The sequence below is a fragment of the Rhizobium sp. IBUN genome (assembly GCF_000510625.1).
In the GTDB taxonomy this organism is placed as follows: domain Bacteria; phylum Pseudomonadota; class Alphaproteobacteria; order Rhizobiales; family Rhizobiaceae; genus Rhizobium; species Rhizobium altiplani.
In genome coordinates this window covers 110,984-154,624 of sequence record NZ_AZNV01000011.1, presented here as the reverse complement: position 1 = coordinate 154,624, position 43,641 = coordinate 110,984, and the positions used below count along the sequence as shown (strand labels likewise).

Sequence of the window (43,641 nt, the reverse complement as noted above, 5' to 3'; positions counted from 1 at the left end):
GCCCTTCATTCTCTGCATCTGGGGTGGCGCGGTGATCATGGCGATCGGCGGCTTCGTGTCGCTGAGCGACCGGCGCCTGCGTGTCGGGGCGCCGAACCGCAGGGCAAAGCCGCTGCGTCCTGCCATGGAGCCNGCCGAATGATGAGNCGTCTGCTCCTGGTGATAGCGATAGTTCTGTCGGCNGCGCCGGCCTTTGCCGTCAATCCGGACGAGGTTCTTGCCGATCCGGCGCTCGAGGCGCGCGCCCGGGCGATCTCCGCCGAACTGCGCTGCATGGTCTGCCAGAACCAGTCGATCGACGATTCCAATGCGGAACTTGCCAAGGACCTGCGCCTGTTGGTGCGCGAGCGGTTGACCGATGGCGATACGAACGAGCAGGTGATGAACTACATCGTCTCGCGCTACGGCGAGTTCGTGCTGTTGAAGCCGCGCTTCGAAACGAAGACGATCCTTCTGTGGGGCGCGCCGCTCCTGCTCGCCGTCGCAGGCGGCCTCTCGCTGATCGTCTTCGCACGGAAATGGGTAGGCCGGCCGACGGGCTCCAAGCTGACAGCCGAAGAACAGGCTCGCCTGAGAGAATTGCTCGACGAGTGATCCTACGACCGCCTGTGGAGGCGGCGGCGCACCACAGACGCGACAAGCACCCCCGTGAATGCCAGCACCACACTACCGGCGGCAATAGGTCCTGCCGATGGCGAATAGACGTCCATCATCGCGCCGACCGAGGACGAGCCCGCCGCGCTGCCGACAGCGTAGGCGAGGGCGAAGGCCGCACTTCCCGCGACAAGCGTGTCCCCGGCATAGCGCTCGCCGAGGATCGTCAAGGCGCAGGTGTAGAGCGAAAAACTAGCAGCGCCCATGATGCCGAACATCACCAGGATCGCCGCCTGCGACTGAAGAAACGGGATCGCGATGAAGCTCAGCCCGGCGAGCAGGCCGGAGCAGATGGCGACGCCAAAGCGCGAGGTCTTGTCGAGCAGCCAGCCGACGACAGGTTGGGCAAGCGCGGTCGGCAGCGCGAGCACCGTAACGCTGATGGCGGCGAAAGCCTCGGAATAACCGAGCCGGACGAAATAGACGGGCATCGCCGCAATGGCGGCAATGTCGGCGAATGCAAATGCGACCACCATGCAGATCAGCATCGGTGCGCTTCTGACAAACTTGAAGAGCGCTCCCGAGGCGGCCTGCTCGGGAAGCGTCCGTGCTCTCCGGGTGAGGATGATCGTCAGGAAGGCGACGCAGGCGACGTAGACGGCAAGCAGGGCGAAGGCGAAGCCTTGCTCCGTGCCGAAGATCGGGATCACGAGCGGACCCGCGGCAAAGCCACCGCACATGCCGGCGCCGTAGAGACCGGAAACGCGCCCGCGCAGGCGGTCGGGACAGGCGGTGTTGAGCCAGGCCTCGCTCAACATGAAAATCAGGCTGACGAAGAATCCGAGAAAAAGTCGGGCGACGCACCACACCCAGAACGAGTCGAATGTTGCGAAAGTGGAGAGGCTGACGGCACAGCCGATGAGGCCTGCGACGATCAAGCGATCGCCGCGGACTTTTCGCGACAGCCACGTGACCGCAAACGTTGCGACAGCAAGGCCCGCCGCAAAGCAACCGGCGTTGAAGCCGATGAGGCTGGGCGCAACGTTACGATGCTCGAGGACCAGAGAAATCAGCGGGTAGGTCAGTCCCTGTGCAACCGCGAAGGCGGTGACACCGAAGATGACGGCTGCCAGCGCGGCAGTGTCGGGCGCAAAATCCTCCCCCGTGACCACATGGGCCATTGTCTCGTCCTCCTCCGGTTGTGGAAAGGAGGCTTATCGACTCCCAGAGCCTTAGTCGAGGGCGAGATTGCTGCACGGATCGCAACGCGTCGTATTGCACATTACGAATTTTTCATCGGTCGGACAGTTCGCAGTAAGGTGTGCCGTCCTATATCTTGCTTCATCACCCGATCTGGTCATCCCGATCCTGTAGATGTTGAAGTCAAAGAAGGTGCACTCATGTTTAAGAATATCAAAGCTCCGTCGCTCAATACCGCGCTGAAGGCTTCGACCGTCGCCGGCCTTGCCGCTGCGGTGTTTGCGACCGGTATTCCCCTCGAAATCACCCGTTCTTATGCCGAAGCCGTAAAGGTTCAGGCCCCGTCTGTTCCTAGCTTCGCGAACGTCGTCGATGCGGTTTCGCCGGCAGTTGTTTCCGTGCGTGTCGAAAACCGTGTCAACCCCGTCGCCGATGACGAGGGCAACGGCTTCGCCTTCGACTTTAATGGCCGTGGTTTCGACGATCTTCCGGATGCCCTGAAGCCTTTCTTCCGCCAGTTCGGTGAGCAAGGTCCGCAGGGCCAGCAGGGCCAGCAGGGCCGTCGTGGTCCGCAGGGTCACCATGGCCCGCAGGATGGCAAGGGCCGTCTGCGTCCGGTTGCCCAGGGCTCGGGCTTCTTCATTTCTGAAGACGGTTACATCGTCACCAACAACCACGTCGTTTCCGACGGCGCGGCATTCGTTGCGGTCATGAACGATGGCACCGAGCTTGATGCCAAGCTGATCGGCAAGGACCCCCGTACGGACCTCGCCGTCCTCAAGGTTGATGGCAAGGGCCGCAAGTTCACCTACGTCAACTGGGCCGATGACAACGGCGTTCGCGTCGGCGACTGGGTTGTCGCTGTCGGTAACCCCTTCGGTCTCGGTGGTACGGTAACGGCCGGTATCGTTTCGGCTCGTGGCCGCGACATCGGCTCCGGCCCGTATGACGACTATCTGCAGGTTGACGCTGCTGTGAACCGCGGCAACTCCGGTGGCCCCACCTTCAATCTCAGTGGCGAAGTCGTCGGCATCAACACCGCGATCTTCTCTCCGTCGGGCGGCAATGTGGGTATTGCGTTTGCCATCCCGGCGTCTACGGCCAAGGATGTCGTTGGTGACCTGATGAAGGACGGCCAGGTATCTCGCGGCTATCTCGGCGTGCAGATCCAGCCCGTCACCAAGGACATCGCCGACTCGCTCGGCCTTTCCGAGGCGAGCGGTGCGCTTGTCGTCTCCGCTCAGGCTGGTACGCCTGGTGAAAAGGCTGGCATGAAGGCAGGTGATGTGGTCACCGCCGTCAACGGCGAAACCATCAAGGATGCCCGCGACCTCAGCCGCCGTATCGGCGCCATGACGCCCGGCAAGAAGGTCGAGCTCTCCGTCTGGCGTGCCGGCAAGGCTCAGTCTCTGACGGTCGAACTCGGAACGCTGCCCGCCGAACAGAAGGATGCTTCCGCTGACGACGGCGATCAGGCACCGGAAAGCCAGGCTCCTGCTTCCGAAAAGGCTCTGGCTGATCTGGGCTTGACGGTTGGTCCTTCCGAAGACGGCAAGGGTCTGCAGATCACCGGCATCGACCCGGATTCCGACGCGGCCGACAAGGGCATCAAGGAAGGCGAAAAGATTACCTCGGTCAACAACCAGGAAGTCTCCAACGCTGATGATGTCGTCAAGGTCCTGAACCAGGCGAAGAAGGATGGCCGCACGCGGGCACTCTTCCAGATCCAGTCGAAGGAAGGCAGCCGCTTCGTCGCCCTTCCGATCAATGGCCAGGGTTAATCCGCCAACCCTGACATAGGGGGGAGCCGCGCCTTCTGGGCGCGGCTCCCTTTCGTCCATATCCGTAGGTGATCGCAATGACCTCTTCGCAACAGGAAGAAGCTTTGAGCCTTGCCGAAACGCAGCCGGCAGGTAATGTCGACCGCATGAAGATTCTCATTATCGAAGACGATCTCGAAGCAGCGGTCTACCTCACCAAGGCATTTCGTGAGGTTGGCATTGTGGCCGATCACGCGAGCGATGGCGAAAGCGGGCTCTTCATGGGCTCGGAAAACAGCTATGACGTGATCGTCATCGATCGCATGTTGCCGCGCCGCGACGGTTTGTCCGTCATCAGCGAATTGCGCCGCAAGGGAATTCATACGCCGGTTCTCATTCTCTCCGCTCTCGGCCAGGTGGACGACCGCGTTACAGGCCTCAGGGCGGGTGGTGACGACTATCTGCCGAAGCCTTATGCCTTCAGTGAACTTCTTGCTCGTGTCGAGGTGCTTGGCCGCCGCAAGGGCACGCCGGATCAGGACGTTGTCTATCGCGTCGGCGATCTTGAACTGGACCGGCTCGCGCATGAGGTTCGACGCGGTGGCAAGGAAATACCGCTGCAGCCGCGCGAATTCCGCCTCCTCGAATATTTGATGAAGAATGCCGGTCAGGTCGTGACCCGGACGATGCTTCTCGAAAACGTCTGGGACTACCACTTCGATCCTCAGACCAACGTCATCGACGTTCATGTTTCGCGACTGCGGTCGAAGATCGAGAAGGACTTCGCCCAGCCGCTTCTCAAGACCATTCGCGGTGCGGGGTATATGATCAAGGACGAGGGATGAACCGCTTCTGGTTTCTCTTCAAGTCTACGGCAGTCCGCCTCTCGGCACTTTACATCCTGCTCTTCGCCATCTGCGCCGCGACGCTGGTCTTCTATGTGACCGCGATGTCCGAGCGGCTTCTGACCAACCAGATCCGCGAAGCCGTGCAGCAGGAAGTCGATCAGGTCCAGCGGGCCTATGATGCCGGCGGCATGAACCTTCTTCTTCGGACGATGGAGCGTCGCGCGCGCCAGCCCGGTGCCAATCTCTATATCATTGCCGGTCCCTCGGGCGATATCCTCGCCGGTAACGTCGCATCTGTGCAGCCCGGGGTGCTCGATGAGGAGGGGTGGACCTCCATGCCCTTCACCTATCAGCGTTATGCGGAAAGCGGCATCAGTCGCCGGCACATGGCCGTTGCCAACATCTTCGTGCTGGACAACGGGTTGCGTCTGCTGATCGGCCGCGACCTCGGGGAGCCCGAGGCATTCCGCGGGCTGGTCCGGCAGGCGCTGATGATCGCGCTCGCGATCATGGGTCTCGGGGCGATCATCATCTGGTTCGGCATCGGTCGAAATGCCTTGAAACGCATCGACCGCATGTCCGATGCCAGCAAGAAGATCATGGCTGGCGACCTCTCGCAGCGTCTTCCAGTCGGCGGTTCCGGCGACGAGTTCGATCGCCTGTCTGTTTCACTCAATACGATGCTCGGCCGGATAGAGAAGCTGAACGAGGGATTGCGACAGGTCTCAGACAACATTGCGCACGACCTCAAGACGCCGCTGACGCGGTTGCGCAACAAGGCCGCCGACGCACTGGACACCAAGGACGGCGAGGTTCGACGCGTCGCGCTTGAGGGAATTATATCCGAGTCCGATCAGCTGATCCGTACGTTCAATGCACTGCTGATGATCTCGCGCGTCGAAGCGGGATCGGTCGCCGCAGAAATGTCGGCGGTCGACCTCTCGGCGATCGTGGCAGACAGCGCTGAACTCTATGAACCCGTCGCCGACGAAGCCGGGTTGGTGCTCACATCATCGATCCAGCCGGATATCGAGGTGCAGGGCAACCGCGAGCTAATCGGCCAGGCGATTTTCAATCTCATCGACAATGCCATCAAATATTCCTCGGATGCCGAGGGCCACGGCGATATCGCGCTGAAGCTGCTCCGCCGGGCCGATGGCATTTGTCTCTCAGTCGCTGATCATGGGTCGGGTATCCCGGCCGAGAAGCGGGAGGATGTGCTGAAGCGCTTCGTGCGGCTGGATGAAAGCCGCTCCAAGCCCGGCACCGGCCTTGGCCTCTCCTTGGTCGAGGCGGTGATGGAACTGCACGGCGGGAAGCTGGAACTGTCCGATACCGATCCGCAAAATCAGGAAAAGCGCGGCCTCACGGTCAGTATGATCTTTCCGGTGAATAGCTCTCCGCGAACACGTTGACTACTGATTGAATTCTGTGTTGGCCATCGCTGCCACAGACCCTAGGTTAGATTCCAGTTGCCGGAAGTTGTGTGATTCTCCCCGGCGGTTCTCGGTTCTGTTCGCCAGGGAGGGTGCATGCTGACGGGTTCGAGGCATAGCCTTGTGGAAGTAGCCGACGGGCTGCTGAAACCGCTGAACAAGAGCGAGTTGAAGCTTGCCCAGACGGATCTTCAGAAGATCGGCAAAAGCGAACCTGCCGTGGCGGAGATGCTCAAGGCGGACGGCACGCTTCGCGACTTCATCACAACCGCACTGACCTTGTCTCCCTATCTACGCGAGATTGCCAACATCGATACGGCAATCGTCGCAACTGCGATTTCGGAGCCGTTGGAACCGCGCATCGAGGCGCTGATCGCGGAGGCGCGTTCCTGCTGGAAGCCGGCAGCAAATGGCGAGGCGCCGAGCGAAGCGGAAGTCATGAGCCGCCTGCGCATCATCAAGCGCAAGGTCGCTTTCCTCGTCGCCCTGGCGGATCTGGCCCGGATTTTCGACGGTCGCGTGACGACCGCCTGGTTGAGCCGGCTCGCAGAAGCATCCGTCAGCGCGGCGATCGATCACCTTCTGCTTGCTGCTCACGATGGGGGCAAGGTAACGCTTAAGGACGTGACCGCGCCCGGTGAGGGCTCGGGGCTGATCGTTCTTGGCATGGGCAAGCTCGGCGCATCGGAGCTCAATTACTCATCGGATATCGATCTGGTCGTGTTCTTTGACGAACAGGCGGGGATCGTCGCAGATCGTGATGACGCGATCGAGATCTTTCCGCGTCTGATGCGGCGGCTCGTACGGATCATGCAGGAACGGACCGCCGATGGATACGTCTTCCGCACCGACTTGCGGCTGCGGCCGGATCCGGGATCGACGCCGCTTGCCATCTCGTTCGATGCGGCAATGATCTATTATGAGGGCAGAGGGCAGAACTGGGAACGTGCCGCTTTCATCAAGGCACGGGCGGTCGCTGGCGATATCCAAGCCGGCGAGCAGTTCCTGCGCGGGCTGGTTCCGTTCGTGTTTCGCAAGTATCTCGACTACGCTGCTATCGCCGACATCCATTCCATCAAGCGGCAGATCCATGCGCACAAGGGATATGGCGCAATCGCGGTCAAGGGCCATAACGTAAAGCTCGGTCGTGGCGGCATCCGCGAGATCGAATTCTTCGCGCAAACGCAGCAGCTGATCGCCGGCGGCCGGATGCCGGCACTTCGTTGCCGCGGTACCGAAGAGACGTTGGCGGAGCTGACAAAAGCGAGATGGATCGACGAGGAGACGCGCGACGAGCTGACAGAGGCCTATTGGTTCCTTCGCGACGTCGAGCATCGAATTCAGATGGTGCACGACGAGCAAACCCATCTTTTACCCGAGACCGAAACCGATCTGAAGCGCATCGCCTTCATGATGGGGTTCGACGACACGCCGAGTTTTGCCACGCGCCTGGTCGAGGTCTTCAAGACGGTCGAGCGGCGCTATGCCCGCTTGTTCGAACAAGAGACCAAGCTTTCAACAGAAACGGGCAATCTGGTGTTCACCGGTCAGGCCGACGATCCCGATACGCTGAACACGCTGCGCAAGCTCGGCTTCGAGCGCCCGTCCGACATTTCTCGCGTTATCCGCACATGGCACTACGGTCGCTACAAGGCGACGCAATCCGTGGAGGCACGCGAACGGCTGACTGAACTGACACCGGAGCTGCTGCGCGTGTTCGGGGAAAGCAACCGCGCCGACGAAGCGATCCTGCGCTTCGACAGCTTTCTCTCCGGCCTGCCCTCCGGCATTCAGCTGTTTTCGCTCCTTGGCAGCAACCCGGCGCTTTTGTCGCTCATCGTCAACATCATGTCCTCGGCGCCGAAGCTGGCAGAGGTCATTGCCGCCAAGCCGCATGTGTTCGACGGCATGCTTGATCCCGGCCTGATGGCGGAATTGCCGACGCGATCCTATCTCGCCGAACGCATACGCGGCTTTCTCGCGCCCGCGCGGGACTATGAGGAGGTGCTCGATCGACTGCGCATCTTCGCGGACGAACAGCGCTTCCTCATCGGCATCCGGCTGTTGACCGGCGCGATCCAAGGCGCCATGGCCGGCCGCGCCTTCACTCACCTGGCCGATCTCGTCCTTGAGGCAGTGCTCGATGCCGTCATGAAGGAGATCAGGACGGCACATGGCGATTTTCCGGGTGGTCGTGTGGCTGTGGTCGGTATGGGTAAGCTCGGGACCTTCGAACTCACTGCAGGTTCCGACATCGATATCATCCTGCTCTATGATTACGACGATGAAGCCGCCGAATCATCGGGCCCCAAGCCTCTGGACTCGACGCGCTATTTCACCCGCATCACCCAGCGGCTGATTTCGGCGCTCTCGGCGCCGATGGCGGAGGGCGTGCTCTATGAGGTCGACATGCGCCTCAGGCCCTCGGGAAACAAGGGGCCGGTCGCCACCCGCATCAAGTCCTTCGAAAAGTATCAGCGCGAGGAAGCCTGGACCTGGGAGCATATGGCTCTGACGCGTGCCCGCCTCGTGTGCGGCGACAAGGAATTGATCAAGGAGGCTGAGCGGATCATCGCAGACGTGCTTCGTTCGAAGACCGACGCAGAGAAGATCGCCAAGGACGTGTCGGAGATGCGGGCCCTGATTGAGCAAGAAAAACCGCCGGCCAGCATCTGGGACCTGAAGCTCATTCCGGGCGGCTTGATCGACATCGAATTCATCGCTCAGTATCTGCGGCTCGTGGCCTCCACCAAAGGCATCGCCATCGAGGAGGACGACTTCAATACGGCAGGGCAAGTGAAGTTAGTCGGCGCGGAGCTGATGGACCGTGATGATATGGAACTCTGCCTAGCGACACTGTCGCTCTATACCGATATCTCACAGCTCATCCGCCTATGTATCGATGGCTTGTTCGAGCCGAAGGAGGCGCCGGCGGGCCTCATTGATCTTGTCTGCCGGGCAGCCGATTGCCCTGACATCAAGACGCTTGAGGGAGAGATCAAACGGCTCTCGAAAGCCATCAGGAAAGTATTCCAGATAGTTGTGAAAACTTAGCGGTCGCCGTTCGGGATGTGCAGGGAAATGACGGTGCCGATCGCCTCGCGCGAACGGATCTTCATTTTCCCGCCTTGAAGGATCGTCAGCGACCGCGAGATCGCGAGACCGAGGCCAGAGCCTCCCTTGCTTTTCGCGTACTGGTTTTGCACCTGTTCGAAAGGCTGGCCGATCTTGCCGAGCGCCGCGCGAGGGATGCCGATGCCGGTGTCGGCAATCGTCAGCATGACGCCGCTGCTGGTACGACGCGTGCGCACGGCGATGTGACCGCCTTCGTTGGTGAACTTCACGGCGTTGGAGAGCAGGTTCAGCAGGATCTGCTTCATGGCACGGCGATCGGCGGTCAACCGCATTCCATCGCAAAGGCGCTGTTCGACGAAGATGTTCTTTTGGGCGGCCGGGATTGCTGTGAAGCGAAGGCTTTCCTCGATGAGCGGCGCGAGATCGATCGTCTCGCACTCGAGCTTCATGTGGCCGGCCTCGATCTTCGACATGTCGAGAATGTCGCTGATGACGTTCAGGAGATGCTTGCCGCTGTCGTGAATGTCGCGGGCATATTCGTTGTACTTCGACGAGCCGAGCGGACCGAACATCTGATCCTGCAGGATCTCCGAAAAACCGAGGATTGCGTTGAGCGGCGTGCGAAGTTCGTGGGACATGTTTGCCAGGAACTCGCTCTTCGCACGGTTGGCGCCTTCCGCGCGCTCCTTCTCGAGCAGGTAGTTGGAGTTGGCGACAGAAAGGGCCGCCTTCTGGCTTTCCAGCGTCTGGCGGGAAGCGGAGAGGTCTCCGATCGTCGCCATGAGACGGCGTTCGGAGTCGCGCAGGCGCTCCTGGTTGCGCTTGAGCAGCGTAATGTCGGTGCCGACCGAAACCATGCCGCCGTCGCGCGTACGGCGCTCGTTGATCTGCAGCCAGCGCTCGTCGGCAAGCTGTACTTCGGTTGTGCGGGAATAACCGGAGCCATCTGCGTCTGCGATACGGCGTTCGATCACGGGGCGCGCGGCGGCAGCATTGACGACTGTGCGCTCGGTGCCGGGGACCAAAACGCTATCGGGAAGTCCGTACGCCTGCTGGAAGTGCGCGTTGCACATGACGAGGCGGTCGTTCTTGTCCCAGAGCACGAAGGCTTCCGATGTGCATTCGATGGCGTCGGCCAGTCGCTGATCGGCCTCGGCATAGCGCTGGGCGAGGCGATGCTGCTCGGTCACGTCCATCGCGATACCGATCATGTGGACGCCGCCGGAATTGGTGCGGATCACCTGCGCGCGAGCCCGCATCCAGACATAATGGCCGCCGGCATGCCGCATGCGGAAGATCTGGTCGACCTGGCCCGCATCACCGCGAGCGATTGACCGGGCGATTTCGTAGACGCCGCCGTCATCCGGATGCATCAGGCGGGCGGCATCGCTGAAGCACATCGTCCGGTCGGAGCCGGGAAGCCCAAGCATTTCGTACATCGAGCGCGACCAGTAAAATTCGCGGCGGTCGAAATCGAAGTCCCAGAGCCCACAGCGCCCGCGCGACAGCGCGGTTTCGACGCGAAGGTTCGACTCCAGAAAGGTATCGTCGGCATCGCGGGCGCGCTTCACCTGCATATAGTAGGCGTAGAGGATGACGAGCAGGATCGAGGAGATGCCTGCGAAGAGGGTCACGTTCAGCGTGACCTCGTCTCGCCAGAGCTTGCTTATCCGCTCCAACGACGTTGCCGCGATGACGTAGCCGCCGGAGTTGCCGATGAGCGTGATTTCCGCGTAGTGCGGAAGCCCGCTGATTGTTGTCTCGATGACGCCAGCGCGATCGCCGAACCGGCGAACCGCCGAGATCTCTGAGAAGAAATCGCCGACGCTGGCGCCGAGGTAAGCCGAGCCGGCCGCAGTTGCGGCAAACACCTTGCCGCTTGGCTGCACGAGCAGCACGAACGCATCGTCATCCAGGCGGTCCTGCGGAAGGAAGCGCGCCAGCCGAGCCTGCGCCTGCGCGGCATCCGCGGTTTCGAAGATCCGGTTGGCATCGGCGAAGGCCGCGGCGGCGGTCGCGGCGGCAAGCGCGGTGGAATGACGGGCAGCGGCTTCTGTCCGCCCGTATTCGGAGACCATTCCAAAGAAGTGTGACGCGGCTACAACCGTAAGGAAGGCTACGATCAGGATCGGAATAATTCGCTTCAGGACGATTTCGACCTGCGACAGGCTGCGCGAAGACGATGAAGTCATGGCGGAGCGGCGGACTGAAAAGCTGTCCCGCCAGGCCAGGAGGCCGTCGAAATCGACACGCAGCCGTCCCTCGGCTGCGGTTGCCCGCCGCACGTTCATCATCTCTTCAGCCTTGATCCCTCGTGTGATTCGCAGCGCCGCTCGCCCGAACCTAACTCAATGAATCACTGGTGATTCGCCTTGTCCAGAGGAAAAGGTAAAAATCTGTTAACCGATTCTAGATGCTGAATTTTCTTTGGCGGTTAGAAGGTCGCTGCGACCAGCGCAGCGGCCTTCGACAGCAAATCACCCTTTCAGGGTGCGTTCCACGATGTCGCGGACGTCGGTCGAAAGCTCCGCGGCGCGTTCGATTTCCAGCAGGGCAGCGCGGGCATGGTCCTGTCGAACCGGCTCCAGGGAGCGCCAGGAACGCATCGACGTCAGAATGCGCGCGGCCAACTGAGGGTTGCGCCGGTCGATGTCGAGAATCTCGCGTGCGAGGAAGCGGTAGCCCTCTCCATCGGCCCGACCGAAGCCTGTCGGATTGGCAAAAACGTAGGTGCCGACCAATGAACGGACGCGATTGGGGTTAGTCCTCTTGAACAGAGGGTTCTCCATGAGCTTCAGCACCCGATCGAGCGTGCCGCCGCCTGGTATCGTTGCCTGCACCGAAAACCATTTGTCGATGACCAGGGCGTTCTCGGAGAACCGATCCCGGAAGGTCGACAACGCTTCGGCAGCTTCCGCGCTGTCTGGGAAACGGTGCGCAAGGAGCGTCAGCGCATGTAACAGGTCGGTCATGTTGTTGGCGGCATCGAAGGCAGCCTTGGCGCGTACCGGCGAATTCTCGGCATAGGAGAGGTACGTCAGCGCGGCGTTGCGCAGGGCGCGGCGACCCGCGCTCGTTGCGTCCGGGCTGAAGGTGCCGGGCGTCGTCATCGAGTGATAGAGTGCAGCGAACGTGTCGCGTCCGGCGTCGGCAACCTGTTTCATGACTGCCTGGCGGCCGGCGTGGATTGCGTCCGGATCGTTATTGCCCCCGAGTTCGCGGGCAATATCGGCTTCGCTGGGCAGCGCCAGGGCCTGGGCGCGGAAGGCGGGTTCCAGGCTCTCGTCAGCCGCCGCGGCGACGAGGCTGTCGACGAAGGTTGTCTCACAACCGACGGGGTTTCCTTCCCGTGCATCGCGAGCGGCCTTCAAAAGGTTCGGAAGTGCAAGGTCCGTCAGGGCCTGCCAGCACGCGAAATGGTCCGTCTCATGGCGGGCGAGCAGCGCCAGGTCGGCAGGCGACTGGTCGAAATGGAGATTGATGGGAGCCGAGAAGCTGCGATTGATCGAGATCACCGGTCGCGTCTGGATCCCGTGGAATACTGCCGTTTGGGTGCGCTCTGTGAGATGCAGAATGGTGCCGGTATATTCCGCACTTTCAACGGAAGTCGGCGCTATGGCTGCTCCATCCTCCGCAAAAAGTTGCAGGTTCAGCGGAATGTGCATCGGCTGCTTGTCGGACTGACCCGGGGTTGCAGGGATCATTTGCTCGAGCGAGAGGCTGAAGGCTTTTGCGGCAGCATCGTAAGAGCCGGAAGCCGTAACCAGCGGCGTGCCGGCCTGATGGTACCACAGTGAGAATTGTGTGAGATCGCGCCCGCTGGCATCCTTGAAGCATTTCACAAAGTCCTCGATCGTGACAGCCTGGCCATCATGACGGTCGAAGTAGAGGTCCATGCCCTTCTTGAACGTCTCCTTGCCAAGCAGCGTCGCGATCATTCGCGTGACTTCGCTGCCCTTCTCGTAGACGGTTGTCGTATAGAAGTTATTGATTTCACGGTATTTTGTCGGTCGAACAGGATGTGCGAGCGGGCCTGCATCCTCTGGGAACTGCTCGGATTTCAGGTGGCGGACCTCGGCGATGCGCTTGACCGGGCGCGAGCGCTGGTCGGCCGAGAACTCGTGATCACGAAAGACGGTCAGGCCTTCCTTCAGGCACAGCTGGAACCAGTCGCGGCAAGTGATGCGGTTGCCGGTCCAGTTGTGGAAGTACTCGTGGGCGATGATCGCTTCGATGTTGGCGTAGTCGCTATCCGTGGCCGTTTCCGGATCGGCAAGTACGTACTTGTCGTTGAAGACGTTGAGGCCCTTGTTCTCCATCGCGCCCATGTTGAAGTCGGAGACGGCGACGATCATGAAGATGTCGAGATCATATTCGCGCCCGAAGACCTCTTCGTCCCACTTCATCGAACGCTTCAGTGCGTCCATCGCGTAAGCGGCGCGCGGCTCTTTGCCGTGCTCGACATAGATCTTCAGGGCGACCTCGCGACCGGACATCGTCGTGAACGAATCCTCGATGACGCCGAGATCGCCGGCGACCAGCGCAAAGAGATAGCTCGGCTTAGGATGCGGATCGAACCAGGCGGCGAAGTGCTTGCCTTCGCCATAGCCCGCGCCGCCGAGGAAATTGCCGTTCGACAGCAGCAGCGGGTTGGCGGCCTTTTCGGCAATGATGTTGACGGTGTAGGGCGCCAGAACATCGGGACGGTCAAGGAAATAGGTGATCCGCCGGAAACCTTCAGCCTCGCACTGCGTGCAGTAGATGCCGCCGGTGCGGTAAAGGCCCATCAGTTTCGTATTGGCTTCGGGGTTGATGATCGTAGTGATCGTCAGCTCGAACGGATCGGATGCGGGTAGATCGCGGACCGTCAGGCTTTCCGGCGTCGCCGTGTATTGGTCGGCCGGCATTTCCATCTGATCGAACAACAGGCCGGACAGCGTCAGTTCATCGCCGTCGAGCACCAGCGGAGCCTTGGGATCGACACCCTCGCGGCGATGGAAAATCAGTCGTGCTTCAACCTTGGTTTCAGTGGGATCGAGTTCGAAGGTCAGATCCACGCGTTCCAGAACGAATTCGGTGGGCTGGTAGTCTGCCAGATTGATGACCTGGCCGGTATCTGTACGCATGGTGTTCCCTGAAGACCTTGAGCGGATGAGTGCTTCGTACGCAGAGTAGGCACTCCGCCACAAATTTTGACAGGCATCTTTACACCAAAGTCTGAACCAAAGTTAAAGCGAAATCGCGGCAACGGCAGATTTGGAGGATCTCGGAACGGCCAAATCTAGGCGGATCCGTGACTAGGATTTTAGGTTGAGGGTTGCCCTTATCGCCTCATCGTCTTCAGTCCGCTGAACGACGACGCCATGCCAGCCCAAGCCATCGTAATCCTCGTAGCCGAGTGTCCTGGCGAAAGCGACAATCGAGCCGTTGTTATCATAGTAGCTACCGCGGGCCGTACCTGCCTGGTTCTGAAGCGCAAAATGGCTGAAGAGAAGGTTGGGATTGCTGGAGGCGATGATCCTGTTTGATCATCGAGCAACATCACGGTCGTTTTCTCTGCTATCTGCGGAGGCAGGTTGGCTTCGGTTTCGACGATCGCCTGTCCCTGCTTCTGCCAGTCAAAATACACACCCAGTGTTCCGAGAGTTTTGCCGTGGAGCGTGCCGCCCTCGCGCACTGCCGTTGCATAGACAAGGGCGGTGCGGTTGCCATGCAGATGGCTGTCGCGGACATCGTCGACGATGTAGTCGTCTCCCGACGCGCAGCGTAAGGATGCTTGGAACCAGCCGTCGCCTGCAAGCGATCTTCCGGCGGTCTTGCGCCGAAATTCAGGGTTTGCCGAGGCGATCACCTGACCTGAGGCATCTGTCAAAACGAGATCGAGATAGACGCTGTAGAAGCGATTGATGACCCCAAGTCGTTGGGCAGCGAAGGTCGCCCTTTCCTTTGTCGGCTCCTGCAGCGCCTGCCAAAGCGCGGCATCGGTCGCCCACCACCGCACGTCGGCGGTTCGCTCGAAGAGATTGCGGACGATCAGTTGCACGAGAGTTTGGGCGAGATCGGTAAGCCTTACGCCCTCCATCTCGTTCACGAGCGCTTCCGCCATGACGCGGGAATGCCCGATACGCCCAACGACGTTGCCTTCGAATTTCCCTGAAATGTCGCTTGCGACCTGTGCCAGCCGCTGCACCTCGTTGGCAACGACAGCAAAGCCTTTCCCGGCTTCGCCGGCGCGGGCGGCTTCGATCAACGCATTGATTGCAAGAAGCTTGATCTGCTTGACCACATGCGAGTTCGCGGCGCTGAAACTTTCAAGATCGGTGCCGATTCCCTCCGTTACCGCACGCATCAGCCGTGGTGTGGCGGTCAACCGTTGCTGATCGTTGTCCCTGGATTTGAGCTGCGTCATGGAAATTGCCCCGATAGCTATGCAAGCTGAGAGAAAGAGGACTGAAATATCGGCCAATCAATGCGATTCTATGGTTTCCGAAGCGTTAAGGCGGATACTCATCGGATGAACATTTTTGGGCGCATCTCAGATTTGATGAAAATTTGTGCGATCCGATTGATTGAGCATCGAAATTTTCCGATTTTCTATCTGTTCATTCGGCCCGGCGACTGTCACAGTCGAGATGTGCCGAGTCTGGCGCGTCCTCCTGCCTCCAAACAGCAATCCAAGAGTTCAAGACATGCGGTCGGCTACGGGAAACCCGATGAGGGGTATTGCGTTCAAGGTCGGCTCGGTGGTTGTTTTCCTGGCAATGCAGACCTTCATCAAGCTCGCCGGCAGTGACATCCAGCCGGGGCAGGTGACGTTCTGCCGCTCCTTCTTCGCACTGTTTCCCATCATGGCTTACCTGGCCTATCGCGGCCAGTTGCGATCGGCATTCTATACGGGCAATCCGATCGGTCATCTGAAGCGGGGAACGCTCGGCATCATATCAATGGGGCTCGGCTTCTATGGGCTGCTGCACCTGCCGCTGCCGGAAGCCATTGCACTTGGCTACGCGATGCCGCTTGTCGCCGTGATCTTCGCAGCTGTGTTTCTCGGGGAAACTGTCCGAATCTACCGCTGGAGCGCCGTACTTTTCGGGATTGTCGGCGTGGCCATCATATCGTGGCCGAAACTGACCCTTTTCCGTGAGGGCGGGATCCATGCCGAGCAGGCGATTGGCGCGCTAACGGTGTTGCTGGCTTCGGTGCTCGGCGGCATGGCGATGATTCAGGTGCGACGATTGGTCGAGGAAGAGAAGACCGCCACGATCGTCCTCTATTTTTCGATCACCGCCACGGTGTTCTCACTCGTGACAGTGCCGTTCGGCTGGCAGGTCCTTGATCTGGCGCCGCAATTGTTTCTCATCGCGGCCGGCTTCTGTGGGGGCGTGGCGCAGATCCTGTTGACGGAGAGCTACCGGCACGCTGATGTCTCGACGGTTGCGCCGTTCGAGTACACATCGATCGTCATCGGCGGTGTCGTCGCGTATTTCGTGTTCGGCGATATCCCAAGCGGGGCCACACTCCTGGGGACAGCAATTGTCGTGGCGGCCGGAATATTTATCATCTACCGCGAGCACCAGTTGGATCTGGAGCGCCGTGAGGCACGGCAGGCCGGATCCTGAAGGCCGCCTGCAATCGCAGCTTTGCGACGACGCAACGGAAGTTCTCGCGTCTTGCGGGAGAAATTCAAACAAAATAGTGAACGACATCCGAACAGTTCTTGCGTCTTATGAACTTGACGAAGCATCATTTATTCGCAAATGCGCATGTTATGGGCTGGTCGGACGTCCTGGTAGTGCCAACGCCGGATACGCGCGTCGGGAGAAAAATGCCTCTTAGTGCCGAAGACTTGGTTGCGAACCCGAAGTTCATCCTGGCCCTCCGCTTCCATGCGGGGCGTATGCGCGGCATGTTCAACACCGGCCCGCGATTGGCGCGTTTGCTTGCTTCACAACAACGCTGGTTGCTGACGCAGACTGCCTATGCGCTTGCCATGGAGCGCGATCCCGCAGAACCCACGTCGGGCTTCACGGCGGTTCGGCTGACGCGCGAGATCACATCGCACAAGGTGGCCAGCCGCAACACGGTGTTGAGCTTTATCGACGAACTCGTCACCTACCGCTTCATCGCCTATGCGCCCGGAGCCGAGCGCCGACGTCCCCGCCAGTTCGAGCCGACGGAAATCAGTCATCAGGCGATGTTTGGCTGGTTGGTCTCCAATCTGGGCGCTCTCGATCTGTTGGACGGCGGAAGCCGGGTTGCCCATGTTGAGGCTCACCCGGAACTGATCCGCGTCATGCAGCCGCGAATTGCACTCAATTGCCTCCAGGATCCCCAGTGGAGAGAGCCCCCAGAGCATGTGGCGCTCTTCCAGTGGAACGACGCTGGCGGACTGATCGTCGATCATCTTGTCTCGCGGATCGATCTGGACGGCGACGATCCCGAGCGCGTCGTGGTCGGTCATGTTGACAGTCGCGCACTGGCGGCGGATTTCATGATATCGCGTACGCACTTGCAGCGGCTTTTCGCCAGGGCGGCGCAGCAAGGATGCATTGGTTGGGACACGATCGACAAGAAACCCGTGCTCTGGATGTCGCGTTCGTTTGTCGAGCAATACAGTCGGTGGCAAGCGATCAAGTTCGCCTATGTGGACGACGCGTTCCGCTGCGAGGCGCGCGGCCCGTCGCCAGGTCGGTGAGAATTGATCAGGCAGGCAACGCGACAAGAGGCCAGCAAATGCCAGCCTCGGCCTCAGTATTGCTGAAAGTCCGCAAAGATCATGGCGGGACGCGCGATGCGTCCGCTGGCGCCAGTCCCGCGAGCAACCATTTGCTCGTTCGTGGCGAAGCCAATGCGGCTGTAGCTTTGCGTTGTGCGGCCTTGCTCGCTAGCAAGGCGAAGGGTTTCAAACCCACAGTGTATAGGACGAAAACGTGCAGTCATTGCCTTGGTTCCTGTTGATTCCTCCCAAGACACAGCAATATATTGCACTGCAACATGAACTTTTCAATGCATTAGAATAAACGGCAGATATGCGAAAATCGCATAGGTGTTTTCACAAAAGATTTGTATTTGCCTATTTTCAGGGCACGTCAGAGCGCTGCCAGTTTGGCCTGAAAAGCCAAAAGATCGTTCCAGGCCAATCGTTTGTTGACTGGTGCCGTCAATAGATCCTGAGGGTGCAATGTCGCAATCGCAGGAATAATGCGGTTTCCGACCGCAATCTCTCGCCATTGCCCGCGCAACCCGTGAATCGTATCGGTTTCGCCAAAAAAGACCCTGGCGGCAAAGTTGCCGAGTACGAGAATCGCCTTCGGCTCGGCAAGAGCAATCTGCCGCTCGATGAAAGGACGGCAAATATCCATTTCGGCGGTCGACGCAATGCGATTGCCCGGTGGTCGCCAGGGAATGACCTGCGTCAGCAATATGGCGTCGCGCTGCAGACCGATTGCCCCGAGCATCTTGTCGAGCAGTTGGCCAGGCCGTCCGGAGAAGGGCTGGCCTTCACGATCATCGTCCGCCCCTGGCGCCGAACCGATCACCATGATCCCGCTGGCCGCATCACCGCTAGCGAAGATCGTCGAGCGTGCGCTGTGCTTGAGATTGCATCCGTTGAATGCCTCGAGCGCCGTTTTCAGTTCCTGAAGCGAACGGGCGCTCTCGGCGGCGAAGCGTGCCTGCTGCACGGCCTCGCCATCCGGGACCGAAGGCTGCGGCCGCTGGGCTGCACGCTCGGGGGCGGGAGCGTTCCTTTGTGTGGTCTGAGCCGCCGGGCGGGCCGTGGACTCCCGAACGTCAGCAGTCTGCGGCGAAGGGACCGTGCTTCGCCTTGCCGCTTTCATTGCCTCGAACTCAGCAAAGCGATCGACAGCTTCCTCCTCGAGCAGCCATTCCACGCCGGCTTCGGCATGGAAATGCAGAAGCGCGGCGAGTTCGCCCGGAGAGAGTTCGCTGACGGAGATCATAACGGTGACCTTAGCGAAGCCGAGACGTCAATGAAAGAGCACGATAGGCCGGAGACGACCTATTGCACCGTCCATTGCGTGATGTCCTCACGTTCGCCAATCAACGCCAAGCCGTGGGCGATGGAAAGCAGTTCGCCGCCGGTCTCGATGCGGTCCTTATCGAAGCGCTCGGTGAAGATGCGGCGCACAGCCGGGACAAACGACGTGCCTCCGGTGAGGAACACCTTGTCGATCATGCCGGATGTCGTGTTCGTCCTTTCCAGCACGTCATCGAGTGCGCCTTCGATCCGTACGAGATCATCTGCAATCCAGCTTTCGAAATCGGCCCGTCGAATCGTCAGGTGGCCTCCGCGGCCGAGGGGCGCGAAGTCGAATGCTGCTTCGTCCGAAGCGGAGAGCGCCATCTTCGTCGCGGATACAGCCTGATAGAGCGGGTAACCTTCATCGTGGTCGACGAGATCGATGAAGGTCTCGAGCTTCTCGGGCTCGAGCGCCGTGCGCACAAGCTTCTTGAGATCCTCGAATTCGCGCGACGTCTTGAAGATGGAGAGCTGGTTCCAGCGACCGAAGCTCGAGTAGTAGTTCGTCGGGACTTCAAGGATTTTGTCGAAACTCTTGAAATGACTCCCCTTGCCGATCTGAGGGGCGACGATGTTGTCGATCATGCGATAGTCAAAGTGATCGCCGGCGATCCCGACACCCGAATGACCGATCGGGGTCGCCGTCAGTTTGCCGGCCACCGTTTCAAACCGGATAAGCGAATAGTCGGTCGTACCGCCGCCGAAGTCGGCGACGAGAACCGTCGCATCGGATTTCAGGTTCTGCGCGAAGTAGAACGCGGCGGCCACCGGTTCGTAGACGTAGTGAACCTCCGGAAAGCCGAAGCGGGACAGCGCCTCGTTATAGCGCTGGGTCGCCAGCGCAGGGTCAGGGTTCGCGCCGGCAAAATGCACGGGGCGGCCGGTGACGATACGCTTGACGTCGGACGGCCAGTTGTCGCCGGCATAGTTCCGGAGGCGCCTGATAAAGACCTCCATCAGGTCCTCGAAACTGTGGCGCTTCGCATAGACGAGGGTGCCCTGAAAGAGCGCGCTTGCCGCAAAGGTCTTGATCGACTGCAGGAACCGGCAGTCCCCGGGGTTATCGATGAATTGCCGGATTGCCGCGTGGCCGGCCTCGACCTTCAGGGCAGACGTGCCGAGTTGCGGATCCTTCATGAAGGAAAGGGCAGTACGCATGCTGTCGGCAGTTCCGGCCGCACTCGTAAAGGCCATTGAATGCGTTGTCGGCCCGTCAGCCGTGGCCAAAACCGTGTTCGTCGTGCCGAAGTCGAATCCTAGCGCCTGAGCCATGCCCGCACCTCATCAAGTCGATTGTTTTTTTGGGAACGGAGGCCAAGCTCCGCTAAGGCGCGAAACAACGCGCCCAAGGAGGGCGCGTGATGCCATAGAGGCCGCCGTTGTTCAAGGCTTGAAGTGAAAAATGGAGCGGGCGCCAAATGGCGCCCGCTTGTTCCCTACTCGGCGGCCAATGCCTGAGGTATCTCCTCATCGTGCTCGGTCTTCTTCTTCCGTCCAAAGCTGAGGAGCCAATCGCTAAGCCTGCCCATTTCGACGAAGATCACCGGGGTGATGAAAAGCGTCAATGCTTGCGACACGACGAGACCGCCAACGACGGCAATGCCGAGCGGCTGGCGCAGTTCCGAGCTTGCACCGGTCCCGAGAGCGATGGGAAGCGCGCCGAGGAGGGCGCAGAAGGTCGTCATCATGATCGGGCGGAAGCGTCGAACGCAGGCTTCATGAATCGCCTCCGACGGCGACATGCCGTTGCCGGAGCGCAGGTTCTCCAGCGCCACGTCGATCATCATGATCGCATTCTTCTTGACGATACCGATCAGCATCAGCAGGCCGATGAGCGCGATGATCGAAAGATCGAAGCCCATCACTTTCAACGCCAGCAGGGCACCGAGTGCCGCGGCCGGCAAGCCGGAAAGGATCGTCAGCGGATGAATGAAGCTTTCGTAGAGGACACCCAGCACGACGTAGATCGTCAGCACTGCCGCCAGGATCAACAGCGGCGTGTTGCCCTGGGACTGCTCAAATATCTGCGCCGTGCCACCGTAGGACGTGAAAACGTCCGCTGGCATGTTGATGTCTTTCTTGATCTGGTCGATCGCCGCCGTGGCATCGCCAAGCGCTTCGCCGGCTGGCAGGTTGAAGGAGACTGTCGTCGAGACCAACTGACCGGTCTGGTTGATCGTCACCGGCCCCGTCGTGCGTTCTACCCTTGCGAAGTTGGACAAGGGAACGAGGGCGCCGTTGCTTGAAGCGACGCGGATTTCCTGAAGCTTCTGGTCGTCCCAGGGCTTGCTCGTATCGTACTCGACGATCACGTCATAGCTGTCGCCGGTCGACTGGATCTGGGCGGCGGTGTATCCGCCAAAGGCTTCCTGCAGGGTCGTCCGCAGCTGTCCGTCGGTAATCCCGAAGGCTGCCGCCTTCTCCGTGTCGACGAGGATATTGGCCTGCAGGGCATTGTTCTGCGCATCTGAGGCGACGTCGGTGAAACGCGGATCGGAACGCATGGCCTGCTGGATCTTGTCTGCCCAGACGTTTGTCTGATCGGCGCTCAGCGCCTGAACGACGAGCTGGTATTGGCTCGCCGTCTGACGGCCGCCGAAGCGGAGGCTCTGTTGCGGCGTGATGTAGGCCTGCAGCCCAGGAATCTTGCCGATGCTCGCCCGCAATTCCCGTAACGTCTGCTCAAGCGGTGGACGCTGATCCTTGTCCTTGAGTTCGACAAACATCGTGCCGTTGTTCAACGGACTGCGTGCGTTGCCGCCGACAATCGACATCACGTGATTGACGGCGGGATTCTGCTTCACGAGTTCCGCTGCCTGGTTCTGCAACGCTTGCATCGCCGGATAGGAGATGTCCTGGCGTGCGCGCGTCGAGATGTTGAGGCGGCCAATATCTTCGGTGGGGAAGAAGCTGGATGGCAGCGTCATGAAGAGATAGACAGTCAGGCCAACCGACGCCACGAACAGGGCGAGGACGGCTGGACGATGCTTCAGGCACCAGCCGACCGATTTTTCATATCCTCTGAGTGTCCGCTCGAAACCGGCATCGAACCAACGGATGAAGAAGGGCGGGCGGTCGTGGCCACTGCCGAGCCGTGATGCCAGCATCGGCGTCACTGTGAGCGAGACAATCGCGGAGGCGACGATCGCGATCGCAACGACCATGCCGAACTCGTTGAAGATGCGGCCGACGACGCCGCCCATCAACAGGATCGGAATGAAGACGGCAATCAGTGACACGGACATGGAAATGATGGTGTAGCTGACTTCGCCGGCGCCTTTGATCGCCGCATCGAGAACCGGCATCCCTTCCTCGACATGCCGGAGAATGTTTTCCAGCATGACGATCGCGTCATCGACGACAAGGCCGACTGCGAGCGTCAGTCCGAGCAGCGAGATGTTGTCGATGCTGTATCCGAGCACGTACATCATGCCGAAGGTGGTAATCAGCGACAGCGGCACGGCAAGGCCCGGAATGATCGTCGCCGTCAGGTGACCAGTAAAGAGGTAGATGACCAGGACGACGAGGCCGATCGTCAGGAGCAGCGTAAACTTCACGTCCTTGATCGCGTCCTTGATCGGCTGCGCAGAGTCGTTCATGACCTTTGTCGAAACAGAGGCGGGGATTTCGGCGTGCAGACCCGGCAGCTTCGCCCTGATTGCGTCGACGACCTCGACGGTATTGGCATCGGGCTGGCGTTGAATGGCAAGAATGATGCTGCGGTTGCCGTCGTACCAGCTGCCGGTATTCTGGTTCTGAACGCTGTCCTGCACGTCGGCGACGTCGCCGAGGTGGATCGGTGCGCCGTTGGGATTGGCAATGACAAGCGTACGGAACTCGTCGGCATTGGTCCGCTGAGTGTCCGCATTGATTGTCATGCTTTGCGAGTTGTTCTGCAGGGAGCCGACGGGAACCTGGCTGTTGGCAGCGACCAGCGCCTGGTTGACGGTATCGATACCGATGCCGCGGTTGAGAAGCTTGTTGGGATCGACCTCGACCCGGACCGCGTAGGTCTGTGCACCGAAGACCGAAACTTCCGCCACACCGGGAAGCGTCGAAAGGGACGGCGAAATAATGTCCTCGGCGATCTCGTCGAGCTTGCTGCGAGGCATGGTGTCGCTCTGCACGGCAAGCAGCATGACCGGCGCATCGGCGGGGTTGGTCTTGCGGTAGCTTGGCGGCGTCGTCATGTTGTCGGGCAATTGCCGCGTGGCATGCGAGATCGCTGCCTGAACATCGGCTGCTGCCGCATCGATGTTGCGATTGAGATCGAACTGCAGAACGATGCTGGTGTTGCCGAGCGAGTTCGTGGCGCTGATTTCGCTGATGCCGGGAATGGTCTGGAACTGCTTGATCAGCGGCGTGGAGACCGAAGTCGCCATCGTCTGCGGTGAAGCGCCGGTCAGCGCGGCCGAGACGTTGATCGTCGGGAAGTCGACCTGCGGCAGGGCTGCCACCGGTACGAGCTGATAGCCGGCAAGGCCGGCCAGCACGACGCCGATGGCAAGCAGCGTCGTTGCGACAGGACGTCGGATACAGAAATTCGGTATCATTCTTCCGTGCCCGCTGTGATGATTTCGGTTTTGCCTGCGGCTTGGTTAGCCGAGGCGACGTTCAATGCCTTGTCGTCGAACTGCTCCTTGACCGGCTGCTGGTCGACAAGCTGCGCCTGTCCCTCAATGATGACGTGATCGCCCTCAAACAGGCCTTGCGAGACGGCGGTGAAACCCCCGTTCGCGCGCGCCACGGTGACGGGCGTCACATGAGCCTTGCCGTCGCGCGCGACAATGGCGAAGAAGCCGTCGGCGCCGGGACTGACAGCAACGGTCGGGACCACGACCTGCTGTTCATTGTTGTTGAAGTGGACAACGATGTTGACCGATTGCCCGGGCCATAAAGCGCCGGACGCGTTCTCAAACTTCGCCTTCGCGAGAATTGTGCCGGACGCAGGATCGACGGTGTTGTCGTAAAAGCTGATATGGCCCTGACGTGGCTTGGCCTTGTCGGATTGAGGAACGGTGCTGACGTCCACCGGACCTGCGGCAAGTGCAAGCTTCAACTGCCGGAGGTCGCGTTCCTGCAGGTGGAATTTCACGTAGATCGGATCGTACTTTGCGATCGTCACGATCGCGGAGCCGGCGTTCACAAAGGCACCTGGGCTCACGGCGATATCGCCAAGGCGTCCGTCGAAGGGCGCGCGAATATCGGTATGCTCAAGCAGGACCTGATCGACGGCAAGCGCGGCCTTATCGGCCTCCACGGTCGCGGCTGCCGTATCGCGGGCCGCCTTTGCCTGGTCATAGCTTTGCTGTGTGCCGGCCTTTGAGCTCAAAAGGTCATTGGCGCGTGCCAGCGCCGTTTCGGACTCCGCCAGGGTTGCCTGGTCGCGGACGACCATGGCGCTGTCCTTGTCGACAGTTGCCTGTGCGGTGCGGGCATCGAGTTTGGCGATCAGATCTCCCTGTTTCACGGTGGCGCCGTCCGAGGCGAGGATCTGCGTAACGATCCCCTGTTCCTGGGCCGCGATCGTGGTGTTGTCGTCCGCATCCGCCCAGCCGGAGGCTGTGACGTCTCGGGGCAGGACGGTCTCCACTGCTGCGACAGTCTTGACCAGCGTTGGTCCGCCGTTGCGGTTGCGACCCTTGCTGCCGCCCTTCTGATCACCGGATTTCTGCGATGCATCGCCCGCCGTTTGGTGGCCGCCGTCGGCGGCATCGGCCTGCGGCTGACCGTGGGGCAAGAATTGCGAAAGATACGGGATTCGTTCCCTGTATTGCCAAGCGCCAACGCTGGCAGCAGCTATAATGCAGGCCGTGATCAAAAGTTTCTTCATATGCGAGACCGGTTTGGGCGAGTTGCGCGAAAATCAAGGCTCTATTGAACCACGTCTATTACGGCGCAAAAAAGACACAATTGCCGAACCGACCATCACTAAGTGGTTATAATGGCTTAAATTTTTGTAATGAAAGAATGATCTGAAATACCATTTGTTGGGCATCGGCGATCCGCCGTAGCCGACACTTTCCCAATTTCCCCTTTTCAATCAGACGGATCGCGCCGCTCCGCCGTCGCAGCGTACAAGACTGCCCGTGATGTAGCTCGCGGGCTGGCTGCAAAGAAAGGCGGCGGTTGCAGCGAACTCTTCGACCGTCCCATAGCGACCGACGGGGATTGCGGCCTCCTTGGCAGAGCGGATTTCATCGAGGCTCTTGCCGGTGCGCTTGGCGGCCGCCCCATCTACCTCGTCGGTGCGGCCGGTCAGAATGCTCCCGGGAAGCAGAAGGTTTGACGTGACCCCAAAGCGTCCGATCTCCGTTGCCAGCGTCTTGCTCCAACCGGCGAGGGCGGGGCGCAGCGTGTTCGAAAGAGCGAGGTTGGTGATCGGTTCGATGACGCCCGACGACGCGACAGTGAGAATGCGCCCCCAGCCTTGTTCCTTCATGGATGGCAACAATGCGTTGGTGAGCGCGATCACCCGCAGCACCATGGAGAAGAAATAGGTCTCCAGTTTCTCGGGCGTCATGTCCTGCGTCGTTCCTGGCGTGGGGCCGCCGGTATTGTTGACCAGGATATCGATGCCACCAAGCTTTTCATGCACGGCGGCGGTCACGGTCTCGACGAAATTCTCGTCCGAGAGATCGGCCCAGATCCAATCCGCCTTGCCATTTCCTTCGGCGTTGATGGCGCGGCAGTTTGCCTCCAGCGTCTCGCCGCTGCGGCCGCAGAGAAGAACGTTCGCGCCCTCACGTGCCAAAGCCACGGCGATGCCATGCCCCAATCCGCGCGACGATGCCAGAACGAGTGCGCGCTTGCCCTTGATGCCCAGATCCATGTCAATTTCTCCATTTGTCCGTCTTTCTATACGGCGCGCCGACGGGAGACGAAAGCGGCGTCTGGCACCGTTTATAATTTGACGTTTACGTAAGCTGCATATATTTATCTGGCGCTAGAAATGCTGTTGCGCGAATTGGGGGATTCGCTGTCGTTTCCCGGCTCGACAATAGAGCTCTGTTTTGCCAAGAGATAACCCCATCACGGGGAATGTGGCCGCGATGTCGGCCGAGCGGAGATGATGCATGACCGATACGACTGAACTGCCCGAGCGCGAAAGCATGGAATTCGACGTTGTGATCGTCGGTGGCGGCCCTGCGGGGTTGTCGGCTGCGATCCGCCTGAAACAGGTCAATCCGGAACTGTCGGTCGTCGTGCTCGAGAAGGGGGCTGAGGTCGGCGCGCACATCCTGTCAGGTGCCGTCGTCGATCCCATCGGCATCGACCGTCTGCTGCCTGGCTGGCGCCAAGAGGCTGATCATCCGTTCAAGACCGAAGTGACGGACGACCACTTCCTGGTGCTCGGCCCGGCGGGCTCGGTGCGCCTGCCGAATTTCATGATGCCGCCGCTGATGAGCAACCACGGCAACTACATCGTTTCGCTTGGCAACGTTTGTCGCTGGCTCGCCACCAAGGCGGAAGAACTCGGCGTCGAGATCTATCCGGGTTTTGCCGCGACCGAGGTGCTCTACAACGACGAGGGGGCCGTCATCGGCGTCGCCACCGGCGACATGGGCATCGAGAAGAACGGCGAGCCCGGCCCGAACTACACCCGCGGCATGGCGCTAACAGGCAAGTATGTGCTGATCGGCGAGGGGGTCCGCGGTTCGCTTGCCAAGCAGTTGATCGCCAAGTTCGATCTGTCGAGGGATCGCCAGCCGCAAAAGTTCGGTATCGGCATCAAGGAACTCTGGCAGGTGAAGCCCGAGCACCACAGCCGAGGTCTCGTGCAGCACTCGTTCGGCTGGCCGCTCGGCATGAAGACCGGTGGCGGCTCCTTCCTTTACCACCTCGAAGACAATCTCGTTGCCGTCGGCTTCGTCGTCCACCTGAACTACAAGAACCCTTACCTCTATCCCTTCGAGGAGTTCCAGCGCTTCAAGACGCATCCGGCGATCCGCACGACCTTCGAGGGCGGCAAACGGCTGTCCTATGGTGCGCGTGCGATCACCGAGGGCGGCTATCAGTCTGTACCGAAGTTGTCCTTCCCCGGCGGCGCCCTGATCGGCTGTTCGGCGGGCTTCGTCAACGTGCCGCGCATCAAGGGCAGCCACAATGCCGTGCTGTCGGGCATGATGGCAGCGAACCGGATCGCCGCGGCGATTGCCGCCGGTCGCGCCAATGACGAGGTGGTCGAGATCGAGAACGAGTGGCGCTCGAGCGACATCGGCAAGGACCTGAAGAGGGTGCGCAACGTCAAGCCGCTGTGGTCGAAGTTCGGCACGGCAATCGGCGTGGCGCTCGGCGGTTTCGACATGTGGACGAACCAGCTCTTCGGCCTTTCGATCTTCGGTACGCTGAAGCACGGCAAGACGGATGCGGCCTCGCTGGAGCCGGCCGCCAAGCACAAGCCGATCGCCTACCCGAAACCCGACGGCGTTCTCACCTTCGACCGTCTGTCCTCGGTGTTCCTGTCGAACACCAACCACGAGGAAGACCAGCCGGTGCATCTGCAGGTGAAGGACATGGCGCTCCAGAAGTCGTCCGAGCACGACATCTATGCCGGTCCTTCGACGCGCTACTGTCCGGCCGGCGTTTACGAATGGGTGGAGAAGGATGGGCAAGAGACCTTTGTCATCAACGCCCAGAACTGCGTCCACTGCAAGACCTGTGACATCAAGGACCCCAACCAGAACATCAACTGGGTGCCGCCGCAGGGCGGCGAGGGGCCGGTCTATCCGAATATGTAAGAAGCAGTCATGAGCAACGCCTGCGCCATACGGCAGGCGCGTCTCGATGAGCTGCCGCGCCTGACTGAGATCGAGCTCGATGCCTTCGCGACGCTGGCGGAGGCGCTCGGTGTTATCAGGGAAGCGCACACGCTGCCACACGATTTGTTGCGGGGGTCGCTCGATGCGGGCCTGCTGCTCGTTGCCGCCGATGACGGCGACTGTCCGGTCGGCTTTCTCGCGGTCGAGGAAATCGAAGGCACGCTCTATGTGATCGAACTGGATGTTTGCCGGGATTGGCAGCGCAGGGGTGTCGGGCGGCGTCTGATGTCGGCTGCAATCGAGATGGCGCAGCAGCGTCAGCTATCGGCACTGACGCTGACAACGGATCGCTACGTTCCGTTCAACGCGCCCTTCTACGCCTCCCTCGGCTTTGTGCTGCCGAGTGTCGAAGCCGTTCCGCACTTCCTGAAGAAAAAGCTGGATCACGAAATCGCGGTTGGGATGGATCCGGAACGACGGGTTGCGATGGTTCTTACGCTGAAGCGATAGCGGCATGGAACAATAGAGTGAGCCGGCGGATTGGCCGCCGACCCGAACTGCGGAGTTGCTATCGGCGTGAGGCGATGCCGGTCGAGAGTGCTACGCCGAGCCCGGTGATAACAGCGGCGGCAATCTCGGCGATGCCGATTTCCTCCCCAAGCAATAGGCCGCCGCCGATCGTTGCCAGCACCGGCGTGATTGCCGTGAAGGCAGCTGCCTGGGTGCCGCCCAGCGCATGAACCGCAAGGCCGTAGGCGACCGTGGCAGCAAGGCCGGACAGCACGCCTTGGCTCAGTACCTGCAAGCCGACCTCACCAAGTGGTGCGCTGGCAATCGACGTACCGAAGGCTACGGCCAGACCGATGTGTATTAGAAATGACCAGATGGCGATGAGCGCGCTGGCCTGCAGAGCCGTCAGGCCGGAGCGGCGAAAGGCATGCGTGTAGCTTGCCCATAGGATCGCTCCCATCGGTAGCAAAACAAAGCTGGTCCAGGGTAGCGCCGCACCGGCGAGACTGCGGACCAGTAGGATGGCAACGCCGCCGACGATCGCGGCAAGACCGAGCACGCGCATGAAGTCCGGTCGTTCCCGGAAGACGATGACGCCGATCAGCGCAGTGGCAAGTGGCATGGAGCCCCCGAGCAGAATGCCGGCGGCGGATGCCGGGGTCGAGTGAATGGCCGACGTGGTCAGCTGGAAGAAAACGGCGCCAGCGCCCGCGACCATCGTGGCAAGCAGGCGGAGCGGCACGCCTTTCGGCAGCAATCCAGTCTTCAGCCAGACGGGCGCCAGAACAAGCACCGGAATACCGTAGCGGATCAGGCCGATATCGATCGTGCCAAGCTGCGTCGCCGCGCTGTGACGCGTCGCCAGGATCCACGCTGCCCAAATGAGGACGGTGACGACGGCGCCGGCATATCCGACAGATGTCGACGTGGACTTTTCATTGTTCGTGAAGGTAACGGCGCTCATCGATCTCTCCTCTCGTGATCGTCCGGATTGCTGTCCGGTTGAGAGAAGAATAAGCGGAAACGGCGAGGCATGTCCTTGCTATCTATGCCGCCAAAATACTGGTATGAGCAATTATCTGCCAATCACGCCAAAGGATTTTATCGAACATGCCAAATCTTGATAAATTCGATCTGGCGATATTGGAATGCCTCCAGGAGGATGCCCGGGCGACCAACGTGGAGATTGCCGAAAAGGTCAATTTGTCGCCGTCCCCCTGTCTGCGGCGTATCCGCAATCTGGAAAAGACCGGCGTAATCCGCGGCTACCGCGCCGATATCGACCGCAAGGAAGTCGGTCTCGGCCTGACGGTTTTCGTCGAGCTCAAGGTCGCCCATCACAGCCGCGAGAACGCGCAGGCGCAGGAGGCGGCATTGCTCGCCATTCCCGAGGTGGTGTCGTGTTTTCTAATATCGGGAACGGCCGACTTTCTTGCGGAGGTGGTGGTCGAGGATCTCGCAGCCTATGAGCGGCTGCTGACGGACACGCTGCTGACCCTGCCGAATGTCAGCGATATCCGCTCGAACTTTGCCATTCGCAGCATGAAAACCCACGGAGCGCTGAAGCTGCCGGAACTGAAATAGAAACGGGGCCAATCGGCCTGCCAATCGGCCCCGTTTTCTTGCTTAGAGCAGCGTGCCACTGAGGATCAGCAGCGCGACCGAGAAGTAGATCACCAGCCCGCTCACATCGACGAGCGTGGCGACCAACGGCGCGGAGGCGCTTGCCGGATCAAGCCGCAGCCTCTGCAGGATGAACGGCAGCATGGAGCCCGCCAGCGAACCAAACGTGACAATGCCGATCAGTGCGGTAAAGATCGTGACGCCGACCAGGACCCAGTGCTCGCCGTAGTCATAGAGCCCGATTTTTTGCCAGAGCACGATGCGGGCGAAACCGACCAATCCCAGGATCGTGCCGAGCACGAAACCCGTCGGCAGCTCGCGCATCAGCACGCGCCACCAGTCGGAGAGCTTGAGCTCGCCGAGCGCCAGCGCCCGGATGATCAGCGATGTCGCCTGCGACCCGCTGTTTCCGCCAGAGCTCATGATCAGCGGCACGAACAGCGTCAGCACGATCGCCTTCTCAAGCTCGCCTTCGAAATGCTGCATGGCGCTTGCCGTCAGCATTTCGCCGAGGAAGAGGGCGCACAGCCAACCAGCACGCTTGTGGATCATGCCGGCAAAGCTGATCTTGGTGTAGGGCTTGCCGAGGGCTTCCATACCACCGAATTTCTGGGCGTCTTCGGTCTGGTCGGCGATCATCGTGTCGATGACGTCGTCGACCGTGACGATGCCGAGCATGTGGCCGTCCTGGTTGACGACGGGCAGGGCGAGCAGATTATGCTTGCGGATCAGCCGGGCGACATCTTCCTGCGTCATCAGCGGATCGGCACGCACAACCCCTTCCTTCTGCGCAACGGTCAGGACGGATTCGCCGGGCTCGCCGGTGATGAGGCGGCGGAGTGTGACGACGCTCGTCAGCGCGCGGCTGACCGCATCGAGGACGTAGATCGCATAGACCGTCTCGCGCGAACGCTCGACTTTGCGCACGTGCTCCAGCGTCTGTTCGACAGTCCAGGTGTCGGGCACGCTGACGAATTCGGTCGTCATGATGCTGCCGGCCGTGCGGGGCGGATACCCCATCAGGTGCTGGACGGCGAGACAGGTCGTGCGGTCCAGCCGCGAGAAGAGGTGTGCACGAACCTCCTCGTTCATTTCCTGAAAGAGGTCGGCGACACGGTCGTTTGCCACGGCGTTCAACAGCCGTGCGGCATGCTCGACCGGCATGTCTGCAAGGATCGCGGCGGCGTGATGCAACTCGGGACGTCCGAGAATGCGCACGGCCTTTTGCTGCGGCAGCGTAACCAGGATTGCTGCGGCTTCGGATATTTCAAGTGTGTTCAGCTGTTCGACGCGCTCGGCCGTGGTGATCGGGCCGAGGTGGTCGCTGCTGAAGAAACGAGCGGCATGGCCCGCCCGCAGTGGGAAGCGATTGATGTTCATAGGCTCGCCTTTCCGTCGATCCGCCGTAGCGTCCGACGGGCGAGCCCGACGGAGTCAGGTCAGCGCACGAGGGCCGCGTACGGCAAAGGCAATCGACTGCTACTGTCGCTTGGCATCGTGATGATGGCTCCGTTGATATCCGCGGAAAATGGAGGTGATCCGCGTAAGGCTCTAGGTGGTCTCAATTGGCAAAAAAGTCAAGCGCTTGAGGTGCTTGATGCCAGAATGCCGCACCTTCCGGCGCGGCATATCGTTCGAGCAGCGTTCTTTCGAATTTGCGGCCACTGTCGACTATGCGTTGACGCCGGGGGCGGCCGCGTCAGGCGCTCCGGCCACGGCGATCGAGGCTTAGAGATGCCACGAACACAAAGATGCCGATAAACGACAGGATGGCGCCGACATAGCCGGTGGCGGCGAAGCCATAGCCCTGTGCGATAACCAGGCCGCCGAGCCAGGCGCCCAGCGCATTCGCAATATTGAATGCCGAGTGGTGAGATGCCGCAGCAAGCGTCTGCGCGTCCGCCCCGACATCCATCAATCGGGTCTGGACAGCGGGACCGGCAGCAAAGCCGCAACCGATGCAGAATACGCAAAGCGCCAGCATGAACGGATTGGCAGCCGTGAGGGAGAACAGTGTCAGCACGACGATGTTGAACACAAGGCAACCGCCGATCGTTCCCATCAGCGATTTGTCGGCAAACCAGGAGCCGACGACATTGCCGACGTTCATGCCGATGCCGAAGATGATCAGCATCACGGCCACCATACTTTCCGGCAGCATTGCAACCTCGGTCGTGGTTGGCGCGATGTAGCTGAACATGGCGAACATTCCACCGAAGCCGACGGATGCCGTGGCGAGCGTCAACAGGACCTGCGGACGCTTGAAGGCGCCGAGTTCGCGCTTGAAGCTTGCGCCCTCGGCAACTCGGTCGCGTGGCACGTAGTACCAGATCAGGGCGACCGTCAACAGGCCGATAATTCCAACGATCGTAAAGGCAAGCCGCCAGTTGAGAGACTGCCCGAAAACGGTGGCGAGCGGGGTTCCCAGGAGGGTCGCGACCGTCAACCCGAGCATCACGCGGCCGACGGCGCGAGCGCGCTTGTGCATCGGCACCATGGATGCCGCGACGATCGCGGCAACGCCGAAGTAGGCGCCATGCGGCAACCCCGTGATGAAGCGCATCAACGTGAAGCTCTCGAAGGTCGGTGCCATCGCGCTCAACAGGTTGCCGACGGCAAAGATGCCCATGACGAGGAGAAGCAGCGAGCGGCGCGCCATCTTTGCGGCGAGAACCGCGATGATTGGAGCACCGATAACGACGCCGAGCGCATAGGCGCTGATCACGTAGCCGGCCTGCGGCGTCGTCACCGAGAAGGTGTCGGCGACCTTAGGCAAAAGACCCATGATAGCGAATTCGCCGGTGCCTATGCCGAAGCCGCCGCAGGCAAGCGCCAGTTGTACGAGCGCAATTGCCGCCGGAGACGGGGCCTCTTCTGCCGCCATCGTATCTATGGAATCGTTTACGGCGACCTGGCTCAAGAGGCACTCCTTGGCATTCGATAGGTGACATACGGGACGGGACGCAAGATGCGCCGGTGACCGGTAGGCCGGAGATGAAGGGAGATGAAGACGATGCTCCAATATCCCATCTATCAACGATAGATTGCTGCAGGTCGAGTGCGTTTTCTGCAGTGCAGCGTCCCCCGATTTGCATACGTCCCTTGCAAATTTGGGGGCTCTGTCGCCGCTCGCGGCGGCCGTGAGACGCGCTTCAGCTTGAAATTGCCGCTGCGGGAACCATCTGCTTTGCAGCGCCAACAGACTTTGCCTGTCGGGATGGATCAACGGGAGCCTGATGAAACTAGTTGGCTTTTTCAATCGAGATGGTGGAACGTTCAGGACCACCGACATGGAAGCCTATGAAAGGCGGGCCGAGGCGATCTTCAGGGAAGCGGGTCACGATTTCGATGCAATCGTCTTTTCCGGCAAGGAGATTGTACCCGCGATGGAGCGGGCGGCCCGCTGGGGAAACATCGATGGCATCGTCGCTGGCGGTGGCGACGGGACGATATCGGCGGCAGCGTCCATAGCCTGGAGAAACGGCGTCGCACTTGGCGTTGTGCCGGCCGGTACAATGAACCTTTTCGCCCGTTCCTTGCGCGTTCCACTCGATATCTGGCAAGCGCTTGAAACGCTGGCCTTTGGCGAAGTCGATCGTGTCGATATTGCCAGCGCCAACGGCAGGCCGTTCATTCACCAATTCTCGGCCGGGCTGCATGCGCGCATGGTGCGCTATCGAAATTCCTACTCATACCGCTCCCGACTTGGAAAGATGGGGGCAAGCGCGCGGGCCGCATTTGGTGTCGTGTTGAACCCACCCGAATTCGAGGTCGAGTTCGAAGCGGGGGGAGTTTATGAGAGGCGCCGGGTCTCCGCGGTCTCGGTTTCAAACAACCCTTTCGGCCAGAATGCCTTGCTTTATGCCGACAGCCTCACAGGTGGCGAACTAGGCTTCTATACCGCCAATCCACTAAGGCCGCTCGGCGTCGCGCGTCTGGCGATCGATCTCTTGCGAGGCAAGGTGAGGGAGAATGCGGACGTGATGATCATGCATCCGGCAGAAGTGCATCTGCACTTTCCAAAGCTGCCGTCAAAGGCGAATTGCGTGATGGATGGCGAGCTGCGTCCCCTGGAGCGAGACGTTGCATTGAAATTGCATCCAGGCGAACTCAAGGTATTGGTCCAGCAAGGACTTGCAGCGCAAGTTGACGAAGCGGAGCGGCGCGAAGTCGCTCCCTAGCAGCTCCTGCTGGTGGCGCGCATCCCAGAAATCGCTCTGGATCGGTCGGACGAGCTGAGGGGGACGCCGGAGCTAGCGCGGATATATCCAGGCGTAGCCGAAGAGCCGTTGATCCTCCGGTCGCCCGCCGATGTAACCGATGCTTGTGTACTTGGTCGCCACTGCGGAGTATTGCGGGCCGAGGTTCTGTTCAATCCAGTTAACCAGTACCGGCGGTAGCGCCGTTCGATCCTTGGAGGGAAGCCAAACCACCAGGATCGGCTTCTCCGCGGTCCAATCGTAATCGATAGCCAGGTTGCCGAAGAACGTGGACATCGTTGGAACATCAGGCAACTGCATATGTATATTTCCCGACGCCGGCCAGCTGTCGGTGAGCACAAGCCCAGGACGCTTGCCTTCCTCAGCAATGATCTTGCCGGCAAACTCCTCGTAAGGCGCGTTGTAGGCCTCAGGCCGGCCGAAGAGTGACGGCGCGTGCGCGAGAACCAGACTCAGCGACGGGACGATGATCATGACCGCGAGAGGTGCGATAAAGAAGCGCCGCGCAAAATCCTGCGGTCGAATGCCTCGGGCCTGTATCTTCAGGCAAAACGCAATCGGCATCAGGAACAGGAGGGGCAGCACCCATCGGTCGCGCATGGATGTTATGCCGATGGCGAAAACCAGCACGAGAACCTGCACGCCAATCGCCAGAAATATCGTGTCGAAAAAGTGAGCCCAGATGGTCGTCGGTCGCAGACTGCGGAGGAACTTCTTGCCGAAAACGATTGCATAAACCGCAACAAGAGGCGCCATGATCACGAGCACCTGACCGAAGAACTCGGTCGGCCCCTTGATCAGTTTCGCGAGTACGCTGGCCGGCGCTTCCTGCGCCATGGTATTCAGCGTTCGGGTTGCGGCCAGGCCGATATTGTTAAGGAGCCAAAGGCCGTGCGGCGCGAAGATGAGGACCGCGATAGCCAGTGAAAGCAAGAAGCGACGGTCGAACAGGCGCTTCTGTCCCTCTGGATGCAGAAACACTGCAATGAGCGCTGCAAACACGACGAGAGTGAAGTTGTACTTCGACAGCATGCCGAGTCCCAGCGTGACGCCGATTGCCGCGTAGGAGAACAGGGATGGGGCCTTCAGCGCTTTGATGATGCTGTAGATGAAGAGGTTTATCATCAGCATCTGGGCGACTGTATGGGTCAGGTCCCTTTGTGCCTGCCAGAAAACCTGTGGAATCGTGAACAGCGAAAGCGTCGCGATGGCAGCAAACAGGCGATCATCGAGCACCAGTTTGGCCAGCTTGTAGTAGCTCAGGAAAAGAAGAAACAGCACCAGGTTCTTGGTTGCGGCAATCGTTGCGATCGACAATCCGAAGCCGGACACCACCATCGCCTGCAGCCAGTTGTAGAGCGGCGGCTGGGTGTCGTAGCCGGCCACAAGCCATTGCGAGAAGAACGCCTGCTGGGACTCATCGACCCGCAGGCCGTTTGGCACGAGGAGGCGAACGACAAAGCTGACGACAAAATATGCCGCCAGCAGCAGGACAACCGCGTCCGGCTTGCGAGCCAGCAGATTACGCATTCTCACTTCCGTCGAAGACCTGGCGGACGATGTAGTTCGGCGAGGTGTCGTCGCGATAATAGGTACGGGCAATCATCTCGGCAAGAATGCCGGTCGTGATCAACTGCACGGAGGACAGCATGAAAACGATGCCGACCATCAGCATCGGGCGGGTGCCGATGTCGTTGCCCAAGACGAACTTGTCGACGAACAGATAGAGCATCACCAGAGCGGAGATCCCACCCAGTCCGAGGCCCAGTGAGCCGAAGAAATGGCCTGGCCGTGCCTTGTATCGCATGAAGAACATGACGGAAAGCAGGTCGAGGATCACGCGAAAAGTACGCGAGATGCCATACTTGGACTGCCCGTGCTGGCGGGCATGGTGGGTCACGACCATTTCGCCGATGCGCGAGCTTGGCACGACGCCGGCGACCCAGGCGGGGATGAAGCGGTGCATTTCGCCCATCAGCTTCACCTGCTTGATGATCGAGGCGCGGTAGATCTTCAGGCTGCAGCCGTAGTCGTGCAGCTTCACGCCGGTAATGCGCCCGATCAAGTAATTGGCACACCATGAGGGAATCTTGCGTAGCAGGAGACCGTCTTGGCGGTTCCTGCGCCAGCCAACCAAAAGATCGAGCTCACGCCGCTCCAGTTCGGCGACCATGGACGGAATGTCTTTCGGGTCGTTCTGCAGATCGCCATCCATTGTGGCGATCAATCGGCCGGTCGCGGCGTCGATGCCTGCCTGCATCGCGGCCGTCTGGCCGAAATTGCGCTGCAGTTCGACGATCCTCAGCGTAAGGCCCTCGCGGCCGATGTGCTTGCGCGCATTTACCAGCGTGGCATCGGTGCTGCCATCGTCGATCAGGATAAGCTCCCAGCGATCGGAGTAGCGGGCCATGGCCAAGCAGATGCGATCGACAAGCGGGCCGACGCTCTCTTCCTCGTTGAAGACAGGCACAACGAGCGACAATTCGACCGGCCGCATCGCTTCCACGAGGCCCTGACGTGGGTCTACTGTTGTCTGCACGTTTGAATTCTCCTACAAGGCGCACGGCCAAAAGCGGCATTCGCCGCGATAGTCAGGAAAGCCTACTATATGAAGTTTCCGGTTGTTGCCAGCCGACAATCCTGGATTATCCGCAATCGGATGACGCTGCTGACGATCGTGATCGTGGCGGCTTACGCGCTTTTCATCCAGTGGTTTTGGGGCTGGCCGGTCATTCTCGGACAATGGGCCGAGGTCGGTGCTATCCCGATTATCGCCGCTCTCGCACTTCTGACCAGCACCTACTTTCTCAGGACCTGGCGCATCTACGATTATTTTCCGAGAGAAACTGCGGGCCGCTTCAAGGTGCTTTTTCGCGTCACGCAGATTCACAATCTCCTGAATATCATGCTGCCGTTTCGAACGGGGGAGACAAGCTTTCCGGTGTTGATGCGCACCGAGTTCGGTATTCCGCTGGCGCGCGGCACGTCGGCGCTGTTCGTCATGCGCCTGCTTGATCTGCACGCCTTGCTGGCTGCCGCCGGCATAGGCTTCGCGATCGCGTCACCGCACAACATCGTTGCATGGATCGTCTGGGTGTCCTTCCTGTCACTTCCGGTAGTCGCTTTTGCTCTGAGGCGACCCTTGTTGCGGCTTGCCTGCACGATGCTGCCGGTAAAAGGGCAGAAGCTGGTGGTTGAGGTTGAGAGGGGACTTCCGGTCGATGCCGCGGCTTTCACGCGCGCCTGGGCGATGACCGTCATCAACTGGCTCGTCAAGGTTCTGGTGCTCGCCTGGGCCCTCAACCTGATGGGCGTATTGCCGATGGCAGCAAGTTTCGGCGGGGCGCTTGGCGGCGAGCTCTCCTCTGTGCTTCCGGTGCACGCGCCGGGTGGCGTCGGCACTTATCCGGCCGGGATCACTGCCGGTGCCGTTGCCCTAGGCGCATCCAGCGAGAAGACGGCCCTTGCTGCCTTGGCGCAAGCAAGCATCAATGCGCATTTGCTGATCATCGTCTCGGCACTGACGGGCACTGCGATATCACTGCCGCTCGGCCGCAGCCGTAAGCTCTGAAATCCGTTCTCTCAGGAATGTCTGCTCTGGCGCCTGTTGACACAGCCTCAAGGCTGTCTCGTAGGCTGCAATCGCCTCGGCCTTCTGTCCCAATTGCCTCAGAAAATCGGCACGGGCCGAATGCGCAAGATGATAGCTCTCCAATTCTCCTGCCTGCAGGATGGCGTCAACGAGCTGCAAACCTCTTTCTGCTCCCTCCACCATCGCCACGGCGACGGCCCTGTTGAGTTCGGCAATCGGCGACCACTGGGCCGACAGCAGGAGATCATAGAAGCTGACGATGCGGCGCCAATCCGTACTCTCAGGCGTCTCGGCTCGCGCGTGCTCCGCAGCGATGGCCGCCTGCAGCGTGTAGATACGGACCTCGCCATTCCGCAGGGCGCCGTCGAGGCGCCCGAGACCTTCGCGAATCTTTTCACGGTCCCAAAGCCCGCGATCCTGATCGGCCAGGAGAATGAGACCTCCCTGCGAACTCCGCCTGGCGGCGCGACGCGAATCCTGAAGGAGTAGGAGTGCAAGCAGCCCCGAGACATCGGGGTGCGGCAGAAGGCGCGCGAGCAGCCGTGTCAGGCGGATGGCCTCCGAAGTGAGATCCGCTCGGACGACCTCCTCGCCGGACGAAGCGGAGTATCCCTCGTTGAAGACCAGATAGATCACATGCAGCACCCGGTCGAGCCGCTCCGGCAATTCGTCGCGCTCAGGGACCTCGTAGGGAATCTTCGCTGTGCGGATCTTGTTCTTCGCGCGTACGATGCGCTGTGCCACAGTTGGGGCGGGGACTAGAAATGCATGGGCGATCTCTTCAGTCGTAAGTCCGCATATCTCTCTAAGCGCCATCGCCATTTGCGCGTCGGCGGGTATGATCGGATGACAGCAGGTGAAGATCAACCGGAGCATGTCGTCTTGGATCAGGTCCACGTCGCCAATCTCCGTTTCATCGAAAGACCCGTATAGACTTTCCTCGATGTCCTTCGCCGACATATCGAAACGCGACCGGCGCCTGATGTGGTCGATCGCGCGAAATCGCCCGGCGGAAACGAGCCAGCCAAACGGGTTTGCCGGAACACCATCGCGGGGCCACGTCCGCGCGGCGGCTGCAAACGCGTCGTGCAGGGCTTCTTCGGCCCTGTCGAAGTCTCCAAGGAGACGGATGAGTGTCGCAAGCACCCGGCGAGACTGCGATCGGTAGATATCCTCGATCAGACGTTCCAAGGTCTACTCCGGCAATGTCAGGATCCGCACCGGGCGGATTTCCACAGCGCCAATTCGCGCACATGGAATTCCAGCGGCGATTGCCTTTGCCTCATCCATATCGGAGGCATCGATAACATACAGGCCGGCCAGATGCTCCTTCGTCTCGACGTAAGGGCCATCAGTCATGCTAAGCTCGTTGTTGCGCACCCGCAGGACGACAGCCTTATCGGGCGTTTCGAGCGCATCGGCATGAATCAGCGTGCCCCGTTCGCGCAACCCTTCGTCGAAGCCGAAATGCGCGCGAACGACAGCTTCGGTTTCTGCAGGGGCCTGACGACCGTCGACATCGGCCGAATTGTAGATCAGGCAAACATAGCGCATCGCATTATCTCCCGTCTTTGATGGAATAGGCCGGCCGTATCTCGATCGAAGCGTATTTCAATATGGGGAACGTCGAGGCGATCCTCTCGGCTTCTTCCATGTCGGCGGCGTCGATCAATACGAAACCACCAAGATGTTCCTTGATTTCGGCGAAGGGACCGTCGGTTGCCGTCGTGACGCCCTGCCTCACTCGAAGAGTAACTGCAGATTCGGGCTCGTGCAGCGCAAGAGCGACTTGCAGGACGCCGCGGTCATGCCAGTGATCGTCGCTTGCGATGCATTCCTGCGTGACCACATCCCACTCTTCCTGCGGGACGAGCTTGCTCTTCTCGGTGTCGAACCAGACCTGGCAGAGATATTTCATGACGTCTCCCTCAACTATAGACCGGAATATCGTAGATCGGCCGGACTTCTATTGACCCTAGTCTTGCAAGCGGGATACCGGCCGCAACGCGAATGGCATCGTTCAGATCTTTTGCGTCGATAAGAATGAAGCCGCCGAGTTGTTCTTTTGTTTCTGCAAAAGGGCCGTCCGTCACTGACATTTCATCATTTCGAACGCGGACGGTCACGGCATTCTTTGGCGATTGCAGCGCCTGCGCGGCGATCATGTGCCCGCTGGCGATCAGATCATCGTCGTAAGCGAGGGACGCTCTGTCGAGGTTCCTTTTTTCCTCCTCGGTCATGGCTTCAAGCGTCGCCGGCTCGAACCAGACCTGGCAGAGATATTTCATCGTTCGCTCTCCCTGGCTGTCACGATCATTGGACGCTCAGCCTAGGGTGATTTCGACAGGAAGCGAAAAAATCTTTTTGCGGAAATTTGGGTCGAAACGAGCACACTGGCTTCGACCAAGTGTCGTCAACAATATGGAGTGACGACGATGGGTTTTTTCGAGATCGTGCTGGCGAACGCCATCCGCGCAAGTCGCCAACAGAACAAACAGCCCTATCAGGCTGATACGGAACTGCCAATGATGCGGGCCACAATCGCACGCCTCGTTGCAGTCGCAGCCCTTTTTGCGGTTACGATTGTGGTGCTGGATGCCGCGGGCGAGCACTATGAGCGCCAACTTGCGACTAGCGCGGTCGCAGCCACTCGCCAATAAGGGAAACGGCCTATTGGAAGGCCGTTTCGAAGAAGCTTCTGAGCTTGCGCGAATGCAGTGCTTCCGGCGGCATTGCTGCGAGTTTCTGGATCGCACGGATACCAATTTGCAGATGCTGGTTGACCTGCGTCCTATAAAAGGCGGTCGCCATGCCGGGCAGCTTCAATTCGCCATGCAACGGCTTGTCCGATACGCAGAGCAGGGTGCCGTAGGGCACGCGGAAGCGGAAGCCGTTTGCGGCGATCGTCGCCGATTCCATGTCGAGCGCGATGGCACGAGCCTGGGACAGACGCTTGACCGGGCCGCGTTGGTCGCGCAACTCCCAGTTCCTGTTGTCGATCGTGCCGACTGTGCCGGTGCGCATGATGCGCTTCAGCTCGAAGCCTTCGTAGCCGGTGATCTCTGCCACGGCGCCCTCCAGGGCGACCTGCACTTCCGCCAGTGCCGGGATCGGCACCCAGACAGGCAGATCGTCGTCAAGGACGTGGTCTTCGCGCATGTACGCGTGAGCAAGGACATAATCACCCAGGCGCTGGCTGTTGCGCAGGCCGGCGCAGTGGCCGAGCATCAGCCAGGCATGCGGGCGAAGGACGGCCACGTGGTCGGTGATCGTCTTGGCATTGGATGGGCCGACGCCGATATTGATCATGGTGATCCCGGCATGCCCTTTCTTTTTCAGATGGTAGGCCGGCATCTGCGGGAGGCGCGAAAGCGTAACGTCGGTCTCGGGCTGATTGGAGCCGGCATGCGTGATGATATTGCCCGGCTCGACAAAGGCCGTGTAGCCGTCTCCGCCTTCCGCCATCAGCTTGCGTGCCCAAATACAGAATTCGTCGATGTAGAATTGGTAGTTCGTAAACAGCACGAAGTTCTGAAAATGCTGCGCGCCGGTCGCGGTGTAATGGGCAAGACGGGCAAGCGAGTAGTCGATGCGCTGAGCGGTAAAGGCGGCAAGCGGCGAAGGTTCGCCTGGCGGTGGAATGTATTCGCCGTTGGCAATCTCGTCGTCCGTTGTGTTCAGGTCCGGCGTGTCAAACAGATCACGCATCGGAATGTCCATGAACGCCGCGGCGGATGCCTCGACATGGGCACCCTCACCGAACGCAAAGTGCAGTGGAATAGGTGTCGTCGATTCTGAAACGACGACCGGCACGTTATGATTTCTCATCAGCAAGCCAAGCTGCTGCTTCAGATAGTGCCGAAACAGCTGCGGCCGAGTAATCGTCGTCGTGTAGATACCGGGAGCGGTAACGTGCCCGTAGGACAGACGAGTATCGATGTGGCCGTAACTCGTCGTCTCGATGCTCACTTGTGGGTAGAAGGCGCGATAGCGCGATGTAATTGGCGCGCCCTTGGCTAGCGTGGCGAAGCTCTCAACCAGGAAATGGGTGTTGCGTTCGTAGAGTTCTGTCAGCGCGTCGACTGCCTCGACGGGATCGTCAAAGGTTTGCGGCGCGAAAGGTGACGGAGACGAAATGTCGAGAGGGGAAGAGATTCGTTTGTTCATGCGGCATTATAGGGTGTTGTTCCTAACAAGCAAACGACGCGGCTAAAGGGATTGCAGAGATTTTTGGGGGCTGCGATGTGCTGCCGCGCAGCCAGTCAGTTGCTTGTTCTACAGAACGGGCGGCTGGCGTCGAAGCACGTATAGTTGGCCCCGAAGTGTGACTGCGCACCGCCGCCGGCATTGCGGTTGACCGCAACCGAAAAGCTGACGGCGAAGACTGCTGCAAACAGCGTGATGATGGTGAAACGTCTTGCCAAAATGAGCATATCCATGACTTTGCCCCGGTATCGCCTTAGCGTTGAGACAGTCTTGCCACGTTGTGGCTGAACGGGTGCTGAGATCATGGTTCATCAGGCGTTCAGGAAGCCGGGCAGCTTGAAGCGCGGCTGCTACTGCTTATCTCTTTTGTCCCGCAAAGGAGATTTTCATGACGGCACACGATTGAGCTTTATTACTGGCCCACCCCCCAACGGCTGGAAGATCAGCATCATGCTCGAGGAACTCGGCGTTCCCCACAAGGTCAAGTACATCAACATCGGTAAGGGGGAGCAGTTCACGTCGGAATTCCTGAAGATCGTCCCGAACAATCGCATGCCGGCAATTGTCGATCCCGATGGCCCCGGCGGCGAACCGGTCTCGGTGTTTGATTCCGGCGCCATCCTCCAATATCTCGGTCGCAAGTTCGGGAAGTTCTATTCGACGGACGAGCGCACACGCGTCCAGATCGAGGAATGGCCTTTTTGGCAGGTCGGTGGCTTGCGCCCCGTGGCCGGACAGGCGCATCACTTCCGCGGTTATGCGCCGGAGAAGATCGAATACGGCATCAACCGCTATACCAATGAAGTGAACCGCCTATACGGTGTGATGAACAAGCGGTTGGCAGAGCGCGAATATCTCGCCGTGGACTACTCGATCGCCGACATGGCTTGCATCGGCTGGGTTGTTCCATACGAGAAGCAGGGACAGGACCTGAACGAGTTTCCCAACCTCGAGCGCTGTTCGAGACGATGATGGAGCGCCCGGCCGTGGTCGGCGGCACGGCAATCGGCAAGGAAAAACGCGAACGCAGCAATCTTGCCGATGACAAGGAAGCGCAAAAGATCCTTTTCAATCAGCGCGCCCGCTGACAATTGACGCAGAAAAGCGCCCGGCTTTCCGGGCTGCCCGGCTTTCCGGGCGCTTTCTTTTGGAAAGCCGTTTCTTACAGGCGTGTCCAGGTCTGCGATTTGCAGAGCACGTTGAGGACGCAGCCTTTCATCTTCAGTGAATTTCCGAAAATATTGCCGGATCCGCTATAGGTCTTGTCATTGGCTGGATCGGTGATCTGGCCGGTATAGGTAACACCGCTTCCTGCGAGAATGCCGATCTTCTTGCCGGCATACTTGCCGGATTTCAGCACGATGCAGTAGCTGCCGCCGCAAGATGCAATCTGGGCCGTATCGCCCGCAGCTGTCTTCCAATTGCCGACGATCGGTTCGTCAGCAGAAGCTGCCCCGGCGGCAAACATCAATGCGCCAGAGAGAATAAGTGTTCGGATCATTCGTTCCTCCCTAATGTCCAGCCGCGAAAATAGATGACGCGAACGTAAACGTAAATGTGTTTTTCACTGCTTCAGGCGAGCGTTTTCGCAGACCGACAGCGGCGAAATCTTCCGTTCTGGGCATTTGATGCTGATTTCGTGGTGAACGGAAGGTTGATTTTCAGATCTGAATATTCCGTAAAATTGTGTCGAAAATCCTTAATCCGCAAGGGATCCGATGCTTAACAAAAATCCAATTTTACCAAGCGTTTGCACTTTGTTTGTCTCACATT

At 60.0% G+C, this 43,641-nt stretch carries 34 protein-coding genes and 2 pseudogenes; 14 read left to right on the top strand and 22 right to left on the bottom strand.

Annotated elements, in window-relative coordinates; genetic code table 11:
• The first annotated feature begins 138 nt into the window (after window positions 1–138).
• On the top strand, window positions 139–594 hold the full coding sequence (locus RHIBUN_RS0113055) for a cytochrome c-type biogenesis protein (protein ID WP_025659904.1): 456 nt from the start codon (window positions 139–141) through the stop codon (window positions 592–594).
• Window positions 595–596: 2 nt separating this feature from the next.
• Here RHIBUN_RS0113055 and RHIBUN_RS0113050 read toward each other — a convergent pair whose 3' ends face one another.
• Window positions 597–1,775 (bottom strand): MFS transporter, encoded by a 1,179-nt coding sequence (locus tag RHIBUN_RS0113050; RefSeq protein WP_025659903.1) that lies wholly within the window; start codon window positions 1,773–1,775, stop codon window positions 597–599.
• 219 nt (window positions 1,776–1,994) lie between these two features.
• Between RHIBUN_RS0113050 and RHIBUN_RS0113045 the strand changes: the two genes are divergently transcribed.
• The 4 genes from RHIBUN_RS0113045 to RHIBUN_RS0113030 all read left to right on the top strand — a co-directional run bounded on the left by RHIBUN_RS0113045 (window position 1,995) and on the right by RHIBUN_RS0113030 (window position 8,892).
• Window positions 1,995–3,575 carry a Do family serine endopeptidase gene (locus RHIBUN_RS0113045; protein ID WP_025659902.1) on the top strand — a complete coding sequence of 527 codons (1,581 nt, stop codon included), beginning with the start codon at window positions 1,995–1,997 and terminating at the stop codon, window positions 3,573–3,575.
• Window positions 3,576–3,652: 77 nt separating this feature from the next.
• Entirely contained in the window at window positions 3,653–4,399 is a 747-nt protein-coding gene (locus RHIBUN_RS0113040) for a response regulator transcription factor (RefSeq protein WP_025659901.1), read from the top strand.
• Window positions 4,396–5,817 (top strand): ATP-binding protein, encoded by a 1,422-nt coding sequence (locus tag RHIBUN_RS0113035; protein ID WP_025659900.1) that lies wholly within the window; start codon window positions 4,396–4,398, stop codon window positions 5,815–5,817. Before RHIBUN_RS0113040 ends, RHIBUN_RS0113035 begins: the two co-directional genes overlap by 4 nt.
• Window positions 5,818–5,934: 117 nt before the next feature.
• Window positions 5,935–8,892, top strand: coding sequence for a bifunctional [glutamine synthetase] adenylyltransferase/[glutamine synthetase]-adenylyl-L-tyrosine phosphorylase (locus RHIBUN_RS0113030; RefSeq protein ID WP_025659899.1), 2,958 nt, complete (start codon window positions 5,935–5,937; stop codon window positions 8,890–8,892).
• Here RHIBUN_RS0113030 and RHIBUN_RS0113025 read toward each other — a convergent pair.
• The 3 genes and pseudogenes from RHIBUN_RS0113025 to RHIBUN_RS37915 form a co-directional block, all read right to left on the bottom strand.
• The gene (locus RHIBUN_RS0113025) at window positions 8,889–11,207 is read right to left on the bottom strand and encodes a PAS domain-containing sensor histidine kinase (protein ID WP_025659898.1); all 2,319 of its coding nucleotides are present in this window, start codon (window positions 11,205–11,207) and stop codon (window positions 8,889–8,891) included. The genes RHIBUN_RS0113030 and RHIBUN_RS0113025 overlap by 4 nt on opposite strands.
• Window positions 11,208–11,390: 183 nt before the next feature.
• Window positions 11,391–14,039, bottom strand: coding sequence for an aminopeptidase N (pepN, locus tag RHIBUN_RS0113020; protein ID WP_025659897.1), 2,649 nt, complete (start codon window positions 14,037–14,039; stop codon window positions 11,391–11,393).
• A 171-nt stretch (window positions 14,040–14,210) separates the two neighbouring features.
• Window positions 14,211–15,322: pseudogene (locus RHIBUN_RS37915) on the bottom strand (methyl-accepting chemotaxis protein).
• Between the two features lie 280 nt (window positions 15,323–15,602).
• Here RHIBUN_RS37915 and RHIBUN_RS0113010 point away from each other — a divergent pair.
• Complete coding sequence (locus RHIBUN_RS0113010; protein ID WP_025659896.1) at window positions 15,603–16,532, top strand: DMT family transporter; 930 nt, start codon at window positions 15,603–15,605, stop codon at window positions 16,530–16,532.
• Between the two features lie 206 nt (window positions 16,533–16,738).
• Window positions 16,739–17,608, top strand: coding sequence for a hypothetical protein (locus RHIBUN_RS0113005; protein WP_025659895.1), 870 nt, complete (start codon window positions 16,739–16,741; stop codon window positions 17,606–17,608).
• 53 nt (window positions 17,609–17,661) lie between these two features.
• On the opposite strand, the gene RHIBUN_RS37310 is transcribed toward RHIBUN_RS0113005, so the two are convergent.
• From RHIBUN_RS37310 to RHIBUN_RS0112975, 6 genes are all read right to left on the bottom strand, one after another.
• Complete coding sequence (locus RHIBUN_RS37310; RefSeq protein WP_018857476.1) at window positions 17,662–17,853, bottom strand: hypothetical protein; 192 nt, start codon at window positions 17,851–17,853, stop codon at window positions 17,662–17,664.
• A 149-nt stretch (window positions 17,854–18,002) separates the two neighbouring features.
• Entirely contained in the window at window positions 18,003–18,875 is an 873-nt protein-coding gene (locus RHIBUN_RS0112995; RefSeq protein ID WP_025659894.1) for a uracil-DNA glycosylase family protein, read from the bottom strand.
• Window positions 18,876–18,934: 59 nt separating this feature from the next.
• Window positions 18,935–20,227 carry an Hsp70 family protein gene (locus RHIBUN_RS0112990; RefSeq protein ID WP_018857474.1) on the bottom strand — a complete coding sequence of 431 codons (1,293 nt, stop codon included), beginning with the start codon at window positions 20,225–20,227 and terminating at the stop codon, window positions 18,935–18,937.
• Window positions 20,228–20,391: 164 nt separating this feature from the next.
• Window positions 20,392–23,508: an efflux RND transporter permease subunit gene (locus RHIBUN_RS0112985; protein ID WP_025659893.1), complete on the bottom strand. Its 3,117-nt coding sequence runs from the start codon at window positions 23,506–23,508 to the stop codon at window positions 20,392–20,394.
• Window positions 23,505–24,788 carry an efflux RND transporter periplasmic adaptor subunit gene (locus RHIBUN_RS0112980; protein WP_025659892.1) on the bottom strand — a complete coding sequence of 428 codons (1,284 nt, stop codon included), beginning with the start codon at window positions 24,786–24,788 and terminating at the stop codon, window positions 23,505–23,507. Before RHIBUN_RS0112980 ends, RHIBUN_RS0112985 begins: the two co-directional genes overlap by 4 nt.
• A gap of 210 nt (window positions 24,789–24,998) precedes the next feature.
• Window positions 24,999–25,787 carry an SDR family oxidoreductase gene (locus tag RHIBUN_RS0112975; RefSeq protein ID WP_018857471.1) on the bottom strand — a complete coding sequence of 263 codons (789 nt, stop codon included), beginning with the start codon at window positions 25,785–25,787 and terminating at the stop codon, window positions 24,999–25,001.
• A 244-nt stretch (window positions 25,788–26,031) separates the two neighbouring features.
• On the opposite strand from RHIBUN_RS0112975, the gene RHIBUN_RS0112970 reads away from it, so the two are divergent.
• Together RHIBUN_RS0112970 and RHIBUN_RS0112965 are read left to right on the top strand one after the other, a co-directional pair.
• Window positions 26,032–27,696: an electron transfer flavoprotein-ubiquinone oxidoreductase gene (locus tag RHIBUN_RS0112970; protein ID WP_025659891.1), complete on the top strand. Its 1,665-nt coding sequence runs from the start codon at window positions 26,032–26,034 to the stop codon at window positions 27,694–27,696.
• 9 nt (window positions 27,697–27,705) lie between these two features.
• On the top strand, window positions 27,706–28,227 hold the full coding sequence (locus RHIBUN_RS0112965) for a GNAT family N-acetyltransferase (protein ID WP_025659890.1): 522 nt from the start codon (window positions 27,706–27,708) through the stop codon (window positions 28,225–28,227).
• Window positions 28,228–28,285: 58 nt separating this feature from the next.
• Here the strand turns inward: RHIBUN_RS0112965 and RHIBUN_RS0112960 are convergent, their stop codons facing one another.
• A complete protein-coding gene (locus RHIBUN_RS0112960) occupies window positions 28,286–29,191 on the bottom strand; it encodes a DMT family transporter (protein WP_025659889.1) in 906 nt (301 codons plus the stop codon).
• 146 nt (window positions 29,192–29,337) lie between these two features.
• Here RHIBUN_RS0112960 and RHIBUN_RS0112955 point away from each other — a divergent pair, with 146 nt between their 5' ends.
• Entirely contained in the window at window positions 29,338–29,811 is a 474-nt protein-coding gene (locus RHIBUN_RS0112955) for an Lrp/AsnC family transcriptional regulator (RefSeq protein WP_018857467.1), read from the top strand.
• 42 nt (window positions 29,812–29,853) lie between these two features.
• Here the strand turns inward: RHIBUN_RS0112955 and mgtE are convergent, their stop codons facing one another.
• Both mgtE and RHIBUN_RS0112940 read right to left on the bottom strand, forming a co-directional pair.
• Entirely contained in the window at window positions 29,854–31,230 is a 1,377-nt protein-coding gene (gene mgtE / locus RHIBUN_RS0112950; protein WP_025659888.1) for a magnesium transporter, read from the bottom strand.
• A 319-nt stretch (window positions 31,231–31,549) separates the two neighbouring features.
• Entirely contained in the window at window positions 31,550–32,770 is a 1,221-nt protein-coding gene (locus RHIBUN_RS0112940) for an MFS transporter (RefSeq protein WP_025659887.1), read from the bottom strand.
• Between the two features lie 316 nt (window positions 32,771–33,086).
• Between RHIBUN_RS0112940 and RHIBUN_RS0112935 the strand changes: the two genes are divergently transcribed.
• Window positions 33,087–34,031 (top strand): diacylglycerol kinase family protein, encoded by a 945-nt coding sequence (locus RHIBUN_RS0112935; RefSeq protein ID WP_025659886.1) that lies wholly within the window; start codon window positions 33,087–33,089, stop codon window positions 34,029–34,031.
• 72 nt (window positions 34,032–34,103) lie between these two features.
• Here the strand turns inward: RHIBUN_RS0112935 and RHIBUN_RS0112930 are convergent, their stop codons facing one another.
• Both RHIBUN_RS0112930 and RHIBUN_RS0112925 read right to left on the bottom strand, forming a co-directional pair.
• Window positions 34,104–35,600: a glycosyltransferase family 39 protein gene (locus RHIBUN_RS0112930; RefSeq protein WP_025659885.1), complete on the bottom strand. Its 1,497-nt coding sequence runs from the start codon at window positions 35,598–35,600 to the stop codon at window positions 34,104–34,106.
• Window positions 35,593–36,609 carry a glycosyltransferase family 2 protein gene (locus RHIBUN_RS0112925; RefSeq protein WP_025659884.1) on the bottom strand — a complete coding sequence of 339 codons (1,017 nt, stop codon included), beginning with the start codon at window positions 36,607–36,609 and terminating at the stop codon, window positions 35,593–35,595. Before RHIBUN_RS0112925 ends, RHIBUN_RS0112930 begins: the two co-directional genes overlap by 8 nt.
• A gap of 69 nt (window positions 36,610–36,678) precedes the next feature.
• On the opposite strand from RHIBUN_RS0112925, the gene RHIBUN_RS0112920 reads away from it, so the two are divergent.
• The gene (locus RHIBUN_RS0112920) at window positions 36,679–37,641 is read left to right on the top strand and encodes a lysylphosphatidylglycerol synthase domain-containing protein (RefSeq protein WP_025659883.1); all 963 of its coding nucleotides are present in this window, start codon (window positions 36,679–36,681) and stop codon (window positions 37,639–37,641) included.
• Here the strand turns inward: RHIBUN_RS0112920 and RHIBUN_RS0112915 are convergent.
• Genes RHIBUN_RS0112915 through RHIBUN_RS0112900 form a run of 4 tightly spaced genes read right to left on the bottom strand, consistent with a single transcriptional unit; the run spans window position 37,609 to window position 39,950 of the window.
• Window positions 37,609–38,853 carry an RNA polymerase sigma factor gene (locus RHIBUN_RS0112915; RefSeq protein ID WP_025659882.1) on the bottom strand — a complete coding sequence of 415 codons (1,245 nt, stop codon included), beginning with the start codon at window positions 38,851–38,853 and terminating at the stop codon, window positions 37,609–37,611. The two genes, RHIBUN_RS0112920 and RHIBUN_RS0112915, sit on opposite strands and share 33 nt — an antisense overlap.
• A 3-nt stretch (window positions 38,854–38,856) precedes the next feature.
• On the bottom strand, window positions 38,857–39,216 hold the full coding sequence (locus RHIBUN_RS0112910) for a YciI family protein (RefSeq protein WP_018116256.1): 360 nt from the start codon (window positions 39,214–39,216) through the stop codon (window positions 38,857–38,859).
• A gap of 4 nt (window positions 39,217–39,220) precedes the next feature.
• A complete protein-coding gene (locus RHIBUN_RS0112905) occupies window positions 39,221–39,580 on the bottom strand; it encodes a YciI family protein (RefSeq protein WP_018857459.1) in 360 nt (119 codons plus the stop codon).
• A 10-nt stretch (window positions 39,581–39,590) separates the two neighbouring features.
• On the bottom strand, window positions 39,591–39,950 hold the full coding sequence (locus RHIBUN_RS0112900; protein WP_018857458.1) for a YciI family protein: 360 nt from the start codon (window positions 39,948–39,950) through the stop codon (window positions 39,591–39,593).
• A 147-nt stretch (window positions 39,951–40,097) separates the two neighbouring features.
• Here RHIBUN_RS0112900 and RHIBUN_RS0112895 point away from each other — a divergent pair, with 147 nt between their 5' ends.
• Window positions 40,098–40,322 (top strand): hypothetical protein, encoded by a 225-nt coding sequence (locus RHIBUN_RS0112895; RefSeq protein WP_018116253.1) that lies wholly within the window; start codon window positions 40,098–40,100, stop codon window positions 40,320–40,322.
• Window positions 40,323–40,332: 10 nt separating this feature from the next.
• On the opposite strand, the gene RHIBUN_RS0112890 is transcribed toward RHIBUN_RS0112895, so the two are convergent.
• Window positions 40,333–41,829 carry an AMP nucleosidase gene (locus RHIBUN_RS0112890; RefSeq protein WP_018857456.1) on the bottom strand — a complete coding sequence of 499 codons (1,497 nt, stop codon included), beginning with the start codon at window positions 41,827–41,829 and terminating at the stop codon, window positions 40,333–40,335.
• A 95-nt stretch (window positions 41,830–41,924) separates the two neighbouring features.
• On the bottom strand, window positions 41,925–42,101 hold the full coding sequence (locus tag RHIBUN_RS36815; protein WP_018116339.1) for a hypothetical protein: 177 nt from the start codon (window positions 42,099–42,101) through the stop codon (window positions 41,925–41,927).
• Between the two features lie 168 nt (window positions 42,102–42,269).
• On the opposite strand from RHIBUN_RS36815, the pseudogene RHIBUN_RS33405 reads away from it, so the two are divergent.
• Window positions 42,270–42,956: pseudogene (locus tag RHIBUN_RS33405) on the top strand (glutathione S-transferase N-terminal domain-containing protein).
• Window positions 42,957–43,030: 74 nt separating this feature from the next.
• Here the strand turns inward: RHIBUN_RS33405 and RHIBUN_RS0112875 are convergent.
• A complete protein-coding gene (locus tag RHIBUN_RS0112875; RefSeq protein ID WP_018116338.1) occupies window positions 43,031–43,369 on the bottom strand; it encodes a DUF2147 domain-containing protein in 339 nt (112 codons plus the stop codon).
• Window positions 43,370–43,641 lie beyond the last annotated feature (272 nt).

Bases quoted from the DNA above. Each gene is read 5' to 3' on its own strand.
- RHIBUN_RS0113035 (WP_025659900.1), top strand. From the start codon at position 4,396: ATGAACCGCTTCTGGTTTCTCTTCAAGTCTACGGCAGTCCGCCTCTCG.
- RHIBUN_RS0112900 (WP_018857458.1), bottom strand. From the start codon at position 39,950: ATGAAATATCTCTGCCAGGTCTGGTTCGAGCCGGCGACGCTTGAAGCC.
- RHIBUN_RS0112890 (WP_018857456.1), bottom strand. From the start codon at position 41,829: ATGAACAAACGAATCTCTTCCCCTCTCGACATTTCGTCTCCGTCACCT.
- RHIBUN_RS0112990 (WP_018857474.1), bottom strand. From the start codon at position 20,227: ATGGCTCAGGCGCTAGGATTCGACTTCGGCACGACGAACACGGTTTTG.
- RHIBUN_RS0112955 (WP_018857467.1), top strand. From the start codon at position 29,338: ATGCCAAATCTTGATAAATTCGATCTGGCGATATTGGAATGCCTCCAG.
- RHIBUN_RS0112910 (WP_018116256.1), bottom strand. From the start codon at position 39,216: ATGCGCTATGTTTGCCTGATCTACAATTCGGCCGATGTCGACGGTCGT.
- RHIBUN_RS0112895 (WP_018116253.1), top strand. From the start codon at position 40,098: ATGGGTTTTTTCGAGATCGTGCTGGCGAACGCCATCCGCGCAAGTCGC.
- RHIBUN_RS0112905 (WP_018857459.1), bottom strand. From the start codon at position 39,580: ATGAAATATCTCTGCCAGGTCTGGTTCGACACCGAGAAGAGCAAGCTC.
- RHIBUN_RS0112920 (WP_025659883.1), top strand. From the start codon at position 36,679: ATGAAGTTTCCGGTTGTTGCCAGCCGACAATCCTGGATTATCCGCAAT.
- mgtE (WP_025659888.1), bottom strand. From the start codon at position 31,230: ATGAACATCAATCGCTTCCCACTGCGGGCGGGCCATGCCGCTCGTTTC.
- RHIBUN_RS0113005 (WP_025659895.1), top strand. From the start codon at position 16,739: ATGCCTCTTAGTGCCGAAGACTTGGTTGCGAACCCGAAGTTCATCCTG.
- RHIBUN_RS0112975 (WP_018857471.1), bottom strand. From the start codon at position 25,787: ATGGATCTGGGCATCAAGGGCAAGCGCGCACTCGTTCTGGCATCGTCG.
- RHIBUN_RS0112960 (WP_025659889.1), bottom strand. From the start codon at position 29,191: ATGAGCGCCGTTACCTTCACGAACAATGAAAAGTCCACGTCGACATCT.
- RHIBUN_RS0112985 (WP_025659893.1), bottom strand. From the start codon at position 23,508: ATGATACCGAATTTCTGTATCCGACGTCCTGTCGCAACGACGCTGCTT.
- RHIBUN_RS0112970 (WP_025659891.1), top strand. From the start codon at position 26,032: ATGACCGATACGACTGAACTGCCCGAGCGCGAAAGCATGGAATTCGAC.
- RHIBUN_RS0113040 (WP_025659901.1), top strand. From the start codon at position 3,653: ATGACCTCTTCGCAACAGGAAGAAGCTTTGAGCCTTGCCGAAACGCAG.
- RHIBUN_RS0113050 (WP_025659903.1), bottom strand. From the start codon at position 1,775: ATGGCCCATGTGGTCACGGGGGAGGATTTTGCGCCCGACACTGCCGCG.
- RHIBUN_RS0112980 (WP_025659892.1), bottom strand. From the start codon at position 24,788: ATGAAGAAACTTTTGATCACGGCCTGCATTATAGCTGCTGCCAGCGTT.
- RHIBUN_RS0113025 (WP_025659898.1), bottom strand. From the start codon at position 11,207: ATGATGAACGTGCGGCGGGCAACCGCAGCCGAGGGACGGCTGCGTGTC.
- RHIBUN_RS36815 (WP_018116339.1), bottom strand. From the start codon at position 42,101: ATGGATATGCTCATTTTGGCAAGACGTTTCACCATCATCACGCTGTTT.
- RHIBUN_RS37310 (WP_018857476.1), bottom strand. From the start codon at position 17,853: ATGACTGCACGTTTTCGTCCTATACACTGTGGGTTTGAAACCCTTCGC.
- RHIBUN_RS0113045 (WP_025659902.1), top strand. From the start codon at position 1,995: ATGTTTAAGAATATCAAAGCTCCGTCGCTCAATACCGCGCTGAAGGCT.
- RHIBUN_RS0113010 (WP_025659896.1), top strand. From the start codon at position 15,603: ATGCGGTCGGCTACGGGAAACCCGATGAGGGGTATTGCGTTCAAGGTC.
- RHIBUN_RS0112995 (WP_025659894.1), bottom strand. From the start codon at position 18,875: ATGATCTCCGTCAGCGAACTCTCTCCGGGCGAACTCGCCGCGCTTCTG.
- RHIBUN_RS0112965 (WP_025659890.1), top strand. From the start codon at position 27,706: ATGAGCAACGCCTGCGCCATACGGCAGGCGCGTCTCGATGAGCTGCCG.
- pepN (WP_025659897.1), bottom strand. From the start codon at position 14,039: ATGCGTACAGATACCGGCCAGGTCATCAATCTGGCAGACTACCAGCCC.
- RHIBUN_RS0113030 (WP_025659899.1), top strand. From the start codon at position 5,935: ATGCTGACGGGTTCGAGGCATAGCCTTGTGGAAGTAGCCGACGGGCTG.
- RHIBUN_RS0112875 (WP_018116338.1), bottom strand. From the start codon at position 43,369: ATGATCCGAACACTTATTCTCTCTGGCGCATTGATGTTTGCCGCCGGG.
- RHIBUN_RS0112930 (WP_025659885.1), bottom strand. From the start codon at position 35,600: ATGCGTAATCTGCTGGCTCGCAAGCCGGACGCGGTTGTCCTGCTGCTG.
- RHIBUN_RS0112935 (WP_025659886.1), top strand. From the start codon at position 33,087: ATGAAACTAGTTGGCTTTTTCAATCGAGATGGTGGAACGTTCAGGACC.